52 protein-coding genes and 2 pseudogenes (2 of these 54 cut by a window edge) are annotated in these 56,136 nt (G+C 73.3%); 30 read left to right on the top strand and 24 right to left on the bottom strand.

Annotation, left to right across the window (positions count from 1 at the left end; genetic code table 11):
* Positions 1–196 carry the 5' portion of a tryptophan 2,3-dioxygenase family protein gene (locus ACFYZF_RS23720; RefSeq protein ID WP_387024160.1) on the bottom strand. It extends 518 nt beyond the left edge of the window, so only the first 196 of its 714 coding nucleotides appear in the window; its start codon is at positions 194–196; the stop codon falls past the left edge of the window.
* Positions 197–515: 319 nt separating this feature from the next.
* Here ACFYZF_RS23720 and ACFYZF_RS23715 point away from each other — a divergent pair, with 319 nt between their 5' ends.
* On the top strand, positions 516–1,448 hold the full coding sequence (locus ACFYZF_RS23715) for a diacylglycerol kinase (RefSeq protein WP_387024158.1): 933 nt from the start codon (positions 516–518) through the stop codon (positions 1,446–1,448).
* 64 nt (positions 1,449–1,512) lie between these two features.
* Here ACFYZF_RS23715 and ACFYZF_RS23710 read toward each other — a convergent pair whose 3' ends face one another.
* A complete protein-coding gene (locus ACFYZF_RS23710; protein WP_387024252.1) occupies positions 1,513–2,253 on the bottom strand; it encodes an HAD family hydrolase in 741 nt (246 codons plus the stop codon).
* Between the two features lie 116 nt (positions 2,254–2,369).
* Here ACFYZF_RS23710 and ACFYZF_RS23705 point away from each other — a divergent pair, with 116 nt between their 5' ends.
* Positions 2,370–5,171, top strand: coding sequence for a DEAD/DEAH box helicase (locus tag ACFYZF_RS23705; RefSeq protein WP_387024156.1), 2,802 nt, complete (start codon positions 2,370–2,372; stop codon positions 5,169–5,171).
* A gap of 52 nt (positions 5,172–5,223) precedes the next feature.
* On the opposite strand, the gene ACFYZF_RS23700 is transcribed toward ACFYZF_RS23705, so the two are convergent.
* The 3 genes from ACFYZF_RS23700 to ACFYZF_RS23690 all read right to left on the bottom strand — a co-directional run bounded on the left by ACFYZF_RS23700 (position 5,224) and on the right by ACFYZF_RS23690 (position 7,395).
* Complete coding sequence (locus ACFYZF_RS23700) at positions 5,224–6,123, bottom strand: 5'-3' exonuclease H3TH domain-containing protein (RefSeq protein ID WP_387024250.1); 900 nt, start codon at positions 6,121–6,123, stop codon at positions 5,224–5,226.
* Between the two features lie 70 nt (positions 6,124–6,193).
* Positions 6,194–6,418: a hypothetical protein gene (locus ACFYZF_RS23695; protein WP_387024154.1), complete on the bottom strand. Its 225-nt coding sequence runs from the start codon at positions 6,416–6,418 to the stop codon at positions 6,194–6,196.
* A 224-nt stretch (positions 6,419–6,642) separates the two neighbouring features.
* The gene (locus tag ACFYZF_RS23690; RefSeq protein WP_387024152.1) at positions 6,643–7,395 is read right to left on the bottom strand and encodes a Clp protease N-terminal domain-containing protein; all 753 of its coding nucleotides are present in this window, start codon (positions 7,393–7,395) and stop codon (positions 6,643–6,645) included.
* Between the two features lie 245 nt (positions 7,396–7,640).
* On the opposite strand from ACFYZF_RS23690, the gene ACFYZF_RS23685 reads away from it, so the two are divergent.
* Genes ACFYZF_RS23685 through ACFYZF_RS23670 form a run of 4 tightly spaced genes read left to right on the top strand, consistent with a single transcriptional unit; the run spans position 7,641 to position 10,676 of the window.
* On the top strand, positions 7,641–8,756 hold the full coding sequence (locus ACFYZF_RS23685) for a M24 family metallopeptidase (RefSeq protein WP_387024150.1): 1,116 nt from the start codon (positions 7,641–7,643) through the stop codon (positions 8,754–8,756).
* Positions 8,753–9,895: an acyl-CoA dehydrogenase family protein gene (locus ACFYZF_RS23680; RefSeq protein WP_387024148.1), complete on the top strand. Its 1,143-nt coding sequence runs from the start codon at positions 8,753–8,755 to the stop codon at positions 9,893–9,895. The genes ACFYZF_RS23685 and ACFYZF_RS23680 overlap by 4 nt, the downstream gene beginning before the upstream one ends.
* A 9-nt stretch (positions 9,896–9,904) precedes the next feature.
* Entirely contained in the window at positions 9,905–10,120 is a 216-nt protein-coding gene (locus ACFYZF_RS23675) for a DUF433 domain-containing protein (RefSeq protein WP_350889721.1), read from the top strand.
* A 52-nt stretch (positions 10,121–10,172) separates the two neighbouring features.
* Positions 10,173–10,676, top strand: coding sequence for an Lrp/AsnC family transcriptional regulator (locus tag ACFYZF_RS23670; RefSeq protein ID WP_387024145.1), 504 nt, complete (start codon positions 10,173–10,175; stop codon positions 10,674–10,676).
* On the opposite strand, the gene ACFYZF_RS23665 is transcribed toward ACFYZF_RS23670, so the two are convergent.
* Entirely contained in the window at positions 10,609–11,217 is a 609-nt protein-coding gene (locus ACFYZF_RS23665) for a histidine phosphatase family protein (RefSeq protein WP_387024143.1), read from the bottom strand. The genes ACFYZF_RS23670 and ACFYZF_RS23665 overlap by 68 nt on opposite strands.
* 167 nt (positions 11,218–11,384) lie before the next feature.
* Here ACFYZF_RS23665 and ACFYZF_RS23660 point away from each other — a divergent pair, with 167 nt between their 5' ends.
* A complete protein-coding gene (locus ACFYZF_RS23660) occupies positions 11,385–11,579 on the top strand; it encodes a CsbD family protein (RefSeq protein ID WP_387024141.1) in 195 nt (64 codons plus the stop codon).
* A 184-nt stretch (positions 11,580–11,763) separates the two neighbouring features.
* On the opposite strand, the gene ACFYZF_RS23655 is transcribed toward ACFYZF_RS23660, so the two are convergent.
* Both ACFYZF_RS23655 and ACFYZF_RS23650 read right to left on the bottom strand, forming a co-directional pair.
* A complete protein-coding gene (locus ACFYZF_RS23655; RefSeq protein WP_387024139.1) occupies positions 11,764–12,447 on the bottom strand; it encodes a response regulator in 684 nt (227 codons plus the stop codon).
* Positions 12,444–13,568 carry a sensor histidine kinase gene (locus ACFYZF_RS23650; RefSeq protein WP_387024137.1) on the bottom strand — a complete coding sequence of 375 codons (1,125 nt, stop codon included), beginning with the start codon at positions 13,566–13,568 and terminating at the stop codon, positions 12,444–12,446. The genes ACFYZF_RS23655 and ACFYZF_RS23650 overlap by 4 nt, the downstream gene beginning before the upstream one ends.
* A gap of 84 nt (positions 13,569–13,652) precedes the next feature.
* Between ACFYZF_RS23650 and ACFYZF_RS23645 the strand changes: the two genes are divergently transcribed.
* Positions 13,653–15,077 carry a serine hydrolase domain-containing protein gene (locus ACFYZF_RS23645; RefSeq protein WP_387024135.1) on the top strand — a complete coding sequence of 475 codons (1,425 nt, stop codon included), beginning with the start codon at positions 13,653–13,655 and terminating at the stop codon, positions 15,075–15,077.
* A 119-nt stretch (positions 15,078–15,196) separates the two neighbouring features.
* Here ACFYZF_RS23645 and ACFYZF_RS23640 read toward each other — a convergent pair whose 3' ends face one another.
* Entirely contained in the window at positions 15,197–16,603 is a 1,407-nt protein-coding gene (locus ACFYZF_RS23640) for a KamA family radical SAM protein (RefSeq protein ID WP_387024133.1), read from the bottom strand.
* Between the two features lie 156 nt (positions 16,604–16,759).
* Here ACFYZF_RS23640 and ACFYZF_RS23635 point away from each other — a divergent pair, with 156 nt between their 5' ends.
* From ACFYZF_RS23635 to ACFYZF_RS23595, 9 genes are all read left to right on the top strand, one after another.
* Positions 16,760–17,809, top strand: coding sequence for a zinc-binding alcohol dehydrogenase (locus tag ACFYZF_RS23635; protein ID WP_387024248.1), 1,050 nt, complete (start codon positions 16,760–16,762; stop codon positions 17,807–17,809).
* A 5-nt stretch (positions 17,810–17,814) separates the two neighbouring features.
* Complete coding sequence (locus ACFYZF_RS23630; RefSeq protein WP_387024131.1) at positions 17,815–19,401, top strand: amidohydrolase; 1,587 nt, start codon at positions 17,815–17,817, stop codon at positions 19,399–19,401.
* Positions 19,402–19,475: 74 nt separating this feature from the next.
* The gene (locus ACFYZF_RS23625) at positions 19,476–21,035 is read left to right on the top strand and encodes a lysine 5,6-aminomutase subunit alpha (RefSeq protein ID WP_387024246.1); all 1,560 of its coding nucleotides are present in this window, start codon (positions 19,476–19,478) and stop codon (positions 21,033–21,035) included.
* Positions 21,032–21,784 carry an OAM dimerization domain-containing protein gene (locus ACFYZF_RS23620; RefSeq protein WP_387024129.1) on the top strand — a complete coding sequence of 251 codons (753 nt, stop codon included), beginning with the start codon at positions 21,032–21,034 and terminating at the stop codon, positions 21,782–21,784. Before ACFYZF_RS23625 ends, ACFYZF_RS23620 begins: the two co-directional genes overlap by 4 nt.
* Positions 21,781–22,173, top strand: a complete 393-nt coding sequence (locus tag ACFYZF_RS23615) for a hotdog domain-containing protein (RefSeq protein ID WP_387024127.1) — start codon at positions 21,781–21,783, stop codon at positions 22,171–22,173. The genes ACFYZF_RS23620 and ACFYZF_RS23615 overlap by 4 nt, the downstream gene beginning before the upstream one ends.
* Positions 22,170–23,507: a glutamate mutase L gene (locus ACFYZF_RS23610; RefSeq protein WP_387024125.1), complete on the top strand. Its 1,338-nt coding sequence runs from the start codon at positions 22,170–22,172 to the stop codon at positions 23,505–23,507. The genes ACFYZF_RS23615 and ACFYZF_RS23610 overlap by 4 nt, the downstream gene beginning before the upstream one ends.
* Before the next feature lie 507 nt (positions 23,508–24,014).
* Positions 24,015–25,574, top strand: coding sequence for an apolipoprotein N-acyltransferase (gene lnt, locus ACFYZF_RS23605; RefSeq protein WP_387024244.1), 1,560 nt, complete (start codon positions 24,015–24,017; stop codon positions 25,572–25,574).
* A gap of 38 nt (positions 25,575–25,612) precedes the next feature.
* Positions 25,613–26,419, top strand: coding sequence for a polyprenol monophosphomannose synthase (locus ACFYZF_RS23600; RefSeq protein ID WP_387024123.1), 807 nt, complete (start codon positions 25,613–25,615; stop codon positions 26,417–26,419).
* Positions 26,420–26,473: 54 nt separating this feature from the next.
* Positions 26,474–27,016, top strand: a complete 543-nt coding sequence (locus ACFYZF_RS23595; protein WP_387024121.1) for an FxsA family protein — start codon at positions 26,474–26,476, stop codon at positions 27,014–27,016.
* A gap of 94 nt (positions 27,017–27,110) precedes the next feature.
* On the opposite strand, the gene ACFYZF_RS23590 is transcribed toward ACFYZF_RS23595, so the two are convergent.
* Positions 27,111–27,452, bottom strand: coding sequence for an RNA polymerase-binding protein RbpA (locus ACFYZF_RS23590; protein WP_007460094.1), 342 nt, complete (start codon positions 27,450–27,452; stop codon positions 27,111–27,113).
* Between the two features lie 242 nt (positions 27,453–27,694).
* Between ACFYZF_RS23590 and ACFYZF_RS23585 the strand changes: the two genes are divergently transcribed.
* On the top strand, positions 27,695–29,176 hold the full coding sequence (locus ACFYZF_RS23585) for a peptide MFS transporter (protein WP_387024119.1): 1,482 nt from the start codon (positions 27,695–27,697) through the stop codon (positions 29,174–29,176).
* A 16-nt stretch (positions 29,177–29,192) separates the two neighbouring features.
* Here ACFYZF_RS23585 and ACFYZF_RS23580 read toward each other — a convergent pair whose 3' ends face one another.
* A complete protein-coding gene (locus ACFYZF_RS23580) occupies positions 29,193–30,335 on the bottom strand; it encodes a hypothetical protein (RefSeq protein ID WP_387024117.1) in 1,143 nt (380 codons plus the stop codon).
* A 52-nt stretch (positions 30,336–30,387) separates the two neighbouring features.
* Entirely contained in the window at positions 30,388–31,737 is a 1,350-nt protein-coding gene (locus tag ACFYZF_RS23575) for an MFS transporter (RefSeq protein ID WP_387024115.1), read from the bottom strand.
* 83 nt (positions 31,738–31,820) lie between these two features.
* Between ACFYZF_RS23575 and ACFYZF_RS23570 the strand changes: the two genes are divergently transcribed.
* From ACFYZF_RS23570 to ACFYZF_RS23560, 3 genes are all read left to right on the top strand, one after another.
* Entirely contained in the window at positions 31,821–32,462 is a 642-nt protein-coding gene (locus ACFYZF_RS23570; RefSeq protein ID WP_387024242.1) for a TetR family transcriptional regulator, read from the top strand.
* Between the two features lie 62 nt (positions 32,463–32,524).
* The gene (locus ACFYZF_RS23565; RefSeq protein WP_387024113.1) at positions 32,525–33,841 is read left to right on the top strand and encodes a flavin-containing monooxygenase; all 1,317 of its coding nucleotides are present in this window, start codon (positions 32,525–32,527) and stop codon (positions 33,839–33,841) included.
* Positions 33,838–34,662 carry an SDR family NAD(P)-dependent oxidoreductase gene (locus ACFYZF_RS23560; protein WP_387024111.1) on the top strand — a complete coding sequence of 275 codons (825 nt, stop codon included), beginning with the start codon at positions 33,838–33,840 and terminating at the stop codon, positions 34,660–34,662. Before ACFYZF_RS23565 ends, ACFYZF_RS23560 begins: the two co-directional genes overlap by 4 nt.
* A gap of 15 nt (positions 34,663–34,677) precedes the next feature.
* Here ACFYZF_RS23560 and ACFYZF_RS23555 read toward each other — a convergent pair whose 3' ends face one another.
* A complete protein-coding gene (locus ACFYZF_RS23555; protein ID WP_387024109.1) occupies positions 34,678–35,328 on the bottom strand; it encodes a LysE family translocator in 651 nt (216 codons plus the stop codon).
* A 216-nt stretch (positions 35,329–35,544) separates the two neighbouring features.
* On the opposite strand from ACFYZF_RS23555, the gene ACFYZF_RS23550 reads away from it, so the two are divergent.
* Positions 35,545–36,120 carry a GNAT family N-acetyltransferase gene (locus ACFYZF_RS23550; RefSeq protein WP_387024108.1) on the top strand — a complete coding sequence of 192 codons (576 nt, stop codon included), beginning with the start codon at positions 35,545–35,547 and terminating at the stop codon, positions 36,118–36,120.
* A 72-nt stretch (positions 36,121–36,192) separates the two neighbouring features.
* The gene (locus ACFYZF_RS23545; protein ID WP_387024106.1) at positions 36,193–36,660 is read left to right on the top strand and encodes a DUF1992 domain-containing protein; all 468 of its coding nucleotides are present in this window, start codon (positions 36,193–36,195) and stop codon (positions 36,658–36,660) included.
* An 82-nt stretch (positions 36,661–36,742) separates the two neighbouring features.
* Here the strand turns inward: ACFYZF_RS23545 and ACFYZF_RS23540 are convergent, their stop codons facing one another.
* On the bottom strand, positions 36,743–37,918 hold the full coding sequence (locus tag ACFYZF_RS23540) for a macrolide family glycosyltransferase (RefSeq protein WP_387024104.1): 1,176 nt from the start codon (positions 37,916–37,918) through the stop codon (positions 36,743–36,745).
* Positions 37,919–38,278: 360 nt separating this feature from the next.
* Here ACFYZF_RS23540 and ACFYZF_RS23535 point away from each other — a divergent pair, with 360 nt between their 5' ends.
* Positions 38,279–40,624: a glycosyl hydrolase family 18 protein gene (locus ACFYZF_RS23535; protein ID WP_387024102.1), complete on the top strand. Its 2,346-nt coding sequence runs from the start codon at positions 38,279–38,281 to the stop codon at positions 40,622–40,624.
* 240 nt (positions 40,625–40,864) lie between these two features.
* On the opposite strand, the pseudogene ACFYZF_RS23530 reads toward ACFYZF_RS23535, so the two are convergent.
* Both ACFYZF_RS23530 and ACFYZF_RS23525 read right to left on the bottom strand, forming a co-directional pair.
* Positions 40,865–41,101: pseudogene (locus ACFYZF_RS23530) on the bottom strand (FAD-dependent oxidoreductase); the annotation flags it as partial.
* A gap of 167 nt (positions 41,102–41,268) precedes the next feature.
* The gene (locus tag ACFYZF_RS23525; RefSeq protein WP_387024100.1) at positions 41,269–42,267 is read right to left on the bottom strand and encodes a DUF5937 family protein; all 999 of its coding nucleotides are present in this window, start codon (positions 42,265–42,267) and stop codon (positions 41,269–41,271) included.
* A gap of 59 nt (positions 42,268–42,326) precedes the next feature.
* On the opposite strand from ACFYZF_RS23525, the gene ACFYZF_RS23520 reads away from it, so the two are divergent.
* Positions 42,327–43,538, top strand: coding sequence for an MFS transporter (locus tag ACFYZF_RS23520; RefSeq protein WP_387024098.1), 1,212 nt, complete (start codon positions 42,327–42,329; stop codon positions 43,536–43,538).
* A 278-nt stretch (positions 43,539–43,816) separates the two neighbouring features.
* Here ACFYZF_RS23520 and ACFYZF_RS23515 read toward each other — a convergent pair.
* Positions 43,817–44,366: pseudogene (locus tag ACFYZF_RS23515) on the bottom strand (IS5 family transposase); the annotation flags it as partial.
* 471 nt (positions 44,367–44,837) lie between these two features.
* Positions 44,838–45,497, bottom strand: coding sequence for a MarR family transcriptional regulator (locus tag ACFYZF_RS23510; RefSeq protein WP_387024096.1), 660 nt, complete (start codon positions 45,495–45,497; stop codon positions 44,838–44,840).
* A 199-nt stretch (positions 45,498–45,696) separates the two neighbouring features.
* Here ACFYZF_RS23510 and ACFYZF_RS23505 point away from each other — a divergent pair, with 199 nt between their 5' ends.
* Both ACFYZF_RS23505 and ACFYZF_RS23500 read left to right on the top strand, forming a co-directional pair.
* The gene (locus tag ACFYZF_RS23505) at positions 45,697–46,902 is read left to right on the top strand and encodes a cytochrome P450 (RefSeq protein WP_387024094.1); all 1,206 of its coding nucleotides are present in this window, start codon (positions 45,697–45,699) and stop codon (positions 46,900–46,902) included.
* Between the two features lie 15 nt (positions 46,903–46,917).
* A complete protein-coding gene (locus ACFYZF_RS23500) occupies positions 46,918–47,112 on the top strand; it encodes a ferredoxin (protein WP_387024092.1) in 195 nt (64 codons plus the stop codon).
* Between the two features lie 80 nt (positions 47,113–47,192).
* Here the strand turns inward: ACFYZF_RS23500 and rox are convergent, their stop codons facing one another.
* Positions 47,193–48,620, bottom strand: coding sequence for a rifampin monooxygenase (gene rox, locus ACFYZF_RS23495; RefSeq protein WP_387024090.1), 1,428 nt, complete (start codon positions 48,618–48,620; stop codon positions 47,193–47,195).
* 460 nt (positions 48,621–49,080) lie between these two features.
* The gene (locus tag ACFYZF_RS23490; RefSeq protein ID WP_387024089.1) at positions 49,081–49,926 is read right to left on the bottom strand and encodes a TIGR04222 domain-containing membrane protein; all 846 of its coding nucleotides are present in this window, start codon (positions 49,924–49,926) and stop codon (positions 49,081–49,083) included.
* A gap of 323 nt (positions 49,927–50,249) precedes the next feature.
* Here ACFYZF_RS23490 and ACFYZF_RS23485 point away from each other — a divergent pair, with 323 nt between their 5' ends.
* Positions 50,250–51,251 carry a tyrosine-type recombinase/integrase gene (locus ACFYZF_RS23485; RefSeq protein ID WP_387024087.1) on the top strand — a complete coding sequence of 334 codons (1,002 nt, stop codon included), beginning with the start codon at positions 50,250–50,252 and terminating at the stop codon, positions 51,249–51,251.
* A 96-nt stretch (positions 51,252–51,347) separates the two neighbouring features.
* Here ACFYZF_RS23485 and ACFYZF_RS23480 read toward each other — a convergent pair whose 3' ends face one another.
* On the bottom strand, positions 51,348–51,761 hold the full coding sequence (locus ACFYZF_RS23480; protein ID WP_387024085.1) for a hypothetical protein: 414 nt from the start codon (positions 51,759–51,761) through the stop codon (positions 51,348–51,350).
* Between ACFYZF_RS23480 and ACFYZF_RS23475 the strand changes: the two genes are divergently transcribed.
* On the top strand, positions 51,760–52,221 hold the full coding sequence (locus ACFYZF_RS23475; RefSeq protein ID WP_387024083.1) for an alpha/beta fold hydrolase: 462 nt from the start codon (positions 51,760–51,762) through the stop codon (positions 52,219–52,221). The genes ACFYZF_RS23480 and ACFYZF_RS23475 overlap by 2 nt on opposite strands.
* Positions 52,222–52,232: 11 nt before the next feature.
* Here the strand turns inward: ACFYZF_RS23475 and ACFYZF_RS23470 are convergent, their stop codons facing one another.
* Entirely contained in the window at positions 52,233–53,939 is a 1,707-nt protein-coding gene (locus ACFYZF_RS23470; protein ID WP_387024081.1) for an acyl-CoA dehydrogenase family protein, read from the bottom strand.
* A 119-nt stretch (positions 53,940–54,058) separates the two neighbouring features.
* Between ACFYZF_RS23470 and ACFYZF_RS23465 the strand changes: the two genes are divergently transcribed.
* Entirely contained in the window at positions 54,059–54,517 is a 459-nt protein-coding gene (locus tag ACFYZF_RS23465; RefSeq protein WP_387024079.1) for a hypothetical protein, read from the top strand.
* Between the two features lie 15 nt (positions 54,518–54,532).
* On the opposite strand, the gene ACFYZF_RS23460 is transcribed toward ACFYZF_RS23465, so the two are convergent.
* Positions 54,533–55,213 (bottom strand): thymidine kinase, encoded by a 681-nt coding sequence (locus ACFYZF_RS23460; protein WP_387024240.1) that lies wholly within the window; start codon positions 55,211–55,213, stop codon positions 54,533–54,535.
* Between the two features lie 115 nt (positions 55,214–55,328).
* Positions 55,329–56,136, bottom strand: partial view of an MFS transporter gene (locus ACFYZF_RS23455; protein ID WP_387024077.1) — the 3' portion only. It continues 584 nt past the right edge of the window; 808 of the gene's 1,392 nt are visible here — the last part of the coding sequence; the start codon falls outside the window, past its right edge; the stop codon is at positions 55,329–55,331.

Here is a 56,136-nt window from a genome sequence, read left to right as displayed (position 1 = left end):
CGGCCTCGGCCAGCTCGGCCCCCGCCAGCTTCAGCCACAGCTCGGTGGACTGGTGCACCACCTGGAAGAGCAGCTCGTCGCGGTGGATCATCTGCTCCGGGCGGCGCTGGAGCTCCAGCAGCGCATCCGTGCGCATGTAGCGCGCGTAGTCGGTGGCGCCGTCGCCCGGCAGCACGGGTGAGTGGTCCCGCTTCACAGAATAGTTCCCTTCGATCGGCGTCGGTGACCCAACACCCGACCCGAGGTGGATCGACGGCAGCCATTATTGAACGACGAACTGCAATGTGTCATGCCCTGGTGGCAGACCGTCTCGCAGCGTCATCAATGGGTCCGTCTCCGCTGTTTTCAGCGCAATTCCCGCGCCATTTAGCACAATAGTCCACCGCAGTCAATCCCTGGCGGGCTCGACCGATGGGTACCAGCCCCGGAATCCGCCCCGGCGCCGAAGGGCCGGGGCGAATTCCGGGCAGGCAGGAAGATGATCGGGGTGCCCGCCCGGCGGTACGGTGCTCGCCGTGACCGCTGTCGACCGCACCGCCCCCGGCCCGCACCCCGAGGGCCCCGTCGCCGTGCTCGCCAACCCGACGGCCGGCCGTGGGCGGCACCGGGGACTGTTGCCCGGCCTGCTGGAGCGGTTGGCCCGGGCGGGCCGGCCGGTGCGCCTGCTGGAGGCGTACACGGCCGACCAGGCGGAACGGGCGTGCCACGCCGCGCTGGCCGACGGGATCGCCGCGCTGGTGACGGTGGGCGGGGACGGGACCGTGCACCGGGGACTGCAGGCGGTCGCCGCGACGACCGTGCCGTTCGGGGTGGTGCCGGCCGGCACCGGCAACGACTTCGCCGCCGACACCGGCTTCCCCACCGACCCGCTCGCCGCCGCCGATGCGATCGCCGACGCCCTGCGGGCCGGCCGGACCAGCCCGGTCGACCTGGCCCGGATGACCCGGCCGGAAGGCCCGCCCCGCTGGTACGGGGCGGTGCTCGCCGCCGGGTTCGACGCGATTGTCAACGAGCGGGCCAACCGGATGCGCCGCCCGCGCGGCCCCCGCCGGTACGACCTGGCGATCCTGGTCGAGCTGGCCCGGCTACGCCCCCGCCGGTACACGCTGCGCCTCGACGGCGAGCCGTTGCAGGTCGACGCGGTGCTGGTCGCGGTCGGCAACTGCGCCAGCTACGGCGGCGGGATGCGGATCTGCCCGGACGCGGACCCGACCGACGGGCTGCTCGACGTGGTGGTCGGCGGCCGGTTCGACCGGCGCACCCTGGTCAGGGTGAAGCCGCGCATCTACCGGGGCACCCACGTCCAGCATCCGCTGGTGAGCTGCCACCGGGCCCGGACGGTGGAACTGGCCGCCGAGGGCATCACCACGTACGCCGACGGGGAGCGTGCCCTCGACCTGCCGGTGACCGTCACCGCCGTGCCGGGCGCGGTCCGGCTGCTGCGGTGACCAGGGGCGAGGCGGTGGCCCCGCCGACCGGACGCCCCGCGCCGTCACCGGCCCCCGGACGGGGTCAGGTCGGCAGGGCCAGGCCGAGCACCGAACCCAGCCCGTTGGGTCGGCCCGGCTCGGCCTCGGGCAGCACCAGTGCCGCGCAGCCGGCCCGCACCGCCCCGGCGTCGGCCGCGGTGTCGCCCACCATCAGTGCCCGTTCCGGGTCCACCCCGAGCATCCCGCAGGCCCGCCAGAAGATGCCCGGGTCCGGCTTGCAGCGCCCCACCTCGTACGACAGGGCGTACGCGTCGATCAGCCCGTCGAGCCCCCAGGCGGCGAAGAACGGCCGGATGTCGAAGCCGATGTTGCTGACCACCGCCACCTTCACCCCGGCCTCCCGCAGCGCCCCCAGGGTCGGCGCGGTGTCCGGGTACGGCACCCAGCCCTCGGGCACCAGCACCCGGTCGTAGAGCGCGTCGGCCAGCCCGTCGATCCCGGCGTCCACGGTCGCCGCCAGCCCCGTGTACGCGCCCCGGTGGGCGTGCGGATAGAGGTCCCGGTCGGCCCACAGCTCGGCCAGCGCCGGCGGCACCCGGGCCGGCAGCGGCCCGCCGGCCCGGCCCGCGGTGAGCAGCCGGTCGGCCAGGCCGGTGGCCCGGGCCCGCTCCAGGGTCACCCCGCAGGCAGCCGCGGCGGCCAGCACCCAGTCGCGGGGCTCCTCCACCTGGGCGAGGGTGCCGTGGAAGTCGAACAGCACCGCTTCCACGGGCCGGCGGGACGCCTGGGCGCTGGCGGCGGCGTCGATGCCGTGCGGCGGGATCGGGCGGGGCGGTTCGGCATGGTCCGGCACGCCGTGCACCCTACCGACCGCCCTGGACGCCGGTGTCGGACGGCCTTGACAGGTGGTCCCGCGACGTACGCATTAATCTTGACGACATGTCGAGTCCCGCCGAGCGGTACGCCGCGGCCCGCCGCCGGTCCGCGCAGGCCTCACAGTTTCCGGCGCTGGACGAGTTCGCCCCTGACCTGGGGTTCGATCTCGACGACTTCCAGCGGGAGGCATGTCAGGCTTTGGAACGGGGCAGCGGGGTGTTGGTCTGCGCCCCCACCGGCGCCGGCAAGACGGTGGTCGGGGAGTTCGCCGTACACCTGGCCCTGCGCGGCGGCCCCGCCCAGCCGGCGGGTGCCGACGGCGCCGACGCGGCGCCCACCCGGCGCAAGTGCTTCTACACCACCCCGATCAAGGCGCTGTCCAACCAGAAGTACCACGACCTGGTGGACCGCTACGGGGTCGAGCAGGTCGGGCTGCTCACCGGCGACAACGCCATCAACGGGGACGCCCCGGTGGTGGTGATGACCACCGAGGTGCTGCGCAACATGCTCTACGCCGGCTCGGCCACCCTCGATGGCCTGGCCTACGTGGTCATGGACGAGGTGCACTACCTCGCCGACCGGTTCCGCGGCGGCGTGTGGGAGGAGGTGATCATCCACCTGCCCGCCTCGGTCACCCTGGTCTCGCTGTCCGCGACCGTCTCCAACGCCGAGGAGTTCGCCGACTGGCTGGTCACCGTGCGCGGCGAGACGACGGTGGTGGTCAGCGAGCACCGGCCGGTGCCGCTGTGGCAGCACATGCTGGTCGGCAAGCGGATGTTCGACCTGTTCCACGACGCCGACGCCGCCCGCAAGCACGATGTGCACCCGGAGCTGCTGCGCTACACCCGCGACACGATGCGCCGGCTGGAGCTCGGCGAGGGGCGCAGCGCAGGCCCCGGCGCCGGGCGGCGCGGCCCCCGCTGGCGCGGCCCGCTACGCCCCGACATCGTCGACCGGCTCGACCGGGAGGGGCTGCTCCCGGCGATCCTGTTCCTCTTCAGCCGCGCCGGCTGCGCCGCCGCCGTGCAGCAGTGCCTCGCCGCCGGCCTGCGGCTGACCTCAGCGGAGGAACGCACCGAGATCCGCCGGGTCGTCGAGAGCCGGGTCACCGCCATTCCCGGCGAGGACCTGACGGTCCTGGGCTACTGGGAGTGGCTCGACGGTCTGGAGCGCGGGCTGGCCTCCCACCACGCCGGCATGCTTCCGGTGTTCAAGGAGATCGTCGAGGAACTGTTCGTCCGGGGCCTGGTCAAGGCGGTCTTCGCCACCGAGACGCTCGCCCTGGGCATCAACATGCCGGCCCGCTGCGTCGTGCTGGAGCGCCTGGTCAAGTACAACGGCGAGGCGCACGTCGACCTCACCCCGGGGGAGTACACCCAGCTCACCGGCCGGGCCGGCCGCCGGGGCATCGACGTGGAGGGGCACGCGGTCGTCGTCTGGTCCCCGGAGACCGATCCCCGGCACGTCGCCGGCCTGGCCTCCACCCGCACCTACCCGCTGCGCTCCAGCTTCCGCCCGTCCTACAACATGTCCGTCAACCTCGTCGGCAGCGTCGGCGCGGAGCCGGCCCGGGTGCTGCTGGAGTCCTCGTTCGCCCAGTTCCAGGCGGACCGGTCGGTGGTCGGCCTGGCCCGCCAGGTGCAGCGCAACACCGAGACCATCGACGCGTACGGCGTGGAGGCCGGCTGCCACCACGGCGACTTCGACGAGTACTTCGCCCTGCGGGTGGCCATCGGCGACCGGGAACGCGCCGTCGCCCGGCAGGGCCAGCACCAGCGCAAGGCCGCGGCGGTGGAGTCGCTGGAGCGGCTGCGCGTCGGCGACGTGATCCGGGTGCCGTCCGGCCGGCGCGCCGGCCTCGCGGTGGTGCTCGACCCGGCCACCGGCGGGTTCGGCGAGCCCCGCCCGCTGGTGCTCACCCAGGACCGCTGGGCCGGCCGGGTCGGCCCCGGCGACTTCACCACCCCGGCCGAGGTGCTTGCCCGCATCCGGGTTCCCAAGCACTTCAACCACCGTTCCCCGGGGGCCCGCCGGGACCTCGCCGCCGAGGTCAGCGGCACCGGGCTGGACCGGCACGGCGGTCGCCGTGGCGGCCGGTCCCGGCAGGGCGCCGCCGAGGACCACGCGATCAGCCAGCTCCGCTCCGAGCTGCGCCGGCACCCCTGCCACGACTGCCCGGACCGGGAGGAGCACGCCCGCTGGGCCGAGCGCCGCCGCCGGCTGGAGCGCGACACCGAGGAGCTGCGCCAGCGGGTGGCCGGTCGCACCGGCTCGCTGGCCCGCACGTTCGACCGGATCGTCGCGCTGCTCACCGCGCGCGGCTATCTGTCCGCCGACGGCGCGGTCACCGACGCCGGTCGGATGCTCGGCCGGATCTGGACCGAGGCCGACCTGCTGGTCGCCGAGTGCCTGCGCCGGGGCGTCTGGGACGGCCTGTCGCCGTCGGAGCTGGCCGCCGCGGTCTCGGTGGTGGTCTTCGAGGCCCGCCGGGACGTCGACGAGCGGGCGTCGCTGCCCCGTGGGCCGGTCGCCGAGGCCGTCGAGGAGACGCTGAAGCTGTGGGGGGAGATCGAGGCCGACGAGGCCGCCCGGGGCCTCACGGTCACCCGCGAGCCGGACCTCGGCTTCGCCTGGCCGGTCTACCGCTGGGCGCGGGGCGAGGCGCTGGCGAAGGTGCTGGCCAGTGGCCACGAGATCGACGGCGAGATGCCCGCCGGGGACTTCGTCCGGTGGGCCCGGCAGGTGGTCGACCTGCTCGGCCAGCTCGCCGACTCCGGCGGGGCGTCCACCGAGCTGCGGGCCACCGCCCGACAGGCCATCGCCGCGGTGAACCGGGGTGTCCTGGCCTACCACGCCACCGCCTGATCGTCACCGGTGCGGCCGGCGGGCCCCGTGGCCCGGCCGTCCGGCCGTGGGGTCAGCCCCGGGCGGCCAGGGCGTCGACGAGCCGGCGACAGGACCCGGCGAGGTTCCACCGCTCGGCCAGCTCCAGCAGCCGGTCCGGCGCCTCCGGAGCGGTCGGCAGCGCGGTCGGCAGCTCCGGCAGCGGCACGTCCAGCGCCACCCGCACCACCTTCGGCGCGACGGCCAGATAGTCGCGGGAGGCGTCGAGCTTGGCGCGCAGGCCGGGGGCGAACCCGGAGCCCGGGTCGTCGAGGGCGGCGAGGATGCCGTCGAGGTCGCCGTACCGGTCGATCAGGCGGGCGGCGGTCTTCTCCCCGACGCCCGGCACCCCGGGCAGCCCGTCGCTCGGGTCGCCGCGCAGGGCGGCGAAGTCGGCGTACCGGTCGGCCGGGACCCCGTAGCGGGACCGCACGGCGGTGTCGTCGCAGTCGTCCAGCTTCGCCACGCCACGCCCGACGTAGAGCAGCCGCACCCCGCGGACGTCGTCGATGAGCTGGAACAGGTCCCGGTCGCCGGAGACCACCTCCACCGGCGCCTCCTGGGTGACCGACAGGGTGCCCAGCACGTCGTCGGCCTCGTAGCCGGCGGCGCCGACGACGGTGATGCCGACCGCCGCCAGCACGTCCAGGATCATCGGCACCTGCGGGGTGAGGGTGTCCGGCACCACCTCGCCGCCCTCCGGGGCCAGCCGGTGCGCCTTGTACGACGGCAGCAGCGCCACCCGCCAGTCCGGCCGCCAGTCGTGGTCCATCGCGCAGACCATCCGGTCGGGGCGGCGGGTGCGGATCAGTGTGGCGAGCATGTCGAGGAAGCCGCGCACCGCGTTGACCGGGGTGCCGTCCTCGGCCTTCGCCGCGGACTCGGGGATGCCGAAGTAGGCCCGGAAGTAGAGGCTGGGGGCGTCGATCAGCATGATCGGGGGTCGGTGTGCCACGCCGGACAGCCTGGCACAACCGTCCGACGATTCGGGTACGGCGCGGCGGTCAGCGCGGCTCGTCGTGCCGGTACAGGGTCTCCCGGCGGGCCAGGCGCTGCACCGCGTAGCTCGCCACCAGCAGGACGATCGCGACGGCCGCCTCCAGCCAGGCGACCGCGCCGTCGGCGACCGTCAGGCCGACGGCCAGCAGCGCCAGCCCGGCGATGGCGAGTATGCCGGCCCAGAGCAGCCGACGTCGCCGCTGCCCACGTTCGCGCTCGCTCGCAGCCACCCGCGTCGCCCGCCCTCCGTGCGTCAGCCTCCGCCGAACCCCGGTCGGCGCAGAACCAGGCTATCGACACCGTGGCCCGGCCCGGGTGGCTTCGCGGGGTGCCGGGGCAGCCAGCCCGAGCGCTACCCCGGGCGGCGTGCCGGGCGCCCGGCGCCGACCCGCCGCGGGACGCGAGCGGCGTTCGTCGACGCCGGGCCGGCGGATCGGCGACCGCACGACCGCGGTCACCGCTGCCCGGGGCCGGCGTCGAGGCGCCGCTCCAGGTTCTCCAGGCGCGCGACGATCGGCTGGAGCTGCTGGTGCACCGCCGCCGCCAGCGCCTGCGTCGGGTCGGCCGCCGCGACGCCGGGGGCTTGGGCGCGCAGGTGCATGTAGCCGGCCAGGGCGGCGACCACGGACCGCCGCACCAGCCGGGGCTCGGCACCCAGCGCCCGCAGCACCTGCCCGGCGGTGCCGTCGGGCTCGGTGACCAGGCCCAGGAGCAGGTGTTCGCAGCCCACGTAGTTGTGCCCCAGGGCGATCGCCTCGGTCGTGGTCAGTTCAAACGCTCCGGCGGCGGGGGTGCTGGGGTGCAGCGAGCCCTCGCCCGTCGGGCCCGGCTCGGCGGCCGGGTGCCGGTCCAGGTCGCGCTGGACGTGCGCGGGGTCGATCTCCATCGCCCGCAGCACGTGCAGCGCGAGGTTCTCGCCCTCGGCGAGCATGCCGGCCAGCAGGTCGCCGGTGCCCACCGAGGTCGCGCCGGCGGCGCGGACCCGGTCGATCGCCAGCGTCACGACGGTGCGAGCGCGCGCGGTGAACCGGGGCAGCCGCTCGCCCAGGTCGTCGGCCCCCAGGTCGCCCAGGGCGGTCTGCCGGATGGCGGTGACCTGGCGGACCGCCTGCTCCAGCGCGCGCTGGCAGACCGCCGACACCGGCACGCCGCTGTCCCGGACCGCGTCGGCCAGCTCGTCGGGCAGGTACACATTGATCTTCGGCACGTCCACCTCCAGTGGGGTTAGCAACGGGTTATGTCATAGGTATACCCCTAGCGGGGTTAGCTGGGCAAGTAGTTGTCTCCCCTAAAGCAGACAGACACGGTCCTGGCGGCCGGCCGGCACGTCCGGTTGGCACCCGCGCCCTCGTACCCGCTGTCTGTCCGCTCAGGACGGACGATTCGCCGCCCGGGCTGCTTCGGCACCGCACCGGCTCCCGGTAGCGACCAAACGACCGTTAAGCTGGCCGGGTGAGAACCGACGAGTTGTACCCGGCCGACCGGCTGGCCGCCGCGCGGCGCGCGACCACCGCCGCCGGCCTCGACGCGCTGCTGCTCACCCCCGGCTCTGACCTGCGCTACCTCACCGGCTACGACGCCCACGCCGGGGAGCGGCTGACCTGCCTGGTGCTGCCCGCCCGGGGCGAGCCGACGCTGATCGTGCCCGCCCTGGAACGTCCCGCCGCCGAGGCGTCCCCCGCCCCGGCCACCGGCGTGCGGATCGTCGACCATCCCGACGGCGCCGACCCGTACCCCCTGGTGGCCGCCGCCCTCGACGGGCCGGTCGCGGCCGTCGGCCTGGCCGACCGGATGTGGGCCGAGCAGGTCCTCGCCCTGCGGGCCCTGCTGCCCGGCACCGCGCAGCGCCTCGCCGGTGAGGTGCTGCGCGAGCTGCGCGTCCGCAAGTCCCCGGCGGAGGTCGCCGCCCTGGCCGAGGCCGGCGCCGCCATCGACGCCGTGCACCTGCGGATGGACCGGTGGCTGCGCCCCGGCCGCACCGAGGCCGAGGTCGCCACCGACATCGCCGCCGCGATCCGCGCCGCCGGCCACGTCACCGTCGACTTCGTCATCGTCGCCGCCGGCCCCAACGGCGCCAGCCCGCACCACGGCACCTCCGACCGGCCGATCGGCGCCGGCGAGCCCGTGGTGGTCGACATCGGCGGCACCATGCCGTCGGGCTACCGCTCCGACTGCACCCGCACGTACGTCGCCGGCGGCCCGCCCCCGGCCGAGTTCACCGACTACTACGCGGTGCTGCACGCCGCCCAGGTCGCGGCCGTCGCCGCCGTCCGTCCCGGCGTCACCGCCGAGGCCGTCGACGCCGCCGCCCGCGACCTGATCACCACCGCCGGGTACGGCCCGGCGTTCCTGCACCGCACCGGCCACGGCATCGGCCTGGACGGCCACGAGGACCCGTACGTGGTCGCCGGCAACCCCCGGCCGCTGGAACCCGGCATGGCGTTCTCCGTCGAGCCGGGCATCTACCTCGCGGGCCGGCACGGCGCCCGCATCGAGGACATCGTCGTCTGCACGACGGACGGCGTGGCCCGGCTCAACACCACCCCCACGGAGCTCATCGCGCTATGACTGTCGACCGGATCCTGCCCACCGACGAGGCCCACGACCTGCTCGACCTGGCCACCGAACTCGCCGACCGGGAACTCGCGCCCCGGGCCGCCGGATTCGAGCAGCGCGCCGAGTTCCCCCGCGAGGTGCTGCGCACCCTCGGCCGCGCGGGCCTGCTCGGACTGCCGTACCCCGAGGAGCACGGCGGCGCCGCCCAGCCGTACGAGGTCTACCTCCAGGTGCTGGAGATCCTCGCCAGCCGGTGGCTCGCCGCCGCCGAGGCGGTCAGCGTGCACACCCTGTCCTGCCACCCGGTCGCCCAGTTCGGCACCGACGCCCAGCGCAAGCTGCTGCCCGACATGCTCGGCGGCGAACTGCTCGGCGCGTACTGCCTGTCGGAGCCCCAGGGCGGCTCGGACGCGGCGGCGTTGACCACCCGCGCCACCCGCGACGGCGACGCGTACGTGGTGACCGGCACCAAGGCGTGGATCACCCACGCCCGGGTCGCGGACTTCTACAACATCTTCTGCCGCACCGGCGGGCCCGGCCCGAAGGGCATCTCCTGCCTGCTCGCCGACCGCGGCACCCCCGGCATCATCCCCCAGGCCCCCGAGCGGACCATGGGCCTGCACTCGTCCCCGGTGGCCCAGATCGCCTTCGACGATGCCCGCGTCCCCGCCGACCGGCTGATCGGCGGGGAGGGGGCCGGCTTCACCATCGCCATGTCCGCCCTGGACTCCGGCCGGCTCGGCATCGCCGCGTGCGCCGTGGGCCTGGCCCAGGCGGCCCTGGACTACGCGGTCGGCTACGCCCGCGAGCGGCAGCAGTTCGGCCGGGCGATCGTCGACTTCCAGGGCCTCGGGTTCATGCTGGCCGACGCGGCCACCCAGATCTCCGCCGCCCGCGCCCTCACGCTGCACGCGGCCCGGCTGCGCGACGCCGGCCGGCCGTACTCGATCGAGGCGGCGAAGGCGAAGCTGTTCGCCAGCGACATGGCGATGCGGGTGACCACCGACGCGGTGCAGGTGCTCGGCGGCGCCGGTTACGTGGTCGACCACCCGGTCGAGCGGTACCTGCGGGAGGCCAAGGTCCTCCAGATCGTGGAGGGCACCAACCAGATCCAGCGGCTGGTCATCTCCCGCGACCTGGCCAGGGGCTAGCCTGGCCCGATGGTCTTCGAGCGGATCACCGTCGACCCCGACGTCATGGGCGGCGCGCCCTGCGTGCGCCAGTCCCGGGTGCCGGTCGCGACGGTCCTGGCCATGATGGCCGACGGGATGAGTGCCACGGACATCCTCACCGACCTGCCGTTCCTGGACGAGGAGGACATGGCCGAGGTGCTGCACTACGCGGCGGATGCGGTGCGCGACCGGGCGGCGCGCTGAGCGTGCCGGCCTCCCGTCGCGGGTGAGCGCGATTACGGGTAGGTTGCACGCCGTGGAGGACATCGACCGGGCCATCGTCGCGGCGCTGACCGCTGACGGGCGGCTGTCGTACACGGTTCTGGCGGAGAAGGTCGGGCTGTCGGTGTCCGCGGTGCACCAGCGGGTCCGCCGGCTGGAGCAGCGCGGGGTGATCAAGGGGTACGCCGCCCGGGTGTCCTTCGAGGCGCTGGACCTGCCGCTGACGGCCTTCGTGGCGATCCGGCCGTTCGACCCGTCGCAGCCGGACGACGCCCCGGAGCGGCTGGCCCACCTGCCGGAGATCGAGTCCTGCTACTCGGTGGCGGGGGAGGACTTCTACCTGCTGCTGGTACGGGTGGCCAGCCCGGCGGACCTGGAACGGGTGCTCCAGGAGATCCGCACGGCCGCGAACGTCACCACCCGCACCACGGTCGTCCTGTCCACCCCGTACGAGAACCGGCCGCCGAAGATCAGTGGCGACCCGCCGACGCGTCGGCCCCGGGCGGCGGGGGAGTCGACTGGTTCCACCGCTGGATGACCCGCCGTCCGTGCTCGTGGCCGAGCACGCTGACCGTGGCCGTGTCCAGCCGTAGCCGCCCGCCGGCGGCCGGCGGCAACCCGATCCACCGGGCGCCGAGCACCCGCAGGCTGTGCGCGTGGCCGACCAGGGCGACGTCGCCGGAGTCGAGCAGGGCGGCGACGCGGCCGAGCACCCGGTCCAGCCGCTCGCCGACCTCGGTGGGGGACTCCCCGCCCGGGCAGCCGTCGGTCCAGATGTCCCAGCCCGGCCGGTCGGCCTGGATGTCGGCGGTGGTCCGGCCCTCGTACTCGCCGTAGTTCCATTCGGCCAGCTCGGGGTCGGTGTCGTCGACGGTCAGCCCGGCCAGCCGCGCGGTGCGCAGCGCCCGCGTGCGCGGGCTGGACAGCACCCGGGCGAACCGCCGGCCGTCGAGGAAGGCACCCAGCGTGCGGGCCTGCCGCTCGCCGTCGGGGGTGAGGTCCAGGTCGGTGTACGAGGTGTGCCGGCGGTTGGCGCTCCACTCGGTCTCGCCGTGCCGGACGAGCATGATCTCTCCCATCCACCCAGTCAACCAGGCCCGGCAGCGGTACCCCTTTCACCTAGCCTCCTAGGATGCCCTGCGGGCTGTGCGCACCACGGGAGGTTTTCGCCTCGAACCGATCGGGCATGCCTGATGGTGGAGGCCGGAACGGCCACGCAAAACCGCCGGAGCAGAAGGAGTCCGAGATGAGCTTCACCGACAAGGCGAAGAACAAGGCCCAGGAACTGGCCGGCGCCGCCAAGGAGCGGATCGGCGACGCCACCGACAACGAGCGGATGCGGGCCGAGGGCGCCACCGAACGGAGCGACGCGCGGGCCCGGCAGGCTGGCGAACATGTCAAGGACGCCGGCCGGGACGTGCGGGACGCGTTCACGAAGTGACCTGACGGCACAGCACAGGGCGGGCCCGGAGGAAAGCCTCTCCGGGCCCGCCCTGTGCTGTGCCGTTCGCCCGGGTCTGGCCGCTTCAGCGCCGACGTGGCCCTTGAGGAACATCGCCTCGCAGGACTTTGCAGGCTTGCGGCGGGTCGCTGAACCCCACGGGGCGACCGTCGGAAAACGGAGGCTACGTGAAGAAGACGTTGTTCGTGGCGGGCGACGACTCCTCGGGCAGACGTGCTTGGTAGCCGGCGATGACGAGTTGGGCGCGGTCCCGGGCCCCCAGTTTGGTCAGCAGCCGTCCGATATGTGTCTTGAGGGTGGCGCGGCTGATGTGCAGGGCAGCCTGAATCTCGGGGTTGGACAGGCCGCCGGTGATGAGCGTCAGGACCTCGCGCTCGCGGGGTGTCACGCCGTCGAGAGATCGGATGGCGGTCGGCCGGTTGGTGAAGGCGGTGATGAGGCGGCGGGTGACGGTGGGGGCGAGCAGTGCCTCTCCGGCGGCCACAGTGTGGATCGCGTCGAGCAGCCGGGGTGGGGTGGTGTCCTTGAGGAGGAAGCCGCTGGCGCCGGCGTGCAGTGCCCGGTAGACATGGTCGTCGAGGTCGAAGGTGGTCAGGACGAGCACCCGGGGCGGGTGAGGGCCGGCGGTGAGCTGTGCGGTCGCGGTGATTCCGTCGATGTCCGGCATGCGGACGTCCATGAGGGCAATGTGGGGGCGATGTTCGGCGGCGAGCGCGAGGGCTTCGCGTCCGGTGCCGGCTTCGGCGGCGACGGTGATGCCGGGGCTGGCGTCGAGCAGGCGGCGTACGGTGGCTCGGAACATGGGTTCGTCGTCTGCCAGCAGTACGCGGATGGCGCCGCTGCTCATGTCGGGAACGGCAGGGTCGCTCGCACGGCGAATCCGCCGGTCGGCTGCGGGCCGGTTGTCAACGTGCCGCCGTGCAGGGCGGCACGTTCCCGCATCCCTGCCAGCCCGTGTCCGACGGCAGTGTCACGGCGGGTGGCGGTGCCGTCGTCGACCACGCGGACTGTGAGGGCGTGGGGCGTTGCTGTGACGGTGACGTGGCAATGGCGGGCGTTGGCGTGCCGACGCACGTTGGTGAGGGCCTCTTGCAGGATGCGGTAGGCGGAGGTCTGCACGGCAGCCGGCGCGACCGACAGGTGTGACCCGTCCACGGTGACGTCCACACCGGCCGCCCGGGTGGCCTCGATCAGCCCACCGACACCAGCCAGGCCGGGTGAGCTGTCCCGGATGTCATCGGGGGAGGGCTCGTCGCGCAGTCCGCCCAGTACGGTCCGGACGTCGGCCAGGGCGCTGCGGCTCACCTGCTCGATGGTGCGCAGGGCGGCGTTCTGCTCGGTGCCCAGGTGTTGTGCGACGGCGGCGTTCATGGCGATCAGGCTGAGATTGTGTCCGACGACATCGTGGACGTCCCGGGCGATGCGCAGCCGTTCCTCGGTGATCGCCCGAGCGGTGCGCAGCTGAGCCAGTTCGGCGGCGTGCCGGCGGCTGCGCCGTACGGCCCAGGCCAGCGACCACGAGCCCGCGATGACGGCGATGCTCATCGCGGTCGCCAGCCAGGGCGTGGTGCTGAACGACTCCGCCTGCTGCTCCGTGGCGGGAATGAGGGGAAGCCGGCTCGTGGCGGCGTCGGTGAGCCCGGGAAGCAGCACCGCCGCCAGGGCGGTCGGCAGAGCCCACGCCGCGGTCTGGGTCGAGATGAGTGCCACCGGGTAGAGCGCGAACGCGACGGCCCACATCGCCACGTCCGCTCCCACCCCGGCGAGCACCGCGGCGGCCGCAGCCGTGCCGACGAGCGCCAGGACGGGCACCGGCGACCGGCGGCGCGCCGCGAGCGGCAGGCCGACGAGCGCGGACAGCGCCCACACGGCTGCGCCGGAGCCCGGTGTCCGCAGCAGGGCGGCGGCCGTGACGGTGACCGCGAGCAGCACGTCGGCCATGAGGAGGGCTCGGCGGGGAATCAGCACGATGTCACCGTAGTGACGGCCGCCCCGCCGCGCATCGGACCACCGTCCGATGCGTCGGGGGACGTCGCCCCGCAGGCTGGCGTGGTGCTGATCCGAACGCTGACCGCCATGATCCTCGCCGCCACTGCCGCACCCACCGCCCCAGCCGGGGAGATCGCCCCGGCCACGATTGACGCGGCGGTCCAGTCGTACCGCGAGGCCACGGGCGTGCCGGGCGTCGCGGTCGCCGTCACCCGGGGCCGCACCGTGATCCATACGGCGGGCTACGGACGCACCGCGGCGGGCGAAGCCGTCACGAACCGTACCGTCATGGCTGTCGCCTCGGTCAGCAAGTCCATGACGGCGCTGACCGTTCTGCAGCTGGTCGACGCCGGCCGCGTCCAGTTAGACGCTCCCGTGCGCGGTTACCTGCCGGAATTCACCCTGGCGGACGAGCGCGTCGCGCAGGTCACCGTGCGGCAGCTGCTCAACCACACCTCCGGGCTGTCGGACCGGACGTACAAGCCCTTCAGCGGCCCTCCGGTGCGCAACCTGCGGGAAGCGGTCGCGTCGATGCGTACCGCCCGCCTGGCCGCCGACCCGGGCACCCGGTTCGAGTACCACAACCCCAACTACCAGGTCGCGGCGCGTCTGGTCGAGGTCGTCAGCGGGCAGCCGTTCGACGTCTGTCTGCGCCAGCAGGTGTTCGGCCCCCTCGGCATGGTGGACAGCCGGACCGTCAACACCGCCGACGAGGTGCCATCCAGCAGTCGCGGTCACCTGATGATCGCCGGCAGGCCCGTCGCCGTGCCGGAACCTCCCGCGTTCGGTGCCGGCTCCGGCGCCGTGTTGAGCACCGCCCACGACATGGCCGCCTGGCTGGTCTCGCAGAACGACCATGGACGCGGACCCGACGGCAGGTCGGTCGTCTCGGCTGCCGCTGTGGCCGACATGCAGCGCCCGTCCGTCGATGGTTACGGTCTCGGCTGGCAGAGCGCCGCCACCGGGTCCGGGGCGCCGCTGATCGAACACGACGGCGACATGATGACGTTCACCGCGTACCAGGCCATCCTGCCCGCCGGTGGGTACGGCATCGCGGTGATGGCCAACACCGGAACTCTGCACCGCGACGCCCAGGCCATCGGCGCGCGCCTCGTCGACCTCATCGAAGGGCGTGTCCCGTCGCGCCCCAACACGTCCCTGGTCTGGATCGACGTCACTATTCTGGTTCTCGTGCTCGCGGTGGCGCTGCTGGGCGCGCGGGGGATCCGCCGGGCCCGTGGCTGGGCTGTCAACCGCCGCCCCGACTGGGGAATCGCCGCCCGGCTCCTGCCCTACCTGCTGCCGTTGGCCCTTCTTGTCGAGCTCCACCGTGTGGTGAGCTTCCTCTATCGCGGCCGTGACATCTCCTGGCTTCAGACGGCCTACCTCTATCCCACCTTCACGCTACTGCTCGCGGCGACGTCAGCCGCCGGCATCGCGGTCATCGCCAGTCGGCTGACGATGCTCGTTCGCACGCCGCCGCGGTAGGCCCCGGGCAGGCATCTACACCTAGTGTCCTAGGACGCCTTAGGGGAGGTGTCGCCAGCGACACCCAACAAAGAAGTGGGCCCCGGCGTCAGCCGGGGCCCACAGAGGCTGCGGAAAGGTCAGTCGTCGTGGTGCTCGCGCCACCACTGCTGGCCAGAGGCGGGGAGCGTGTCGATCGGGTCGTAGTAGGCGTAGCGCTTGTTGAGCGCCTCCAGGTCGGCCGACTCGATGGAGGTGCGGTAGTTCTTCGTCCAGTACGAGATGCCGCGCTCGCGGTCGTACTCGGTGAGCATGTGCACCCAGCGCTTGCCGACGAACGGGACGTCGCAGACGATCCGTGGGGTGGCGTAGCCGGGCAGGTAGCCCATGATGTCGTGCTGGAGCTGCTGGGCGTGCCAGACGGGGACCCGCCAGTGCTCGGCGTTGGGGATCATGTCGCACATGTAGAAGTAGTACGGCAGGATGCCGGCCTCACCCTGGAGCGCGAAGCAGAGGTCGAGCAGTTCGGGGGTGGTGGCGTTGACGCCGCGCATGAGCACGCCCTGGTTGCGTACGTCCCGTACGCCGACGTCGAGGGCGGTCTGGGCGGCCCGGGCGACCAGCGGGGTGATCGACTGGGCGTGGTTGACGTGGGTGTGGATGGCCAGGTTGACGCCGCGGCGGGCGGCGGTGCGGGCGACCCGTTCCAGGCCCTCGACGACGTCGGGCTGGAGCCAGTGCTGGGGCAGGCCCATGAGGGCCTTGGTGGCGAGCCGGATGTCGCGGACGGTGTCCAGTTCCAGCAGCCGCATCAGGTACGACTCGAGGTTGCGCCACGGCACGTTGGCCACGTCGCCGCCGGAGACGACGACGTCACGGACGCCGGTGTGGGCCTTGAGGTAGGCGATGTGGGCGTCGTACCGGTCGACGGGCTTGAGGGTGAGCTTGAGTTTGTCGACGGCGGGGGTGGAGTTGCCGACGAGGTCCATCCGGGTGCAGTGCCCGCAGTACTGGGGGCAGGTGGAGAGCAGTTCGGCGAGGACTTTGGTCGGGTAGCGGTGGGTGAGGCCCTCGGCTACCCACATGTCGTGTTCGTGTAGGGAGTCGCGGCTGGCGTAGGGGTGGGAGGGCCAGTCGGTGCGCCGGTCGGAGGCCACGGGGAGCATGTAGCGCCGGATCGGGTCGGCGAGGAGCGCCTCGGTGGTCATCGGCGCGAACGGGACCATGGTGTTGATCATTTGTGGTGGCACCAGCATGGACATGGTGGCCAGGGCCTTCTGGTCGGCCTCCAGGTCGGCGTAGAAGGACTCGTCGACGGTGTCGCCGAGGACGGTGCGGAGCTGCTTGATGTTCTTGACGCAGTTGACGCGCTGCCACTGCGCGTTCTCCCACTGCTCGCGGGTGACGTGGCGCCAGCCGGGGAAGCGGGTCCAGTCGGGTTCGACCAGGGGGCTGCGGCGGTATTCGTACGGCTGCCCGGCGGTCGGTACGGCGACCGGGGCGTGACGGGGTTGAGGGATGGTCTCAACCGGTTGCGTCTGGGTCACGGCCCCTCCTCGGTGCGTGGTGCGGATGATCAGCAGGCCGTAGGCTACTGGAAAATATCCGGTGAAGAAATTAGTCTGCCGTAAGTTTTCCCGCGACGCGAGTCCTGGCCAGGGCTTCGGGCGGTTGGACAGGGGGAGGTCGGCGTGACGTCACCGGTGGGTCTGCACCGCGTTGTCGAACCGGCGGGGGTGCTGCCGCAGGCGGCATGGCGGCTGGACGCCAGTGCGACGATCGCGCCGAACGAGGTGCGTATCAGGGTGGAGCGGCTGAACCTGGACGCGGCGAGTTTCCGGCAGTTGTGGGAGAAGCACGGCGGGGACGGGGAGAAGGTCCGCGCCGAGGTTCTGGAGATCGTCTCTACCCGGGGCAAGATGCAGAACCCGGTGACCGGGTCGGGTGGGATGCTGATCGGCACCGTCGACGAGGCGGGGCGGCGTTCCCCGCTGGGGCTGAGGGCGGGCGACCGGGTGGCGACGCTGGTGTCGCTGACGCTGACCCCGTTGACGATCACCGACGGGCTGGCGCGCTGGGACGGCCGCAGCGAGCAGGTGCCGTGTGACGGGTACGCGATCCTGTTCGCCCGGTCGATCGCGGCGGTGCTGCCGGCGGATCTGCACCCGGAGTTGTCCCTCGCCGTGCTGGACGTGTGTGGGGCGCCGGCGCTGACCGCGCGGGTGGTCCACGAGCGTGTGCGGCGGCGGGAGCGGGAGGGCGATCCGACGCCGGTGAGCGTGGCGGTGATCGGTGGGGCGGGCAAGAGCGGGTCGCTGTCGTTGGCGGCGGCGCGTCGGGCGGGCGCGGGTCGTACGGTCGGGGTGGTGCCGGTGGCGGCGGAGCGGGACGCCCTGGTGGCGGCGGGTCTGGCCACGGAGGTGGCGTTGGCCGACGCGCGGGATCCGGTGGCGTTGTCGACGGCGGTGACGACGGCGCTGGGGGTGCCGGCGGACGTGACGGTGGTGTGCGTGGACGTGCCGGGTTGTGAGCACGGTGCGGTGTTGGCCACGGCGGACGGCGGGACGGTGATCTTCTTCTCGATGGCGACGAGTTTCGCTGCCGCCGCGTTGGGCGCGGAGGGGTTGGCCGCGGACGTGACGATGCTGGTGGGCAACGGGTACGTGCCGGGGCACGCGGAGCTGGCGTTGGGGTTGTTGCGGTCCGAGCCGGGGGTGCGTGGTCTCTTCGAGGCGCGGTTGGCGGCAGACTGAGAGCCATGACGAACCCCTCGACGACGCGCCCGGTGACGTTGTACCGCGGTGGCGTGCTGCATTGTCCGGCGGATCCGGGTGCCACGGCGTTGCTGGTGCGGGACGGGCGGATCGCCTGGTTGGGGGTCGACGCGGATGCGCCGGCGGCGGACCGGGTGGTGGATCTGGGTGGGGCGTTGGTGACGCCGGCGTTCGTGGACGCGCACGTGCACGCCACGGACACGGGGTTGGCGTTGTCGGGGCTGGACCTGTCGGGGGTGCGGTCGGCGGCGGGGTTGTTGGACGCCGTGGCCGGGTTCGCGGCGGGTCTGCCGGCGGACGCGGTGGTGCTGGGGCACGGCTGGGACGAGTCGGGTTGGGTGGAGAAGAGGCTGCCGGGTGCTGCCGGGTTGGGGCGGGCGGCTGGGGGGCGGCGGGTGTATCTGTCGCAGGCGTCGATCCATTCGGCGTTGGTGTCGGAGGCGATGTTGGTGGCGTGTCCGGAGGCGGCCGGGGCGGCGGGGTTCGACGCGTCGGGGTGGTTGCGGCGGGACGCGCACCATGTGGTGCGTGGGGCGGCGCTGGCGTCGGTGAGTCGGGAGCAGCGGGTCGCGGCGCAGCGGGTGGCGTTGGCGCATGCGGCGTCGTTGGGGATCGCGGCGGTGCACGAGTGTGGTGGGCCGGAGATTTCCGGCGAGGAGGACTTCACGGGGTTGTTGGCGTTGTCGGGTGCGGGGTTGCCGGAGGTGTACGGGTACTGGGGTGAGCTGGGTGGTGCGGCGCGGGCGCGGGAGTTGGGCGCGGTGGGCGCGGGTGGGGATCTGTTCGCGGACGGGGCGTTGGGGTCGCGGACGGCGCACGTGTCGGGGGCGTACCTGGATGGTGAGCCGGGGGCGTGTGGGCACGGGTATGTGAGCGCGGTGCAGGTGCGTGATCATTTGTTGGACTGTGCGGCGCACGGCATGCAGGGCGGGTTCCACGCGATCGGGGATGCGGCGATCTCGACGGTGTTGGAGGGGTTCGCGGGGGCGGCGGAGAGGTTGGGTGTGGATCGGGTGCGGGCGGCGCGGCACCGGGTGGAGCATGCGGAGATCATGAGTAGGCGGTTGATCGCGGGGTTTGTGGAGTTCGGGGTTGTGGCGAGTGTGCAGCCGGCGTTCGACCGGTTGTGGGGTGGGGCGGGTCGGATGTATGAGTCGCGGTTGGGGTTGGGTCGGTCGTTGGAGTCGAATCCGGTGGGTGCGATGCATTCGGTCGGGGTGGCGTTGGCGTTCGGGTCGGATTCGCCGGTGACGCCGCTGGATCCGTGGGGGTCGGTGCGGGCGGCGGTGGCGCATCACAACCCGGTGCAGCGGATGAGTGTGCGGGCGGCGTTCGCGGCGCACACCCGGGGTGGGTGGCGGGCGGTGCACCGTGATGGTGAGGGTGTGTTGGCGTTGGGGGCGGCGGCGACGTTCGCGGTGTGGGCGACGCCGGCGGGGGTGGATCGGGGTCTGCCGGTGTTGCAGGCGTCGGATCCGGAGGCGCGGGGGGCGGAGGATGTGACGCCGTTGCCGGTGTGTCGGCGCACGGTGCTGCGTGGCGAGGTGATCTATGAGGAAGGGTCTGCGTGAGCGAGCGTAGCGAGCGAACCATCGATGTGGTGCAGGCGCGTGTCGCGTCGTCGTCGAGCGTATTGGGGGGCGGTGTGACGGGGAAGCTTGGCCTGGATCCGGTGCTGGTGGCGCGGGCGCGGGAGTTGGCGCGTCGTGCGGGGCGGCCGGTGGTGGATCTGGCGCGTAGCCATACGACGGTGTCGGTGGAGCGGGCGGTGCTGCGGTTGGCGGGGGTGACGGGTGCGGATCCGGATGGTATTCCGTGGGTGAATCGTCTGGTGGATGCGGTTGTCGCTGATGTGGGGTTGGGTCATGGGGTGGCGTTGCCGGTGTTCGACGCCCTGGTGCGGGAGCAGAGCACCGATGTGACGTTGTTGGCGCAGAAGGCGGCGGCGGGGTCGGTGCGGTTCGCCCTGCCGGCGGGGAGGTCGGCCACGGCGGCGCGGCGGGCGGCGCGGAGGGCGGTGGCTGCGGGGGTGCGGCAGATCGACCGGCGGCGGGCGGAGCGGGATCGGTTGGTGAAGCGGTACGGGGATCCGGTGCGGCGGCCGTGGATCTATCTGATCGTGGCGACGGGTGACATTTACGAGGACATTCCGCAGGCGCAGGCGGCGGCGCGGGCGGGTGCGGATGTGATCGCGGTGATCCGGTCGACGGGGCAGTCGTTGTTGGACTATGTGCCGGAGGGGGCGACGCGGGAGGGGTTCGCGGGGACGTATGCGACGCAGGAGAACTTCCGGTTGATGCGGGCGGCTCTGGACGAGTCGTCGCGGGAGTTGGGTCGGTATGTGCGGTTGACGAACTACGCGTCGGGGTTGTGTATGCCGGAGATGGCGACCCTGGCCGGGTTGGAGCGTCTGGACATGATGCTCAACGATTCGATGTACGGGATTTTGTTCCGCGACATCAACCCGGTGCGGACGTTCGTGGACCAGCGGTTCTCGCGGCAGGTGCACGCGCGGGCGGGGATCATCATCAACACCGGTGAGGACAACTATCTGACCACGGCGGATGCGGTGGATGAGGCGCACACGGTGACGGTGTCGCAGTTGTTGAACGAGTATTTCGCGCATGAGGCGGGGTTGGCGGACTGGCAGTTGGGGTTGGGGCACGCGTTCGAGATCAACCCGGATGTGCCGGAGTCGTTCCGGTTGGAGTTGGCGCACGCGTTGTTGGCGCGGGAGTTGTTCCCGGATGCGCCGTTGAAGTGGATGCCGCCGACGAAGCACATGACGGGGGATGTGTTCCGGGGGAATCTGCTCGACGGGTTCTTCAACCTGGTGGGGGCGATGACGGGGCAGGGGATCCTGCTGGTGGGGATGATGACGGAGGCGGTGGTGACGCCGTGGCTGTCGGATCGGGACATCGCGTTGCAGAACGTGCGGTATGTGCTGGGTGCGGCGGGTGGGTTGCACGAGGATTTTGTGCCGGCGCCGGGTGGGTTCATTCAGCAGCGGGCGAATCGGGTGTTGGGCGAGGCGTTGGATCTGCTGGAGCGTATCGGTGAGCAGTCGTTGTTGACGGCGATCGCCGAGGGCACGTTCGGGATCATGAAGCGGCCGGCGGACCGGGGTAAGGGTCTGGCGGGGGTGGCGGCGCACGAGGGTGACTACTACAACCCGGCGACGGAGATCCTGGAGCAGTCGGCATGACGGAGAAGCAGGTCGTCCGGCCGTACGGGGACACCACCGGCGACGGGATGGTGCAGGTGTCGTTCACGTTGCCGGTGCCGCATGACAAGCGGGCCGAGGGCGCGGCGGTGCAGTTGGCGAACAGGATGGGCATCGACCCGGCGATGCTGGTGCACGCGAAGCCGATGAGTGACGGGTTCACGTTCTTCGTGGTGTACGGGCGGGTGAACCACCTGGTGGACCTGGCGGCGGTGCGGGTGGTGGAGCGGGACTTTCCGCTGCTGTCGGCCAAGGAGGTCAACGCGGTGGTGAAGCAGCGGTTGCGGCGGAAGTTGTCGGTGGTGGGGGCGTGTATCGGCACGGACGCGCACACGGTGGGCATCGACGCGATCCTGAACGTGAAGGGTATTGCCGGGGAGAAGGGGCTGGAGTACTACCGGGAGCTGAAGGTGTCGAACCTGGGGGCTCAGGTGAGTGTGCCGGAGTTGGTCGAGGCGGCGCGGGCGGAGCGGGCCGACGCGGTGTTGGTGTCGCAGGTGGTGACGCAGCGGGACGCGCATCTGCACAACACGCGGGAGATGTCGGCGGCGTTCCGGGAGGCGATGCCGGCGGGCCGGCGTCCGCTGTTGATCGTGGGTGGGCCGCGGTTCGACGAGTCGATGACGGGCGAGTTGGGCGTTGATCGGATCTTCGGGCGGGGTACCACTCCGGGTGAGGTGGCTTCCTATCTGGTGCACGCGTTGGTGACGAGTAAGAAGGCGAAGGCATGAGTGATTCCCGGGTCGGTCTGACGGTGACGCATCGGCGGTATGTGCCGTATTCGCATGCGCATTACGCGGGGAGCCTGGTGGACGGGGCGTACGCGTTGGGGTTGTTCGGTGATGTGGCGACGGAGGTGTGTATCCGTACTGATGGTGATGAGGGGTTGTTCGCGTCGTATTCGGATGTGCAGTTCCGGGCGCCGATGCGGGCGGGGGACGTGTTGGAGGTGACGGCGACGGTGACCCGGGTGGGGACGCGTAGCCGCACGATCGACTTCGAGGCGCGGGTGGTGTGTCGGGGTCGTCCCGACCGGTCGGAGTCGGCGGCGGAGGTTCTGGATCCGGCGGTGGTGGCGGTCACGGCGACTGGCACGGTGGTCGTGCCGGCGTCGGCGTGAGGGTCGCGGTCTGCGCCGACGTCGGGTCGACGTACACGAAGGCCGCGGTGGTGGACCTGGACTCCGGTCGGTTGGTGTCGGCGGGGTCGGCGCCGACGACGGTGGGCAGTGATGTGCTGCGTGGCTTGGACGCGGCGGTGGCGTCGGCGTCGGTGGGCGTCGCGGTGGGTGACGCGCCGTGGTACGTGTGTTCGTCGGCCGGTGGGGGGTTGCGGCTGGCGGTGGTCGGCTACGAGCCGCTGGTGACGGCGCAGGCGGGTCGGCGGGTGGGGTTGTCGGCGGGGGCGAACGTGGTGCACGTGGCCGTGGGCCGGTTGGGTGCGGCGGGGTTGACGGCGTTGCGGGGGGCCCGCCCGGACGTGGTGTTGCTGGTCGGGGGCACCGACGGGGGTGACGAGGAGGTGTTGACGCACAACGCGACCCGGCTGGCGCGGGCGCGGTGGCGGGTGCCGGTGGTGTTGGCCGGCAACGTCGAGGTGCGTGACGGGTTGGGTGCGCTGCTGGTGGCGGCGGGGGTGCCGGTGACGGTGGCGGACAATGTGTTGCCGCGGATCGGGGTGCTGGCGCCGGCGTCGGCGCGGGCGGCGATCCGGGAGGTGTTCCTGCGGCACGTCATCGGTGGGAAGCGGTTGTCGCGGGGGCCGCGGTTTTCCCGGTTGGTGCGGGCGGCCACCCCGGACGCGGTGCTGACGGGGGTGGAGGTTCTCGCCGACGCGGTCGGTGGCGATCTGGTGGTGGTGGACGTGGGTGGGGCGACCACGGACGTGTATTCGGTGTTGACGCCGGACGAGCGGGCTGACGGTCCGGGTCGGGAGGTGGCGGGGACGCTGTGGCGGGCCCGGACGGTGGAGGGGGATCTGGGGATGCGGTGGAGCGCCCCGGGGGTGGTGCGGGCGGCGGTGGAGGAGCGGCTGGTCGGCGGCGGAGAGGAGGCCGGGTTGGCGGCGGCGGCGCAGGCGCGGGCGGCGGATCCGGGGTTCCTGCCGGCGGGTGACGCGGAGCGGGAGGTGGATGCGCGGTTCGCGGCGTTGGCGGCGACGGTGGCGGTGCGCCGGCACGCGCGGGGTGGGGCGACGGGGGAGCGTGGGGGGCGGGATCTGCGGGACGTGCGGCTGCTGGTGGGGTCGGGGGGTGTGCTACGTCACGTCGCGCCAGTGGTGTCGGCGGCGGTGTTGGGGGCGGTGTTGGGTGATCACGCGGGTGGGTGGCCGGTGCCGCGGGATGCCCGGCCGGTGGTGGACGTCGACTATGTGCTGGCCGCGGGTGGGCTGCTGGCGGGGGATCATCCGGTGGCGGCGGGGGCGTTGCTGCGCCGGCACTTCGGGGCGGATTGAGACACGCCGACGCGACACGCCGTGGTGAACGGCACGACAGGCCGGTGGTGGGTTGACAGGGCGTGGGGTGCAGCACGTACCGTCTTTGAGTCCTACTACGGGAAGCGGCTGTTGTTCGCTTCGTCCCTTCGCCCGCTGGCCGAGTGACCTTCGAGTCGCGGCGGCCAGGTCCAGCGGGCGGGGGTCGGCGGGGCGGCGCGAACCGGCCGCGGTTACCGGTGTACGGGCAGGGTGAGGTGCACGGCCAGTAGACAACGGCCAGGCGGGGGCAGCCAGTTTCCCGTCGGGTCGGTCCGAAGGTCGGCGTGCCTGATCCTCGCCCCACCGGCCGGGAAGGGCCTGGGAGCATCGGGGCGCGGCAGTAGCCGCGCCCCGATTTTCGTTTCCGCCCGGGTGGGCGGTGCCGCGCCGGGAGTAGCGCGGGGACGGGTAGCCTTCGGCGGTGTGATCGCAGGTGAGGTGCCGGTGACGGTCGTCGCGCAGAACCCGTCTGGCCCCGCGGCCGGGGTGCGGGCCGGTCCCGCAGGGCCGTTGCCGTTGCGGGTGGCGGTGCCGTTGTCGGTGGTCGCCGGGTTGGCGATGCTGGTGGCGTTCCCCCCGTACGGGTGGTGGCCGGCCGCGCCGGTGGGGGTGGCGTTGCTGGGCGCGGCGGTGCACCGGCGTCGGGTGCGCGCCGGTGTGGGGTTGGGTTTCGTGGCGGGCGTGGCGTTGTTCGGCCCGCTGCTGTCGTGGACGAACCTGCACACGGGTTACCTGCCGTGGCTGTTGTTGTCGTTGTTGCAGGCCGGGTACGTGGCGTTGCTGGGTGGGGCGGCGGCGTACGCGTCGCCGTTGGTGGACCGGTGGCGGTGGTCGTGGCCGGCGCTGACCGGGGTGCTGTGGGTGGGGCAGGAGGCGCTGCGGTCGCGGGCCCCGTTCGGGGGGTTCCCGTGGGGCCGGTTGGCGTTCAGCCAGGACGAGTCCCCGGCGCTGCGGCTGGCGGCGGTGGGTGGGGCGCCGCTGGTGACGTTCGCCGTCGCCGTGGCCGGTGGTCTGCTGCTGGCGGCGGTGTGGCGGCCATGGCGGGGCGGTGTGGCGCGGTCACGGTGGACGGCGGGGGCTCTGGTGGTGGCTGCGGCCGGGGTGCTCGCGGTGGGGCTGTTGGTGCCGGTGGGGGTCGCCGGGGGCGGCGGCACGGTCACCGTGGCGGTGGTGCAGGGCAATGTGCCCCGGCTGGGCCTGGACTTCAACGCGCAGCGGCAGGCGGTGTTGAACAACCACGTGCAGGCCACCCTCGACCTGGCGGCGCAGGTCGCGGCGGGGCAGCGGCAGCAGCCGGACCTGGTGGTGTGGCCGGAGAACGCCAGCGACATCGACCCGCTGCGCAGCCCGGTGGCGGGGCAGCGGATCAGTGCGGCGGCCGACACGGTGCGGGCGCCGATCCTGGTGGGGGCGGTGCTGGTGGGCCCTGGTGAGGGGCAGAGCCGCAACGCGGGGATCCTGTGGCGGCCCGGCAGCGGCCCGGACCTGGAGCAGATGTACACGAAGCGGCATCCGGTGCCGTTCGCCGAGTACGTGCCGCTGCGGGACGTGGCGCGGATGGTCAGCAAGGAGGTCGACCGGGTCCGCAGCGACATGGTGCCCGGTGACCGCGCCGGGGTGGTCGACGCCGGTCCGGCGGTCCTGGGTGACGTGATCTGCTTCGAGGTGGCCTACGACGGGTTGGTCCGCGACACCGTCACCGGTGGGGCGCAGCTGCTGGTGGTGCAGACCAACAACGCCACGTTCGACGTCGCCGAGGCCCGTCAGCAGTTGGCGATGGTGCGGCTGCGGGCGGTGGAGCACGGCCGTGCGTCGTTGATGGCCTCCACGGTCGGGGTGTCCGGGTTCGTGGCCCCGGATGGGCGGGTATCCGACGCCACCGGGTTCAACACCCGCGCCGTGGTGCTGCGCCAGTTGCGCCTCGGTGACGGGCGCACCCTGGCCACCCGGGTCGGGGTGGGGCCGGAGGCGGCGCTGACCGCCGCGGCGGTGGCCGCCCTGGCCGGGGCGGTGTGGCGGCGCCGACGGTCGGCCGTCGCCCGGTAGCGACACGTCGGCGTCGCGTCGGCGGGGGCGGAGGAACGGTGAGCGGAGCGGTGGGTGTGCGGCCGCAGGTGCGGCGGCCGGGGTTGGGGCGGGTGTTGGTGGTCATCCCCACCTACAACGAGGCGGACAACGTGTCGCCGATCGTGGCGCGGGTCCGCGCCGCCGCTCCGGACGTGGACGTGCTGATCGCCGACGACAACAGCCCCGACGGTACGGGGGCGATCGCCGACGCGCTCGCCGCCACCGACGCTCGGGTGCGGGTGTTGCACCGGCCGGGTAAGCAGGGCCTCGGCGCCGCCTACCTGGCGGGGTTCGGGTGGGCCCGGGAGCGCGGCTACGACGCGGTGGTGGAGATGGACGCCGACGGTTCCCACGCCCCGGAGGACCTGCCGCGGTTGCTGGCTGCCGCCGGGGACGCCGATGTGGTGATCGGTTCCCGCTGGTGTCGGGGCGCGAAGGTGGTGGATTGGCCGCTGCGGCGGCTGCTGCTGTCGCGGTGCGGGAACCTGTATGCGCGGGTGGCGTTGGGGATGCCGGTGGCTGACGCGACCGGCGGGTACCGGGTGTACCGGTTGGCGGCGTTGGACGCGGTGGACCTGGGGTCGGTGTGCTCGCAGGGCTACTCGTTCCAGGTGGAGTTGTCGCGGTTGGCGCACCGGGCGGGGGCGCGGATCGTGGAGGTGCCGATCACGTTCGCCGAGCGGGAGCGGGGGGCGAGCAAGATGAGCCCGGTGATCGTCGCGGAGGCGTTGTGGCGGATCAGCGTGTGGGCGGTGCAGGACCGGCGGGCGGCGTGGCGGCGTGGGGTGCACGGCACCCGCGGTGGTCAGGCGCGGTGGCCGTGACCGGCGGCGTGTCATGCTTGAACGGCGGGATGTCGGAACGGCCGATGGGGTGAGATGCGCCGAGGACTGAAATTCGTGCCGGTGGCGGCGCTGCTGGCGGTGCTGGTGGAACTGGCGGTGTTCGTCGGGGTCGGCCGGCTGGTCGGGTTCGGGTCGGCGGTGCTGTTGGTGTTCGCGGCGTCGTTGCTGGGGCTGGTGCTGCTGCGGCGTGAGGGTATGCGGGCGTGGCGGGGGTTCCGGGCGGCGGCGCAGGCGGGTCAGCCGCCCGGCGCGCAGGTCACCGACGGGCTGGTGGGGTTGTTGGGGGCGTTGCTGCTGGCGGTGCCGGGCCTGGTCAGTGGTGTGGTGGGGGCGTTGCTGCTGGTGCCGCCGGTGCGGCGGCTCACCCGGGCCGGGGTGCGGCGGGCCGCGGAGCGGCGGGTGTCGTCGATGGTCGCCGGTGACCTGTTCGGGCCGCGGGTGGTGCGGGTGCGTCGTGGTGCGGCCCAGCCCACCCCGTCCGACGAGGCGCCGGTCGAGCCGACGGTGGTCGACGGGGGCACGGTGGTCGACGGGGGCCGGGCCATCGAGGGGGAGATCGTCGAACCCGGCCGTTGACGTCGACGCGGGTAGCGTCGGGCTTGGGCGGGACATGCGCAAACGCCCCCGGTGAGTATCTCCCGGGGGCGTTTGCGCTGTTCGGGGCTGGCGTTCAGGCGCGGCCGCGGCGGGTGCGGACCTCCTGCAGCCGCTCGGCGAGGATGTCCTCCAACTCGGCGATGGAGCGGCGCTCCAGCAGCATGTCCCAGTGGGTGCGCGGCGGCTTGGCCTTCTTCTGCTCCGGCTCGTTGCCGTCGACCAGCCGGGCGACGCTGCCGTCGAACTTGCATTCCCAGGTGGTGGGGACCTCCGCGTCGACGGCGAACGGCACCTCGAACTGGTGGCCCTTGGCGCAGAGGTACTCGCGGGTCTGACGCGGCGCGAGCTCCGTGTTGCGGTCGGATTCGTAGCTGACCGCGCCCAGACGGCTTCCGCGCAGCATACGCTCGCCCATGATCGACTTCCCCTCGCTCGTGGTGCTGGTCTTCTCGTGTAACGGTCCGTGCCGGCCGGGCCATTCCCCGCCCTGGCGGGCCGGAACCCGCCCACCCGGTGGGGCACGGCACGGCCGTCGCCCCGCAAGGGTAGCCGGACAGGACATGCACCCGGCGGGGTCGCCCCGGCCGGGTCGAGTCGGTGGGAGTGTTTCGGCGGTTTACGGGGATGTTATCGAACCCCAGCCGTGCGGAGGTGTCGATGTCCAGTGACGCGCCGGTCGCCCGCCGGTCGCCCGCCGGCCGGACCTTCTTCGGCCACCCCCGCGCCCTGGCCACCCTGTTCCTCACCGAGATGTGGGAGCGGTTCAGCTTCTACGGCATGCGGGCGATCCTGGTGCTGTACCTGACGGCCGCGGTCGCCGACGACGGCGGCGGTCTGCGCCAGTCCACCGCCACCGCCGTGTACGGCGCGTACAACGCGATGGTGTACCTGATGGCGCTGCCCGGCGGGTGGGTCGCCGACCGGCTCCTCGGCGCCCGCCGCAGCGTGCTGTGGGGCGGTGTGACCATCGCCTGCGGCCACTACGTGATGGCGATCCCGGTGGGCTGGAGCGTCTTCGCCGGGATGGCGCTGATCGTCGTCGGCACCGGGCTGCTCAAACCCAACATCTCCACCATGGTCGGCGACCTGTACGACCGGGACTCCCCGCGCCGCGACGCCGGGTTCTCCCTGTTCTACATGGGCATCAACCTGGGTGGCTTCGTCGCCCCGCTGATCACCGGTTTCCTCGGCGAGCGGATCAACTGGCACCTGGGGTTCGCCGTCGCCGCCGTCGGCATGACCTTCGGGGTGATCCAGTACGTGATCGGCGGGCGGCACCTCGGCGACGCCGGCGCCCGGCCCGCCGACCCGCTGCTCGGCGCGGACCGCCGCCGCGCGCTGACCCGCGTCGGGGTGGCCGCCGGCGCGTTGGCGGTGGTTCTGGCAGCCCTGGCCGTCGCCGGGCTGTTCACCGTCGACACCATGGTCAACCTGCTCACCGCCACCACCGTGCTGGTCACCGCCGGGTACTTCACGCGGATCCTCACCGACCGGGAACTGAGCGGCACCGAACGCAGCCGGATGAAGGCGTACGTGTGGCTGTTCGTGTTCGCCGCCTCGTTCTGGCTCATCTACGACCAGGCCGGGTCGGTGCTGAACATCTTCGCCGCCGACCGCACCGACCGGGACGTGTTCGGGTTTACCTTCCCCGCGTCCTGGCTCCAGTCGGTCAACCCGATCCTGATCATCATCGGGGCGCCCCTGTTCGCGTGGCTGTGGCTGCGGCTGGGCCACCGGGTCTCCACCCCGGTGAAGTTCGCCGTCGGCCTGGTGCTCAACGGCCTGTCCTTCGTGCTGATGGCCGCCGCCGCGCAGGCCGCCGTCGGCGGTGACCTGGTCTCCCCGTGGTGGCTGGTGGCGGTCTTCGCCATCCAGGTGGCCGGGGAGTTGTCGCTGAGTCCGGTGGGCCTGTCCGCCACCACGAAACTCGCCCCGGTGAAGTACGCCAGCCAGATGATGGGCCTGTGGTTCCTGGCCACCGCCGTCGGCGACGCCATCGGCGGTCAGGTGGCCCGGCTCGCCGAGGCGTGGCCGGAGCCGACGTACTTCCTCGTCTTCGGCGTGGCGTCGGTGCTACTGGGCCTCGGCGCGGTGATGTTCTCCCGGCACCTGCGCCGGCTGATGGCCGGCATCCACTGAAAGGGCAGGGGGCCCGTCAGCGTGGTGCGGCACCGAGCCGGGCCAGTGCGGCGGCCAGGTCGCTGACCTGATCGACGAGCTGCGCCGAGCGCCGCTGCGCGGCGTCCCGGTCGGCCTCGGCCGCGCCGAGGCGGGCCTCCAGCTCACCGAGGCGACCCTGCGCGGCAGCCGCCGCCTCCCGGGCTGCGGCCAACTGGCCGGCGACGGCGTCGCGGGCCGCGTCGGCCTCGGCCAGCCGCGCCGACAGCGCCGCGGCTTCCTGCCGGGACGCCGTCGCCGCGGCCTGTGCCTGCTCGGCGGCGCGGCGCGCCTCGCCCGCGTCGGCGCGCAGCCGGTCGGTCTCCTCGCGGGCCCGGGTGGCCTCGACGCGCGCCGCCTCGGCTGCCTCGGCGGAACGCCGCGCGTCGGCGCGGGTCCGCTCGGCGTCGGCGTCGGCCTGCCCGGCCCGCCGCCGTGCCTCGTCCGCCGCGTCGGCGGCGCGTCGCGCGTCGGCGGCGGCGGTGTCCCGCTCGGCGGTCAGGTCGGCGGACCGTCGTCGTTCGTCGTCGCGTTCGCCGGTCACCGTACGCAGCTCGTGGCGGGCGGCGTCGCGGTCCCGTTCGGCCTGCACCCGCAGTGCCTGCGCCGCCCCGTTGTCGCGGCGCGCGGAGTCCCGGGCGACCTCGGCGGCGTCGGCCCGCTCCCGGCCCCGGGCGGCGTCGGCCTCGGCCCGTTCGGTCCGCTCGCGGGCGGCGTCGGCCTCGGCCGCGGCCGTGCGGGCCTCCTGACGGGCGCGGGCGGCGCCCGCCGCCGCGTCCTCGGCGTCGCGGCGGGCCTCGTCGCGTTCGGTGTGTGCCTGGGCCAGCTCGGCGGCGGTCTCGGCGCGTAGCTGCGCCAGCTGCCGCTCCACCCCCGCCGGGGACAGCTCGGCGTGCAGCGCCTCGGTGAGGGTCTCCACCACCTGGTCGAGCCGGTCCACGGCCTCCCAGGTGCGGGCGACCTGCCCGGGTAGGCCCGGGGCGTTGCGGTGCCGCATCCGGTTGTTGCGTGAGGCCCGCTGGCAGGCGCCGTCGTTGTCCCGGCAGTAGCGGAACGGCCGGCCCGCGCCGGCGCGCTGCGGCACGTCCCGGCCGCAGTGCGCGCAGGGACGGGTCTCGGTGGGGGAGGGCTGGGCGTCCATCGAGGCGGAAGTCTAGCCACGCCGCCCGCCCTGCGCGGGGGCACCGGGCGGGTCAGCCGGCGGCGCGGGCCGCGCGGTCGAGGGTGTAGCGGCGCTGCGCCAGCACCGCGGCGAGCATCAGGGCGGCCGGCAGTAGCCCGAACCCGTAGCGGATCGCGGTCAGCGCCGCGCCGGGCTGGGCGACCGGCTCGCCGCCGGCCGAGGCGACGAACCCGCCGGCGGCCAGGCACAGCGCGTACGCGTAGGGGCCCAACGCCGCGCCGGTGGCCTCGGTGGCCGTCCACACCCCGGTGTAGGTGCCCGCGCCGGTGGCGCCCGCGGCGCGGATGACGTCGGGCACCATCGCGAACGGCAGTAGCTGCATCCCGGCGAACGACACCCCGAGCACCGCCACCGCCGCGACCAGCGCCGGCAGGCCTGCGGGTCGGCCCACGGCGAGCACCAGCGACCCGGCGGCGAACGCGCCCTGCGCGGCCAGCAGGGCCCGCTGCTTGCCGACCCGCCGGGCCACCGCCAGCCAGCCGGGGGTGACCAGCAGCGCCGGGGCGACGAACGCCGCGACCAGCACGGTGGTCAGCGCGGGACGGCCCAGCTCGTACTCGGCGTAGTAGGGCACCCCGGCGAGCACCAGGTGCGTGGTGGTCGACATCGCCAGGTACGCGGCGACCAGCCAGCGGAACTGCCCGTCACGCAGCGCCGCGACCAGTGCCCGCCACCCGCCCGGGGCGTGGCCGTCGCCCGCCGTCCCGGCGGCCCGGCGCAGCCGGCCGATGCCCGCCACCCCGACCAGCATCGCCGCGAGGGTGCCCACGCCCAGCAGCAGTCCCATCCGCTGGTAGCCGGCCCGCGTCGCGGTGTCCCCGCCGGTCAGCAGTGGCGCCAGCAGTCCGGCGATCAGGATCCCGGCGGTGAGCACCACCATCCGGAACGCCATCAGCCGGGTCCGCTCGTGGTAGCCGATCCGCAGGTCGGCCGGGGTGGCCAGGTAGGGCACCTGGTAGGCGGCGAAGAGCAGGTTCCCGGCGACGAAGCACACCGCCACCCAGCCCGCCGCCGGCGCACCGGTGAGCCCGCCGGGGACGGCGAACAGCGCGGCGAACGCCACCGGCAGCAGGCAGCCGACCAGCAGCAGGGGTCGCCGGTCCCCGCGGCGGGCCTGCTGCACGTCGCAGCGGTGCCCCACCCACGGGTGCAGCAGCACGTCGGCGACCTTCGGCGCCAGCAGCGTCAGGCCGGCCAGCCACGGCGCCACGGCGAGGACGTCGGTGAGGAAGTACAGCAGCAGCAACCCGGGTACGGTGACCCAGACGCCCATGCCGAGCGAGCCGGTGGCGAAGCCGAGCAGCGGCCCGCGCGGCAGGCGGGTGCCCGGCGTGCGGTCGCGGGTGTCGAGCCCGGTCATAGGTCTGCGTCCCTCCGGCGGCACGCCGGCCGCCCCCAATCCAACGGTTGCTGGATTGTAGGGGGACAATGGCGGCCGTGACCATGCCCCGACGGCGACCGGGTCGGCCCCGGCGTTCCGATACCCGCGACACCCGTGAGGTGGTGCTCACCGCCGCCACCGCACTGTTCGCCGCCCGCGGCGTCGACGCCGTCGGGCTACGGGAGGTCGCCGCGGCCGCTGGCGTCGACGTGGCCACGGTCTCCCACCACACGGGTACGAAGGCGCAGCTCTACGACGCCTGCTTCGCCCGGGTGTTCGCCGCCGAGCGGGCGGTGCTGGAGGCCGGGGCGGCGCGCGCCCGCGAAGCCCTCGCCGCCGGGCCGCAGCAGGCACGGCGCGCCCTGCACGACCTGCTCGACGTGTTCGTCGACTTCCTGGAGGACCGGCCGGAGACCACCGCGCTGTGGCTGCGCCGCTGGCTGGAGCCGGACCGGCACGCCGAGTTGGACCAGCGCTACGCCACTCCCCTGTACGACCTGGTGGAGGAGTTGCTGGCCGCCGCCGCGGCCGGCGGGGCCCTGGTCGAGCCGACCCCGCACGTCACGGTGCGCAGCCTGGTGTGGGCGGTGCACGCGCACGTGGTGGCGCTGGCCACCCCCGGAGGGTCACCGGCACAGGAGCGGCGGGAGTTCCGGGCGTTCCTGCGCCGCCTGCTCGACGCCCTGTACCGCCCGCCGGCTTGACGAGCGGGGACCGACCCGCGCATTATCCAGCAGACGTTGGATTAACTGTCGAGGGGGACCACATGGGGGCACCGCCACGGGTCGCGGTCGTCGGCGCCGGCGCCGCCGGCCTGGCCACCCTCAAGGCCCTCGCCGACGCCGGCGTCACCGCCGTGGCCTACGAGTCCGCCGACACCGTCGGCGGCCTGTGGGTGTACGGGGCCCCCGACTCGCCCGCCTACCGCACCCTGCACCTGAACACCAGCAGGACCCGCACCCAGTTCGCCGACCACCCCATGCCGGCGCACTGGCCCGACTACCCCGACCACACCCGGGTCGCCGGCTACCTGCACGACTACGCGCGACGCTTCGGGCTGCTCGACGCCGTCGCACTGCGACACACCGTCACCCACGTCGCCCCCGGCGCCGACGGCCGCTGGACGGTACGGGCCACCGGCCCGCACGGCCCCGTCGAGGTCGACGTGGAGGCGGTCGTCGTCGCCAACGGCCACAACCGGGTGCCCCGCCCACCCGAGCCCGGCTACCCGGGCGACTGCGCCGCCGAACAGCTGCACAGCCACGACTACCGGGGCCCCGAGCAGCTCACCGGCCGGCGGGTCCTGGTCGTCGGCGGCGGCAACTCCGCGATGGACATCGCCGTGGACGCCTCCCACGCCGCCCGGCGCACCCTGCTGTCCCTGCGCCGGGGGGTGTGGGTGGTGCCCAAGTACCTGCTCGGCCGCCCGGCGGACACCCTCAACGGGGCGCTCGCGCGCCGGCTGCCCTGGCGGCTGCGTCAGCGGATCAGCCAGGGCATGCTCGCCGCCACCGTCGGCCCACCGTCCCGTTACGGCCTACCCGCCCCCACCCACGGCTTCCTGCAGGACCACCCCACCCTCTCCGACACCCTGCTGTCCCGGCTCACCCACGGCGCCGTCGAGGCCCGCCCCGGCATCGCCGCGTTCCACGGCGACCGGGTCGAGTTCACCGACGGCCGCGTCGACGAGGTCGACCTCGTCGTGTGGTGCACCGGCTACCGCGTCGCCGTGGACTTCCTCGACCCGGCGCTGCTCGGCGCCGGCCCCGACACCCTCCCGCTGTACCGGCACGTGTTCCACCTCGACGCCCCCGGCCTGGCGTTCGTCGGGCTCATGCAGTCCACCGGAGCCGCGTTCCCCCTGGTCGAGGCGCAGGCCCGGCTCGTCGCCGCGCACCTCGCCGGCCGGTACGCCCTGCCCGACGCGGATCGGCGGCGGGCCGCCTGCCGGGCCGAACTGCGCGCCGCCACCGCCCGGTGGGGGCAGCGCCGACCGGCGATGCGGGTCGACTTCGACGCGTACCTGGCCGACCTGCGCCGGGAACTGGCCGCCGGCGTCCGCCGAGCCCGGACGACGCGATGAGCGCCCTGACCGGCCACCGGGTCGTCATCACCGGCGCCCGGGGCACCTTCGGACGTGAGCTGTGCGCGGCCCTGGCCGCCGTCGATGCCCGCGTCATCGGCCTCGACCTGTACCCCGGCACCACCGCCGGAGTGCCGGTGCTCGGAGTCGACCTGACCGACCCGGACGCCACGACCGCGGCCGTGCGCGCCGCCGTCGCCCGGCTCGGCGGCCTCGACCTGCTGGTCAACAACGCCGGCGTCGGCGGACCCGCCCCCGCCGAACTGGCGCCCGACGACACCGTGCGCCAACAGATCGAGGTGAATCTGCTCGCCGCGTGGCGGACCACCGCCGCCGCCCTGCCCGCCCTCGTCGACGCCCGCGGCCGGGTGATCTTCGTGGCCAGCCGGATGGCGGTCCTGCCGCTACCCCTCGCGGCCGCGTACGGGGTCAGCAAGCGCGCCCTCGTCGCGTACGCCGACGCGCTGCGGCTGGAGGTCGGCACCCACGTCGGGGTCAGCGTCGTCTACCCCAGCATGGTCGCCTCACCCATCCACGACAGCACCTCCCGCGCCGGCCTGTCCCTGCGGGGGGTGTCCCGGCTGGAATCCGTCGAGGGCGTGGTCGCGGCGATCCTGCGCGCCGCCACCGCCCGCCGCGCCCCCCGCGACGTTTCCACCACCGCCCGGGGACGCCTTGAGCTGGCCCTGGCCCGGCACGCGCCCGCGCTCGCCGACCGCCTCGTGCGGCGCACCGTCGCCCGCCGGGTCGCCGCCGGTGACCTCGACGGCGCGCCGCTGGCCGAGGGCCTCGTCCGCCGCCACCGCGACGCCACCGGCTGACCGGCGCGGCGGGCGTCAGAACGTGGCGGCGGCCGCCCGGGACCGGTCCGCCGCGATGCGCACGGCCAGGGCCGCCAGCACCGTTCCCATCAGGTACCGCTGCACCCGCAGCCAGGCCGGGCGGCCGGCCAGGAACGACGCGACCGACCCGGCGCTCAGCACGATCAGCGCGTTCACCGTCAACGCGATGACGATCTGGACGCCGCCCAGCAGCAGGCTCTGCATCGCCACGTGCCCCCGCGCCGGATCCACGAACTGCGGCAGCAGCGACACGTACAGAATCGCGATCTTCGGGTTGAGCAGGTTCGTGACCAGGCCCATCGTGAACAGCCGCCGTGGCCGGTCCGGCGGCAACGGCGCCGGCGCGAACGCCGACCGGCCACCGGGCCGCACCGCCTGCCAGGCCAGCCACAGCAGGTACCCGGCCCCGGCCAGCTTCACCGCCGTGTACAGCGCCGGAACCAGCACGAACACCGTCGCGATGCCGGCGACCGCGGCCGCCAGGTAGACACCGAACCCGACCGCCACCCCGGCCAGCGACACCAGCCCGGCGCGGCGGCCCTGCGTCACCGACCGGGACACCAGGTAGACCATGTTCGGGCCGGGAGTCAGCACCAGCCCCAACGCCACCAGCGCGATCCCCAGCACCGCCGCCGCATCGACCATGACCCGCCCCGCTTCCCCGTTCGAGTTCGCGGTCGAGCCTAGCTGTGCCCGGGGCCCTCCGCGCCGACCAATCGGCAGGCGCTGGCTCCGGCGCGAACCGGTCGTCGCCCAGCGGCAGGCGCAACGCCTGCGGAAGTCGGCTTGCGGCTACCCCCACCGTCCACTCCGGCCCCTCGACGGGCAGCACCGCCCCGCTCGATGGGCCACACTACGGGGATGCCGGTCCTGCTGCGGGCCCCCGCGACCGCCCACCGTGCCGAGCTGGTGCTCCGCCCGTGGTGCGACGCTGACATCGCCGAGCTGATCGAGGTCTACCGCGACCCGGAGCTGCGTCGCTGGGTGCGGCGCCCGGTCAACGACGTCAACGGCGCCCGGCGGTGGGTGACCCGCAGCCGGCAGGGCTGGGCCGCCGGCAGCCGGTTCAGCTTCGCCGTGCTGGAGCCGCGACCCGCCGCCGCGGACCGGCTCGTCGCCACGGTGGTGCTCAAGGAGGTCCTGCCCGGCCGCGAACACGCCGAGGTGGGCTACTGGACGGCGGCCTGGGCGCGTGGGCGCGGCGTCGCCCCCAGGGCGGTGGAGGCGGTCACCGACTGGGCGTTCGCCCGGTTCGCCGCGACCGGGCTGGCCCGGCTGGAACTGCTGCACCAGATCGACAACCTGGCCTCGTGCCGGGTGGCGGAGAAGACCGGCTACCTGTTGCAGGAGGTCCTGCCGGCCCGCACGCCGTTTCCCCGCGACGGGCACCGGCACGTCCGCGGGGCGCCGCCGGCCCCACGCCGCGTCCAGGCCTGACGGGAATGCCCTGCGGCGACGCGACGCTGCCACAGACGGCAGGGGTTTCGGCAGGCGCAGGAGGTGGCGACGGTGACCGACAGGTGGGATGCGGCGGCCGAGGCACAGATCCGCACCGCCCAGGAGCGCGGGGAGTTCGACAACCTGCCCGGCATGGGCAAACCGCTCCCGGGACGGAACACGCCTTACGACGAGTCGTGGTGGATCAAGAGCTTCCTGGAGCGCGAGGCGCTGCCCACCGAGCTGCTGCTCCCCACCCCGCTGCAACTGCGCCGCCGGATCGAGCGGATCCCCGACGAGGTGCGGGACCTGCCCACCGAACAGGCCGTGCGGTCGTACGTGGGGGACCTCAACACACAGGTCCTCGCCTGGCTGCGCAACCCGACCGGGCCGCGGATCGTCGTCCGGCCCGCCAACGCCGACGAGGTGGTCCGGCAGTGGCGCGCCACCCGGGACCGGTCCCGGGCGGAGACCGGCCCCGCACCGCAGCCGCCGCGAAGCCGCCGGGGCTGGTGGCGGCCCTGGGGCCGCCGCGCCTGACCGGGGATGACCCCCGCCCCCGGCCAGGCTCCTCACGGCTGCCGACAGCTACGCTCACCACCCCACTGGCGAGCGCGGCCGGTCAGCCCAGGGCGTCCTCGATGAGGTCGGCGGCTCGCGCGGTGCCACCCTCGGCTCGCGTGCCGGCACGCAGCAGCGCCAGGCGGCGGCTGACCTCCACGTCGGCGACAAGTTCACTCAGCGCGGTCCGCAGCGCCGCCGCGGTGGCGTCCGAGGTGTCGATGCGGCGGGCCACGCCCAGCTCGACGAGCCGGTCGGCGTTGCTGAACTGCTCGGCGGCCTGCGGAACGGCGATCATCGGAACACCGGTGAGCAGCCCCTCACCGCTGCCGCCCATCCCGGCGTGGGTGACGAACGCGTCGGCCTGTGCCAACACCGCCAACTGGGGCACCCAGGAGCACACCTCCACGTTGGGCGGGATGTCGCCGAGTTCCCGAGGGTCGGTGTACTTGCCGATCTGGAGCACGACGTGCCACCCGGGCAGGTTGCCGTAGGCGGCCAGGCACTGGCGGTAGAACTCCGGCTGGCGCGTGTACGCCGAGCCCAGGGAGATCAGGAGCACGTTCTCGGCGTCGGCGGGACGGGTCCAGGCATCCTTGCCCCCGTCCGGGCCGAGACAGCGGCCGACGAACGTCACCACCTCGGAGTCGACCTGGTCGGCGTGCGGTTGCATCGCCCGGGGGACCAGGGCCAGGGCCCGCGCGGGCCGGCCGGAGAAGGCGTCCACGTCCGTGGTGGACGCCCCGCACCGCGCGAGCCACTGCGCGAACTTCGCCCGGTACGCGTCGGCGCCCGGCAGTCGCCACAGGTGTGCCGCGACGTCCTGCTCGTAGCTCTTCCAGGCCACGAAGGTCGGGGACAGCTGGATGACGGGACGGTGCTGCGCCTCGGCGAGGGCACGCGCGGCATAGGCGCCGATGTCGTAGAGGTAGAGGTCCGCAGGGTCGTGGTCGTAGGCGGCGCGCAACTGCGGGAGGGCCTGGATGGCGTCGTCGAGGAAGAGGCCCATCGCGGCGATGGGGTCGTCGGGCCAGTCGTTGTCGACGACGGGCAGCGTGGAGGCGCAGGGGACGAGTTCAGCGCCGGTGGCGGCGATCAGGTCGGCCACCGCCGGGTCGTTGGCGTAGGTCACCCGGTGGCCGCGGGCCACCAGCTCGCGGATGACCTCAAGGCTTGGCAGGACGTGGCTGACGGCGGGGATGCCGACCATCGCGATGTGGGCGCGGCGACGGGACATGGAAGATCACCCATTTCAGGTCTACGGCGAAAGGGACATGGCAAGCCGGTGCGCCAACCGCCGACAGGTGTGCCCTGTTGCGGCGGTGCGCACGGGTGCGCGGGACGGCGGCGGTGCCGCCCCGTCCCGGTCAGCCGTAGATCTGACGAAAACACATGCCCGGACTCTATCCCGGGCGGCGGCTCCGAGTTCGTCGGCTTTCTTGACCGCGACCCTCACGCCGACGCCGGCACGACCACCGTGCCGTTTGCCGCGCATCGTCACGTCACCTCCCCCGGGGCCACGCTCCGCGACGGCGACCTTGACTTATCGATCGTTGCCGATTTAGCTTTTAGGAAACTTTCCTAAAAGGAGGACGCCATGGGCGGTCGTACCGGTCCGCGAAGATCCCCCCGCCTGCCGCTGGCCGTCACGGTCCTGCTGGCCGTGTTCGGCGCCATCGTCGCGCCGTCGACCGCGGCCTATGCGGCCGCCGGTCTCACCGCCAACTTCTCCTCGTCCGACAACGGCTCGTGGCGGATGGACAAGTACGTCATCAGCAACCCGACGACGACCGCGGTCGTCGGGTGGACCCTCGAGTTCGACCTGCCGGCCGGGGTGACCATGGGCAACGCCTACCACGGCACCGTCACCCGGGTCGGCGACCACGTCACGGTCGTCAACGCGCACTACAACGGCACCGTCGCGGCCGGTGGCAGCACCGAGCCGTACAGCTTCTGGTACATCGCGACCGGGACCGCCGCCACGCCGACGAACTGCCGGGTCAACGGCAACAAGTGCGACGGCAGCCCCGACCGGGCACCGGGCACGCCGACCGGCCTCACGGTCAGCGGGCGGACCACCAAGACCATGTCGCTGACCTGGACCGCCGCCACCGCCACCGACTTCCCGATCGCGGGGTACGACGTGCTGCGCGGCGGGACCGTCGTCGCGTCGGTCGCCGGCACCGCGGCGACCGTCGGCGGGCTGACGCCGAACACCTCGTACACCTTCGCCGTCGTGGCCAAGGACACCCGCGGCAACACCTCGCCGGCGAGCGCCACCGCGTCGGCCACCACACTCAACCCGGCCGACGACACCGCCGCCCCGCCGGCGCCCGGTGGCCTGCGCAGCACCGCCGTGACCGCCAACAGCGTCACGCTCGCGTGGAACACCGTCAACGACGCCAGCGGCATCGCCGGGTACGACGTCTACCGGGGCACCCAGCTCGCCGCCACGGTCAACGGCACGGGCACCAGCGTCACCGTCAGCGGACTCACCGCACTGACCGCGTACACCTTCACCGTCCGCGCCCGCGACACCTACGACAACGCCTCGCCCGCCAGCGCGCCGGTCACCGTCACCACCGGCGACGTGATGGGCGCCGGCCGGTACGCCAAGGTCGGCTACTTCGTCCAATGGGGAATCTACGGCCGGCAGTACTTCGTGAAGAACCTCGACACGTCCGGCGCCGCGGCGAAGCTGACCCACATCAACTACTCCTTCGCCAACCTCGACCCGGTGAACCTGACCTGCCTGCAAGGCGTCACCCGGGGCACCACCCAGAACCCGCAGGACCCCGACCAGGGCACCGGCGCGGGCGACGCCGACGCCGACTACGGCCGACCGTTCAGCGCGGCGCAGTCGGTGGACGGCGTGGCCGACACCGGCTGGGAGAAGCTGCGCGGCAACTTCAACCAGCTCAAGAAGCTCAAGGCCAAGCACCCGCACCTGAAGATCCTGATCTCGCTCGGCGGCTGGACGTACTCCAAGTTCTTCTCCGACGCCGCGGCGACCCCCGCGAGCCGGGAGAAGCTGGTCCGCTCGTGCCTGGACATCTACCTGCGGGGTAACCTGCCGGTGGCCGGCAACTCCGGCGGGCCGGGCACCGCGGCCGGCATCTTCGACGGCATCGACCTCGACTGGGAGTGGCCCGGCGCCGAAGGGCACCCCGGCAACCACTGGGGGCCGCAGGACAAGGCCAACAACACGGCGCTGCTCGCCGAGTTCCGCCGGCAGATGGACGGACTCGGCGCGACCACCGGCAAGCAGTACCTGCTGACCGCGTTCACCCCGGCCGATCCGGCGAAGATCGACGCGGGGTGGGACATCAGCCGCGCCGACGGCACACCGAGCGTCTTCGACTACCTCGACTTCGCCAACGTGCAGGGGTACGACTTCCACGGCGCCGGCAGTGACAACTCGTGGGAGCCGAACCGCACCGGACAACAGGGCAACCTGTACCGCGACGCGCAGGACCCGTACCCGTTCGAGTTCAGCGTCGAACGCGCCGTGCGCACGTACACCGACGCCGGGGTCAACCCGCGCCAACTCACCGTGGGCTTCGCCTTCTACGGCCGGGGCTGGCAGGGGGTCGCCGCCGGGACCCTGCCGGGCGGCGGCTCGGCCAACGGGGAGTGGCAGACCGCCACCGGGGCGGCACCAGGCCAGTTCGCCGAGGAGGCGGGCACCCGCGGGTACGCCAACCTGCTCGCGATGGTGCCCGGCTGCACCGTCCACCACGACACCCAGTCGGTCTCGTCGTACTGCTTCACCGGCAACGGCGGGCAGTGGTGGACCTTCGACGACCCGTGGTCGATCGGCCAGAAGACCACCTGGGCCAAGCAGCAGAACCTGCTGGGCGGCATGATCTGGGAGATGTCCGGCGACACCACCGCCGGCACCCTGATGTCCGCGGTGGACACCGGCCTGCCGTCACCGCGCTGACACCGACCCGGGGGCGGCGGGGCCACCGCGCCGCCGCCCCCGGCCTCACCCGTCAGTCGTCGAGGCATCGGATGGAGCACCGTCGGGTCGGCGGCGTCGAACGCCGTGGCGAGCAGGCCGCCGCCCGGTCCCGCCCGGCGTGCGGCCCGAGCGCGCCGAGCATCACGTCGGTCGCGGCCCGGACGTGCGTCCCACCGCGGCGTGGACGTCGACGCCGCCCTTCGAGCCACAGTTTCGCGCTCAGCTGACGGCAGCGCCGAACCACCTGGGCAGGTGGCTGAGCAGATCCTGCTGGTCGTCACCGACCCACGCCACGTGGCCGTCCGGCCGCAGCAGCACGGCGGGCACATCCAGTTCCTCGCTGACGTCGACGACGTGGTCGACCCGATCCGCCCAACCCGCCACCGAGAGCCGACCGGTCTGGTCGAGCAACAGCCCTCGGCCGCCGCGCATCAGCTCGTAGAGGCGCCCCCGCCGCGGACGGATCCGATCGACCAGCTGTACCGGCAGGACGGCGACCGCCGGCCCGAGGGCACCGTGTCGGACACCGGCTCGTACTCCGACGTGCTGTTCGGGCTGCTGCCCTACGTCTCGGTGACGCCCTGCCGCCACCGGGGTGTCAGCCTTGGGCGGCCCGGTGGCGTTCAGCTGTCCGCCAGGGCCGCGCCCAGCGGTGTGTGCTGGTAGCGGACGGCCCGGCCGGCGCGGGTGCGGGTGACCAGGCCGGCATCGCGCAGCACCGCCAGATGGCTGCCGACGGTGCCCAGGCTCAGGCCGAGCTGGGCGACGAGCTGCGTCGTCGTTGCCGGCACGTCCAGCGCGCGCAGCACGTCCGCGCGGCGCGGGCCGACCAGCCGGCTCAGGGCGTCACCGCCCGGTGCACGCGCCACAGGGCCGAGCAGGTCCGCGATGCCCCGGGCGGGATAGACCAGGGCGTAGGGCCATGGCGGCTCGACGTAGCTGATCAGAGTGCCGAACACCGTCGGCATCAGCAGCAGGCCCTTGCCGGCCAGCCGGTGCCGGTCCCACCCGGTGGGCGAGCCCGTGCGCACCTCGATGGTCCCGGCCTGCCCCTCGGAGCGCCAGCTCACCCGCGAGTCGAGATCGGACAGCGCTGCCGCCCAGCCGTACATCGCCAGGTAACCGGCGCGGCGGACCAGGTCACGCTCCAGCACCGCCCGCAGCCGCGGCCAGTCCGGCTCGACCAGCGCGTGCCAGCTCGCCTCGACCGCATCGGCGAGCCGGCTGACCACATCCGGCGCGTCGAGGATGCGCTGCACGTAGCGGGGCAGCGTCCGCAGTCCCGCCAGGTTGCGGGCCAGTTCCAGGCGTGCACGGCGCAGCGGCGTGGCGCGCACGGCGGCCAACTCGGCGGCGAAGTCGCCACCGGAGCCCGCCGGCGGCGGATGGATGAAGTCGGCGTTGTAGCCGCCGCGGCGGAACAGCGCCGTCAGCGCCCCGACTGTGGGCACCTGCCGGCGCAGCTGCTCGTACCGGGGCGCGATGCGCTCGGCCCACGGCCGGAGCGGGCCGGCGGCCTGCACGCCGGCTGCGACGCGCAGCGCCTGCATCGCCTCGCCCAGCGGCGAGATCGCGTAGCGGGTACGCGCCAGGTCGACGGGTCCCACCTCGATGGCAAGCATGTTTTGCCTCCACGCGAAAGGATAGTCACCGTGGCCGGGCTGCCGTGATGCTGTCGGCCATGACCGCCACGCCCGTCGCGCCACGTTCGGCCACCTACCGCGAGGTGTTCGCTGTGGGCCAGTTCCGCGTGCTGTTCGGGAGCTACACGCTCTTCCTGATCGGCGAGACGGTGCGGATGCTCGCGCTGTCCGTGACCGTCTACGCGGCAACCGGGTCGTCGCTGATGTCGGCGCTGGCGTATGCGTCAGGCTTTCTGCCCTATGCCCTGGGCGGCACGCTGCTGCTGGCTTTCGCCGACCGCTGGCCCCCGCGCACCGTCATGATCGGCTACGAGGTGCTGCGTGCCGCGGTCAGCGCCGTGCTCGCCGCCGGTCTACTGCCGGTACCGGCCATGCTGGCGCTCGTGTTTGTCACGGGTCTACCCAGCGCCGTCGCCTCCGCCTCACGCACCGCCCTTCTGCCCGACCTGCTGGACGGCGACCGCTACGTGCTCGGCCGCGCCGTGTTCTCCATGGCGGCCGGCGGCACGCAGGTGCTCGGCTTCGCTGCCGGCGGCCTGCTGATCGCCGCTGTCGGCGCGCCAGGCGCGCTCTGGATCACCGCCGCGACCTGCCTGGCCTCGGCAGGCCTGCTGCGACTGCGCCTGGCCGACCACCCACCCCGCCGCACCGGCGGTTCGGCCGGTATCAGCGAGACCTGGCAGGTGAACCGGGCGCTGCTGCGCCGGCCTGCGGTCCGGTCGCTGTTGTTGGCGCAGTGGTTGGCACCGGCGCTGATGGTCGGCGCCGAGGGCGTGCTGGTCCCGTACGCCGCGCAGGTCGGCGCGCCTGACGCGGCCGGTCTGCTGTTCGCAGCGGTCGCCGCGGGGATGTTCGCCGGCAACCTGATCGTCGGCCGTCTGGTGCGCCCGGCGGGCCGGGAGCGGCTGGCCGGCCCCCTCGCGCTTGCGCTCGGGTTGCCGCTGCTGGGGTTCGCGCTGCGCCCCGCACCGGGATACGCCGCCGTCCTGATGGCAGTGTCCGGTTTCGGCGTCGCCTACCAGCTCGCACTGGCCCGCAGGTTTCTCGACGCGGTGCCCGACACGCAGCGCGGTCAGGCGTTCGGCCTGCTGCTGACCGGAACGATGACGCTGCAGGGCCTGGCCGCCGCAGCCGGAGGCGCGCTGGGTGAAGTCGCGGCCCCGGGGCTGGTCGTCACACTGGCCGGCGTGGCCTCGGCCATCGCCGCCCTGATGTCCTGGCGAACGCTGTCGCCCACACGGCGACCCTGACCACGGCCCACGTGCCGAATGGAGTCGACGGACGCGCACCGCCTCCCGCCTACCCTGATTACTGAATTATCGGTAACTCCAATCCACTAATCAGGGTGGGCAAATCGGGCAAAAGGTTGGCGCATCATAATGACAGTTATGTGCGGGGCGGGGTGGGCCGTGTGCTCGGGGTCGGAAGCTCGGCAGGTCTGATGCCGGATCAGTGAATCTGATGCGAATATGACGGTGGCCCTGGGCTGGCGCCGGGAGCGTCGGGTTGAATGATGTGGTGATCACGATGCGTACGCCTTGTCACCGGTGAGCGAGTCCGGACGCTGGCGGGGCCGTCCGACACCGCCGGGTCGGGGGACCCGGACCTGCTCCAGCAGGGGGACCAGTTGGCGGGTGTCCGCTGCCTGACCAGGGGTGATCAGGGTGGCCAGGGAACGGCCACGCCCGTCGGCCAGGGTGTGGATCTTCGTGGTGAGACCACCCCTCGATCGGCCGATGGCTTGTGCTGCCCGCGACTCCTCGCGGGTCAGCCCTTTTACGGGCATCGGCGGCGTGCTGGTGGGTCCGCACGATGGTGGCGTCGACCCGGGCGTTCCAGTCGATGTCGTCATCGAGTTCGGCCAGGGCGATGACGTGGGCCTTCAACCGGGCCCAGGTGCCGTCGGCGGCCCACCGGGCGAACCGCCCGTGGGCGGTCTTCCATGGCCCGTACCGTTCGGGCAGGTCCCGCCACGGCGAACCCGTGCGCTTGACCCAGCAGATCGCGTTGACGACCTGCCGGTGATCCCGCCACCGGCCACCCCGCACGGGCTGTGCCGGCAACAACGGTGCCAACACAGCCCACTCATGGTCCGCAAGACAGAACCTAGTCGCACAGCAAGAAGGTCCACCAGCGCTCCTGGCCTGAGGCCAGGAGCGTGAGTGCTTCCGTTGGACCTCACGAGACCGTCGCTGGCGACCGCCACGTCGCGCGGCATTCATCCGTAAACTGCCGCATGGCGTCCAGAGTCGTGCTGCGTCCACGCTTGTGGGGCACACTCTCCCGCCGCTGCCCCGCACTCTGGACGCGGCATCGGGAACGTGTCGAGGACGGCGCGGTTGAGGGCGTTAGATGCGCCGCCGTACGACGTGAAACCGACGATCGTGTGGACCGGACCGTCGAGCACCCCGATCGGCACGTAGACGCCCGCACAGAACATCGACGGGAAGAAGGGGACTGCCCCTACCGCGAGGACCAGGACGCGCCCCTGGGCGTGTGCGTCAGTGACGATCAGCAGGAACCGCGCCAGCTGGTTCGTCTGAGACCCATCACGCCAGGAGGGCGCGCCAGCGGTCGGCCGACTCCATCTCGTCCAGGCTGACCCGCTCCAGGAACGCCCCTGCCCTGGCCAGCCGCTGCCCCACGGGACTGTCGGGCCCGGACGTCTTCGCTGCGGCCATCGCGGCCTGTGCCGCCTCGAGCGTCTGCCGCGCGCTGATCATGACGGAGTGGTACCAGGCCTCGTCGTCGATCACGTAGACGTCGCGGCGCCGCTGCGGATCGCGCTCACGCCGGACGTACCCCTGCTGGACCAGGTAGTTCACGGCCACGGAGACGGAGGCTGGGCTGACCCGTAGCCTGCGGGTCAGCCCAGCCGCGGTGCGTCTGCCGTCCTCGGACAGCAACAGCTCGACGTGCACGCGCGCTGTCATCCTCGGTAGCCCCGTCCGGACCGCCAGCTCGATGATTTCCTCTCCCGCCGTGCCACCCGGTGGTCCGGCCACGCGCGGAGGTGCGGGTGTGCCGCGCCGCGCCCGCTGGGCCGTCACCCGGTGCGCCTGCTGGGGCTGGTAGCCGCCGGGGCCGCCGTTGCGTCCGACCTCCCGGCTGATCGTCGAGGTCGGCCGGTCGAGCCGTCTCGCGATCTCGGCGTAGGAGAGCCCGCCGGCGAGTCCGGCCGCGATGTGCTGGCGGTCCTGCTGGGTCAACCGTCCTCCTGGCATGCCGCCAGTATTGCCTTCGCCGTCATTCATTGCAACGCGTCATTGCATTTGAGCCCAGCGTCATTGCATCAATTTTCCGCCATACACCTGGGAGAACGCTTTTCGAGCGATTGACATTCATTCTGAATGCAACGTAGCTTTCGAGTATTGCCTAACACGTACTATCGCGAGATGAGGATTGGTCATGGGTGAATCCCTGCACGCCCTCACGACGATGCCGACGGCGCGTCAGCCCGGCTGCCCCTTCGACCCGCCGGCAGAGCTGGTCGATGCCCGCCGGCACGGCCCCATCAGCGGCTACACCTTCCCCGGCGGACAACCCGGCTGGCTGATCACCGGATATGACCTGGTCAGGTCGGTCCTGGCCGACTCGCGGTTCAGCTCACGCAAGGAGCTCATGCTCCACCCGACCATCGACTACGGAGACATCGAGGTCCCCCCGGCGCCGCCCGGCGAGTTCCTCCTCATGGACGAGCCCCAGCACAGCCGCTATCGAAAACCGCTGATGGGCAAGTTCACCGTACGGCGGATGCGACTGCTCACCGAGCGCGTCGCGCAGATCACCGCTGACCACCTGGATGCCATGGAGGAGGCCGGGCCGCCGGCGGACCTGGTGACCGCGTTCGCCAAGCCCATCCCCGCCATCATGATCTGTGAGCTGCTGGGTGTGCCGTACCAGGACCGGAAGTCCTTCCAGGAGCAGGTCGACTCGTTCATGAACGGGGAGACAAGCGACGAGGACCTGATAGCGGCCTACACCGCGACCCAGGACTATCTCGCGGAACTGGTGGCTACCAAACGCGCGAACCCCACCGACGACGTGCTCAGCGACCTCACCGACAGCGATCTGACCGATGAGGAGCTGAAGGGGATCGCCCTGATCCTGCTGGCGGCCGGGCTCGACACCACCGCGAACATGCTGGCCCTTGGCACCTTCGCGCTGCTGCGCAACCCGGAGCAGCTGGCCGCGCTGCGCGCCGATCCCGCGCTCGCCGACCGGGCCGTGGAGGAGTTGCTGCGGTACCTCAGTGTCGCCAAGACGTTCATGAGGACGGCGCTAAAGGATGTCGAGGTGGGCGGCCAGACCATCAAGGCCGGCTCGCCGGTGATCCTGTCGTACCACACCGCCAACCGCGACCCCGAGCGCTTCACCGATCCCCACGTGCTCGACCTCCACAGGCAGGACGGCGGGCACCTGGCCTTCGGCCACGGCATCCACCAGTGCCTGGGTCAGCAGCTGGCCCGCGTCGAGATGCGGGTCGCGTTCCCCGCGCTGGTCAGCCGCTTCCCCACGCTCCGCTTGGCCGTACCGCCTGAAGGGGTTTCCCTGCGCCCGGAGACCGCGGACATCTACGGGGTGAAGAGCCTCCCCGTCACCTGGGATGCGTGACCAATGAGGATCACTGTGGACGCCGAGCGCTGCGTCGGCTCCGGGATGTGCGTGTTGACGGTCGGCGAGGTGTTCGACCAGCGTCAGGACGATGGCAAGGCGATCGTGCTGCGACCCGAGCCGCCCGCTGAAACGCGGGACTCGGTTCGCGAGGCCGTCGACCTGTGCCCTGCCGCGGCGATCGTCCTGACGACCGACCGCCGGCTCTAGGGTGAGTTCAGGGAGCTTTCACCGGACCGTGCCGGCCTCGGCTGGAGATAGATCCCGCACTTCGAGCCACCACCGCGCGCTCAGCTGACGGCAGCGCCGAACCACCTGGGCAGGTGGCTGAGCAGATCCTGCTGGTCGTCACCGACCCACGCCACGTGGCCGTCCGGCCGCAGCAGCACGGCGGGCACGTCCAGTTCCTCGCTGACGTCGACGACGTGGTCGACCCGATCCGCCCAACCCGCCACCGAGAGCCGACCGGTCTGGTCGAGCAACAGCCCTCGGCCGCCGCGCATCAGCTCGTAGAGGCGCCCCCGCTTCAGCCCCACGTCCCGCAGCCGCCGGCCGAGCAGTTCATGCCCCTCGCCGAAGTCGTAGCGGACCCCGATCGCGGTGATCTTCTCGGTCAGGTACCGGTTCACGTCCTCGAATTCCATCAGTTCCGTCATCAGCCGGCGCACTGCCTGGGGGCCCGGCTCAAGGGACATCAGCACGGTCTGTGCGCGGGTGTTGTCCAGCACGTCGGCAGCCACCGGGCGCCGTTCGGTGTGGTAGCTGTCCAGCAGCCCCTCCGGTGCCCAGCCGTCGACCTCGGCGGCCAGTTTCCAGCCCAGGTTGAACGCGTCCTGGATGCCGAGGTTGAGCCCCTGCCCGCCCAACGGCGGGTGGACGTGCGCCGCGTCGCCGGCCAGCAGCACCCGGCCGACCCGGTAGCGCTCGGCAAGCCGGGTGGCGTCGCCGAAGCGGGAGAGCCAGCGCGGTGAGTGCACGCCGAAGTCGGTGCCGGCGTGGACCCGCAGCTGTTGCTTGAACTCCTCAAGGGTCGGTGGGACCGTACGGTCCTCGGCCACCCCCTCGGCGGGCACGACGACGCGGTACGCCCCGTCGGCGAGGGGCCCGGCGCCGAACCGAAGTTGCGTCTTGCGGACCTCCGCCATCACGGCGGCCACCGTCTCCGGCGGAGCGGTCACCTCCATCTCGCCCAGCAGCGTGTCGACCCTGGTGGGCTCGCCGGGGAAGCCGACGCCGAGCAGCTTGCGCACCGTGCTCCGGCCGCCGTCGCAGCCGACGAGGTAACGCGAGCGCAGCCGCGTGCCGTCGGCCAGCTCGACGGTCACCCCGTGGTCGTCCTGGCTCAGCCCGACCAGTTCACAGCCGCGCCGGACCTCGACGCCGACCTCGATGGCGTGTTCGGCCAGCAGTCGGTCGGTGGTGGTCTGGGGTATGCCGAGGACGTACGGATGTGCGGTGTCCAACCGGCCCGGCGACGGCTTGGGGATACCCGCGAAGAAACCACCGGCCGGGTACTGCTGGCCGAGCGCGAGGAACCGCTCCAGCAGACCGCGCTGGTCCATCACCTCGATGCTGCGCGCGTGCAGACCGAGCGCGCGGACATACCTGGCCGGCTCCGTCTCCTTCTCCAGCACGAGCGCGTGCACGCCGTGCAGCCGCAACTCGCCGGCCAGCATCAAGCCGGTCGGCCCACCGCCGGCAACGATCACGTCAATCATGAGAGCCCCATTCAACAAGGTGGCATTACGGCCAGCTGCCCCGCGCAGTTCGTCGGCCGGCGCATCCGCGCCTCCGCGCCGGGTGCCCGCGCCGCGAGTCCCACCGGCGGTTCGACCTCCCGCGAGACCCGCACGTCGACGAAAACACACGTATGCCGCAGAGCACTGATTTCCGCAGGTTCTGGCTTCGGCTGGAGATTCTGCGGCACGACCCGGGTCTTGCCGCAAGGCCCCCAGTGCGCTATATATTGAGAGTGGCAAGGAGTGGTTGACCTCCTTGCTTTTACTTTTTGTCGTCCGCTGTGAACGGACACTCTCCTCCCGAAGCGGCGACACGCCGCGTACGGCGACGCCGCCGCCAGCCGAACACATCTGCTGCTCATCCGGCACCCGCCCCCGGGCCTCGATATCCAGGTCGGCGCCGGTGGGTGAACCAGAGGACGTCTTGGGGTCTGATCGGCTACCGGTTGTCGGGGACGTCGCGCCGCTCGTGCCGCGCGGCCTGCCTCGGCGTCGGCGGTCGGGGCCGGTCGTCGTGCACCCCGACCAGGTCGGCGAAGCGCGGGTCGACGGCGAGCAGCGGGCGCGCCCCGAACAGCGCCATCGCCGTCAGCAGTTCGTCGGTGCCGCGTTCACTCCACGCCGGCCGCCGCTGCGGGTCCAGGTCGGCGTGCGTACGCCGGGCCTGGCGCAGCAGCCGGCGGGCGGCGGCCCCGATCTCCGGCACCTCGCACAACCACCACCCGCCGAGCAGGGTCACCCCGCAACCCAGTAGCAGACCGACGACGGAGGCGGGGCCACCGGCGTCGCGGGACTGCGCGGCGCTCTCCACCAGCCGCAGGATCCCGACGGCGGCGACGGCGAACAGCGGCACCGCGCCGAGAGCGATGCGCCGGCGCTGCCATCGGGTCAGCAGCCACCCGTCGCGCAGGAGGCCGGCGACCAGCCGGCGCAGCGACCGGTTGACCCCGGGGTCGGCGAGGACAGCCGCCCAGGTCTGCGGTCGTCGCAGCGCGGCGTGCACCGCGCGGACCAGGGGCGTCGACCGCGCCGGGGGCGGGGCGACGGCGACCATGGTGGCCAGCTCCGCGGGCCGCAACGCGCCCGCGCGGCGCAGGGTGGCCACGGCGAGCTGGCAGGCCAGCGCCGCCCGGTCAGTCAGGTAGGCCAGCTCGATCAGCCCCGGCTCGCCGCCGATGGTGCGGCGACCGGTCAGCCCGCGCACCGTCAGCGCGACAGCCAGCGCGGCGACGGCCGCCACCGCGTAGTCCAGCAGGAAATGTGGACCGTCGACACCCCAGAGCATGTGATCAAGTATGGCGAGCGGAGCCGGTGACCGTCTGCCCCGTCTTCCCGCCGGGGCTGGTCGTACCGTCGAAACTCATCCGTCCCGTGTCATCTCCCGGTTGGCGACTTGCGCGGAAGCCGTGCGGCGGGCGGCCGGTGAGTCCCTGGACGACGTCGGTGGTGCGGTCCTCAGCCCCCTCGGCGATGGCACGGTCCATGCCGGCCAGCATCGCGGCGAACTCCGGCGGCGTCTGCGCCGTGAGGTGATCTCGGGGCCGGGGCGGGAAACCGGCCGGGCGCGCCTCACCGCCGATCCGACCGAGGGCTGAGAGTCTTTCTCGCATGTCGCGTCCCGAGTTTCCGGTGCCCTCGCGTGGTGCGGCCCGCCCGGCCCTGCGCGGGGCCGGGCCGGGTGACTTCACCGAGGCGTGGCTGCGTAACCGGCGGCTGTCCGAGCACACCCGCGACGCGTACCGGCGGGACGTGGCCGGCTGGTTGGCCTGGTGCGCCGTGCGCGAGCTGGACCCGCTGCGGGCGAACTTTCTTGACGTCAACGCCTACGGCCGGGAGTTGGAGAGCGACCCGGCGGCGCGCACCGGCCGGCCGCTGACGCCGGCCACGGTGGCCCGCAAACTGTCGGCCCTGTCCAGCTGGTACGACTTCCTGGTCAAGCTGCGCGCCGTCGAGGCGAACCCGGTCTCCGGCGCCGACCGGCCCCGCATCGACCGGGACCACTCGGCGACGGTGGGTCTCACCCCCGAGGAGGTGGACGCGCTGCTGGCCGCCGCGGAGGCCGAGGCCGGCCCGACCGCAGCGCGTAACCGGGCCGCCGTGGCGCTGCTGGCCGACCTGGGGCTGCGGGTGGGGGAGCTGGTCTCGCTGGACTTGGCCGACCTGGGCGCGGAGCGGGGACACCGCAGCGTCCGGTTCGTCGGCAAGGGCGGCAAGCCGCGCCGGCGGGCGCTGACCCCGTCGACCACGTACGCGGTCGACGCCTATCTGGCCGAGCGGGCGGCGGAGGCCCGGGTGACGGTGCCCGAGTTGACCGGGCCACTGCTGGTGACAGCGACCGGTGGCCGGCTGGACCGGCACTCGGTGTTCCGCCTGGTCCGCCGGTTGGCCCGGACGGCCGGCATCCCGGCGTGGGCGAAACTGTCCCCGCACTCGCTGCGGCACGCGTTCGCCACCACCGCCCGCGCCGAGGGAGTGCCTCTGGAGGACGTGCAGGACGCCATGGGACACGCCGACCCGCGCACCACCCGCCGCTACGACCGGGACCGGCACAACCTCGACCGCGACCCGGCGTACGTGATCTGGGCGGCTCGGGCCCGGCGCCGGGGCTGAAACCCGCTGCGGAGTGGTTTTCGCTCCACGACGGTGCCTTGCCGGCATGCCCCGCCGTCTGGCCTCAAGCTGGTGGTTCACCCGCGTGCTCGGCTCTCAGCCCTCGCCGGGGCGGCCCAGCGCCGCATCGAGGTCGGCGAGGTGGCCGGCCACGGGGCCGAGGGTGAGCACCCCGCTGCCCGCGCCCGCCAGCTCACCGGCGGCGGGCAGTAACTCGGCATGGACGCGTCGCATGGTGGCCTGGTCGCCCAGGGCCAGCGCCGCGCGGCCGGCGAGGCAGAGCCTGGCCTCCCACAGCAGGTCGTGGGGCGAGTCGGGCAGGGCGCGCAGCGCGGCGGCAGCTTCGTCGCGGTGGCCGGCGGACAGCAGGAGCAGGGGGCGCACCCAGGGCTCGTACGGGCCCCAGTCCCAGTCGTCCCACCCGTGGTCGGGCGGCACGGGCGACAGGTCCGCGACGCCCGTGCCGGGGTGCCGCGCCAGGCGCAGCGACAGCAGGGCCAGGGGAAGCATGCCCCGCTCCATGCCGGGCATGCCGCTGCCGGCGAGGAGCGACAAGCCCGCCGATGCCGACGGCACCCGTTACGCCAAGCGGACCATGGCCGCCGACGTGGTGGCCCTGGCCCGCGCGCTCGGCCACGAGCGGTTCGCCCTGGCCGGGCACGACCGGGGCGCCCTGGTCGCGGTCCGCGCGGGCCTGGACCACCCCCGCGCGGTCACCTCGATCGTCGCCGACTACCGGGCGTCGGCCGGCATCGACGTCACCGACGACACGGCCGACCGGGCGGCCGGCAACCGGCTGGCCATGCCGGTTACCGTGCTCCAGCAGGACTGGGGCACAGCCCTCGGCTACGACGCGGCCGGCCTGTGGGGGGCTGACCTGGAGCACCGCACCGTGACATCTGGGCACTTCATGGCCGAGGAGGCGCCCGCCGAGGTGGTCGCGGCGCTTCGGGCGCTGCTGGCCCGCTAGCCCGACAGCGCTCAGCAGAGCAGGTCGAGGTGCTGGTGGGCGTCGCCGGAGATGTCCTCGTGGCGCAGCCGCCGCCGGGCCCAGAGCCGGGCGGCCACCTCGGCCTGCTCGTCGCCCCACGCGGCGTGCTCGACGAGCAGGGCGCAGGCCAGCGCCGCCGCCAGGCGCAACGCCAGCCCGCGCGCGCCGGCGACCACGTCGGCGGCCCCCGGGTCGGCGGTGACGTCGGTCAGGGCGGTGGTCAGCTCCCCGGTGACCGAGGCGAGGGTGTCGGCCAGGGCGGGGGAGAGCGGCCGGGCCAGGTCCACGGCGGCGGACAGCCTGCGCAGCAGGGGCGCGCCCGCGTCCTCCCGGGTGACCGCGCGCAGCACGTCCAGGGCGAGCACGTTGGTGGTGCCCTCCCAGATCGGCAGGACCTGCGCGTCGCGCAGCAGCCGGGGCACGCCGGTGTCCTCGACGTACCCGGCGCCGCCGAAGCACTCCACGTACTCGCTGGCGGAGCTGACGGCGAGCCGGCCGGTGGCGAGCTTGGCCAGCGGGGCCACCACCCGCAGCTCGGCGGCGGCGTCCGGGTCGGCGCCCACCTCCACCCGGCCGAGCAGCGCGAACGCGTGCCCGGCCAGGGCGAACGCGGCGGCGGCGTCGACGGCGAGGGCGCCGAGGGTGGCCCGGTGCAGCGGGTTGTCGGCCAGCCGCCCGCCCGCGACGGTACGGGCGTCGGCGTACGCGCGGGCGTAGGCCAGGCCGCGACGCATCCCGCCGGCCGCGGCGGAGGCGTTGTGCACCCGGGTCACCACCACCAGGGTCATCGCCCGGACCAGGCCGGCCACGGCCGGGTCGCCCAGCGGCAGCGCGTACGCGTCGCGCAGCCCGATCTCGGCCGTCGGCAGCGCCCAGGTGCCCAGCTTGTCCTTGAGCCGGTGCACGGTGACCCCGGGCGCCGGCGAGTCGGCGGCGGCGCTGGCCCCGGCCAGCGGCGAGTCGGCGGCGTAGCGGGGCACCAGGAACGGGGCGAGGACCCGGCTGCCCCGTCCGGCGCCTTCGGGCCGGGCCAGGGCCACCGCCATCGGGGCGTCGGCGGCGGAGCAGAACCACTTCTCCCCGGTCAGCCGCCACGACCCGTCGGCGGCGGGCCGGCCGGTGGTGGTGGAGCGGGACAGGTCGGAGCCGCCCTGCGACTCGGTCATCCACTGCCCGCTGACGATCGCCGTGTCCGGGTCGGTGGAGGTGAGCCGGGGCAGCCACGCGTCGCGGACGTCCGCGTCGACCTCGGGGAGGCTGAGCAGCGCCGCCGCGCCGTCGGCCATCGCCACCGGGCAGGAGAAGGTGGCCGACTCCGGCCCGTACAGGTGCAGCAGGGCGTGCTGGACGACGCGGGTGGCGGCGCCCCACGTGCCGCGCGCCGACTCCAGGTAGGGCAGGGCGACCACGGCGTGCCGGGCGGCGGCGGCGCGCTGGGCCTGCCAGCCGGCGGAGGTGTCGACGCGGTCGACGCGGGCGCCCCACGGGTCGTAACGGACCAGGGTCGGCGGGTGGGCCTCGGCGTCGGCGTGCGCGGCGCGCAGCGGCCCGGTCACGTCGGCGGCCAGGTCGGTCAGCGGGCCCTGCGCGGCGTCGTGTCCGTCCGCGCCGAGCTGCCGGCTCAGCCAGGACCGCAGCAGGCGGTCCCCGGTGTACGGGTCCTCGGGGGTGGACACCGGCTGCACGTAACGGGTCATCGTCTCGCCTCCGGGGCGCTCGCGTCGGGGTGTGCGCCGACGGTAGACGATGCGTGCCCCGGAGGCGACCGGGGGCGAGTTGCTGCGGGCCGGCGGCCGGCCGCCTACGGTCGGAGGTGATGGGCGGTGAGCGGTCGTGGAGCCGGCCGGCCCGGCGGAGCCGGCCGGTGCGCACCGGGCTGCTGGCCGCCGGCGCGGGGCTGGGGTTGTGCCTGGTCGGGGTGGCCGGGCTGGGGGCGTGGAACGTGCAGGTGGTGGCCGGGTCCAGCGGCCCGGTGCGGGAGGCCGCCGACGGGTTCCTGCGGGAGGTGTCCGCCGGCGACGTCGACCGGGCCTACGGGCGGTTGTGCGCCGACGCGCGCAGCCGGTGGAGCGCGGCGGGCTTCGCCGCGTGGCTGCGGACCCCGCCGCAGGTCACCGGCTACGAGATCACCGACGTGGCGGTGGCCACCCGAGGCGGCCGTCCCCGGGGCACGGTGGCGGTGCGGCTGACCCGCGACGGCGGCGGCAGCGAACAGCGGGAGCTGCCCGTGGTGCGGGAGTCCGACGGCTGGCGGGTGTGCGGGGACCCGTACTGACCCGTCGGCGCGGTGTTACCGGCCGCCGAGGTCCCCGGCGCGGTAGTGCCGCCGGCACAGCACCCGGTAGCGCACCTGCGCGCTGTTCGCGGTGTCGCCGATGACGACCTGTTCGCCCTCGCGGGCGACCCGGCCGCCGACGACGCGGGCGTTGAGCAGCCCCTCCCGGCCGCACCAGCACAGCACCTCGACCTGGATGCGGGCGACGGAGTCGGCCAGCTCGAACAGCCGCCGGGCGGCGGGGAACAGGCAGGACCGGAAGTCGGTGGCCAGGCCGAAGGCGTACACGTCGACGTCGTAGTTGTCGACCAGCTCGGCCATCTGCTCGATGTGTTCGAGGTCGTAGAACGACGCCTCGTCGCAGATGAGGTAGTCCACCCGGAGCCCCTCGGCCCAGGCGTCGCGGACCAGGTCGCGCAGGTCGAGGCCGTCGGTGACCTCGATCGCGGAGTGGGCCAGGCCGATGCGGGTGGTGACCTGCGGGCCCAGCGACCGGTCGATGCGGGTGGTGACCAGGCCACGGCGGCCCTGCCGGGCGTGGTTGTAGTTCATCTGCAAGGCCATCGTGGACTTGCCGCAGTCCATCGGCCCCCAGAAGAACTTCAGCGCGGCGGCGTGCAGCGGGCGGCCGTCGACGCCCCGGGCTGCGGCGCAGCCGGCGCGGGTGTCGTCCGGGCCGGGGAGGGGCCGGGCCAGGCAGGTCGGGGCGGCGTCGTCGGTCACGTCGGGGCAGCCTAGTCCATCGACGGCTGACGATCGGTCCGGTGCGTGGGCCCCCGGGGATGCGGGGCCCACGCACCGGACCGGCGCGCTACAGCACCCGCGGCGGGGTGTTTCCGGCGGCGACGATGGCGCGGCGGATCGGCACGGCGGCCAGCAGCGCGAACCCGACCACGAAGAAGATCAGCAGGGAGACCAGACCCACCCGGTAGGAGGAGGTCAGCTGGAACACCAGCCCGAACGCGAGGGGCCCGAGCCAGCTGGTGCCCTTGTCGCTGATCTCGTAGAAGCCGTAGTACTCGCCCTCCTTGCCTGCGGGGATGAGCTGGCTGAACAGCGACCGGCTCAGCGCCTGGCTGCCGCCGAGGACCAGGCCGATCGCCCCGCCGAGGATCATGAACGGCAGCGGGGCCTTCTCGGGCAGCCGGAACGCGGCGATGATCACACCGGTCCACAGCACGAGGCTGAGCAGCACCGTCTTCCACGCCCCGATCCGCCGCGCCAGCGCGCCGAGGCCGAGGGCGCCGCCGAAGGCGAGGAACTGCACCAGCAGGATCGTCACGATCAGGGTGCCCTGCTCCAGGTGCAGCTCCTCGGTGCCGTACTGGCTGGCCAGGGTGATCACGGTCTGGATGCCGTCGTTGTAGACCAGGAACGCCAGCAGGAAGTACAGGGTCAGCGGGTAGGCCTTGATCTCCCGCAGGGTGCGGCCGAGCTGCCGGAACCCGTCGCCGAGCACGTTGCCGCCGCCGCGCAGCGCCGCGGCGGTGGGGTGTTCACGCAGCCAGCGCAGCGGCACCAGGGTGAACACCGCCCACCACACGCCGGCGGACACGATCGACCAGCGGGCCAGGTCCAGGGTGCGCTGCGGGTTGCCGTCCTCGCTGAACATCGTGACC

The organism is Micromonospora sp. NPDC001898, from assembly GCF_042891255.1.
Taxonomy (GTDB): Bacteria; Actinomycetota; Actinomycetes; order Mycobacteriales; family Micromonosporaceae; genus Micromonospora.
Note: the sequence above shows the minus strand (reverse complement) of the source record. Positions and strands in the feature narration are given on the sequence as shown.

Coding starts and splice junctions, on each gene's coding strand:
- ACFYZF_RS23705 (WP_387024156.1), top strand. CDS start 2,370: ATGTCGAGTCCCGCCGAGCGGTACGCCGCGGCCCGCCGCCGGTCCGCG.
- ACFYZF_RS23700 (WP_387024250.1), bottom strand. CDS start 6,123: ATGCTGATCGACGCCCCCAGCCTCTACTTCCGGGCCTACTTCGGCATC.
- ACFYZF_RS23680 (WP_387024148.1), top strand. CDS start 8,753: ATGACTGTCGACCGGATCCTGCCCACCGACGAGGCCCACGACCTGCTC.
- ACFYZF_RS23675 (WP_350889721.1), top strand. CDS start 9,905: ATGGTCTTCGAGCGGATCACCGTCGACCCCGACGTCATGGGCGGCGCG.
- ACFYZF_RS23665 (WP_387024143.1), bottom strand. CDS start 11,217: ATGGGAGAGATCATGCTCGTCCGGCACGGCGAGACCGAGTGGAGCGCC.
- ACFYZF_RS23660 (WP_387024141.1), top strand. CDS start 11,385: ATGAGCTTCACCGACAAGGCGAAGAACAAGGCCCAGGAACTGGCCGGC.
- ACFYZF_RS23655 (WP_387024139.1), bottom strand. CDS start 12,447: ATGAGCAGCGGCGCCATCCGCGTACTGCTGGCAGACGACGAACCCATG.
- ACFYZF_RS23630 (WP_387024131.1), top strand. CDS start 17,815: ATGACGAACCCCTCGACGACGCGCCCGGTGACGTTGTACCGCGGTGGC.
- ACFYZF_RS23620 (WP_387024129.1), top strand. CDS start 21,032: ATGACGGAGAAGCAGGTCGTCCGGCCGTACGGGGACACCACCGGCGAC.
- ACFYZF_RS23615 (WP_387024127.1), top strand. CDS start 21,781: ATGAGTGATTCCCGGGTCGGTCTGACGGTGACGCATCGGCGGTATGTG.
- ACFYZF_RS23595 (WP_387024121.1), top strand. CDS start 26,474: ATGCGCCGAGGACTGAAATTCGTGCCGGTGGCGGCGCTGCTGGCGGTG.
- ACFYZF_RS23590 (WP_007460094.1), bottom strand. CDS start 27,452: ATGGGCGAGCGTATGCTGCGCGGAAGCCGTCTGGGCGCGGTCAGCTAC.
- ACFYZF_RS23585 (WP_387024119.1), top strand. CDS start 27,695: ATGTCCAGTGACGCGCCGGTCGCCCGCCGGTCGCCCGCCGGCCGGACC.
- ACFYZF_RS23580 (WP_387024117.1), bottom strand. CDS start 30,335: ATGGACGCCCAGCCCTCCCCCACCGAGACCCGTCCCTGCGCGCACTGC.
- ACFYZF_RS23575 (WP_387024115.1), bottom strand. CDS start 31,737: ATGACCGGGCTCGACACCCGCGACCGCACGCCGGGCACCCGCCTGCCG.
- ACFYZF_RS23570 (WP_387024242.1), top strand. CDS start 31,821: ATGCCCCGACGGCGACCGGGTCGGCCCCGGCGTTCCGATACCCGCGAC.
- ACFYZF_RS23565 (WP_387024113.1), top strand. CDS start 32,525: ATGGGGGCACCGCCACGGGTCGCGGTCGTCGGCGCCGGCGCCGCCGGC.
- ACFYZF_RS23560 (WP_387024111.1), top strand. CDS start 33,838: ATGAGCGCCCTGACCGGCCACCGGGTCGTCATCACCGGCGCCCGGGGC.
- ACFYZF_RS23555 (WP_387024109.1), bottom strand. CDS start 35,328: ATGGTCGATGCGGCGGCGGTGCTGGGGATCGCGCTGGTGGCGTTGGGG.
- ACFYZF_RS23550 (WP_387024108.1), top strand. CDS start 35,545: ATGCCGGTCCTGCTGCGGGCCCCCGCGACCGCCCACCGTGCCGAGCTG.
- ACFYZF_RS23540 (WP_387024104.1), bottom strand. CDS start 37,918: ATGTCCCGTCGCCGCGCCCACATCGCGATGGTCGGCATCCCCGCCGTC.
- ACFYZF_RS23535 (WP_387024102.1), top strand. CDS start 38,279: ATGGGCGGTCGTACCGGTCCGCGAAGATCCCCCCGCCTGCCGCTGGCC.
- ACFYZF_RS23525 (WP_387024100.1), bottom strand. CDS start 42,267: ATGCTTGCCATCGAGGTGGGACCCGTCGACCTGGCGCGTACCCGCTAC.
- ACFYZF_RS23520 (WP_387024098.1), top strand. CDS start 42,327: ATGACCGCCACGCCCGTCGCGCCACGTTCGGCCACCTACCGCGAGGTG.
- ACFYZF_RS23505 (WP_387024094.1), top strand. CDS start 45,697: ATGGGTGAATCCCTGCACGCCCTCACGACGATGCCGACGGCGCGTCAG.
- rox (WP_387024090.1), bottom strand. CDS start 48,620: ATGATTGACGTGATCGTTGCCGGCGGTGGGCCGACCGGCTTGATGCTG.
- ACFYZF_RS23490 (WP_387024089.1), bottom strand. CDS start 49,926: ATGCTCTGGGGTGTCGACGGTCCACATTTCCTGCTGGACTACGCGGTG.
- ACFYZF_RS23485 (WP_387024087.1), top strand. CDS start 50,250: ATGTCGCGTCCCGAGTTTCCGGTGCCCTCGCGTGGTGCGGCCCGCCCG.
- ACFYZF_RS23475 (WP_387024083.1), top strand. CDS start 51,760: ATGCCCCGCTCCATGCCGGGCATGCCGCTGCCGGCGAGGAGCGACAAG.
- ACFYZF_RS23480 (WP_387024085.1), bottom strand. CDS start 51,761: ATGCTTCCCCTGGCCCTGCTGTCGCTGCGCCTGGCGCGGCACCCCGGC.
- ACFYZF_RS23470 (WP_387024081.1), bottom strand. CDS start 53,939: ATGACCCGTTACGTGCAGCCGGTGTCCACCCCCGAGGACCCGTACACC.
- ACFYZF_RS23465 (WP_387024079.1), top strand. CDS start 54,059: ATGGGCGGTGAGCGGTCGTGGAGCCGGCCGGCCCGGCGGAGCCGGCCG.